Genomic DNA, 55,190 nt, shown 5'->3' on the forward strand with positions numbered 1-55,190 from the left:
CATGCGCGAGAGGGGGCTTTGGCCAGCAAAGAAGCCTAACGGTGAATGTTCCATTCACCTACCGGCCAACGGATTGCCGCCTTTTTTAACACTTCCCTCTCCTCGCGCGAGCTATGCGGACTTCTTTGCGAAGGGGTTCGTTCTCTTTCTCAACGTCCTCGTGCGGACCCGCCATAAGAGCATCGTGCTCCCTCTCGGGACATTGCTGCGCAATGCCCTGCCGGGCAACGGATGCTTTTGAACCCACGTGTTCAGCGTCGAAAGCCCAACACCCAAACCTGATGAAACTTGCGGTCGTGTTAAGCCGCTTGTAACCGCAATCCGCACTGCATCACGCGGAAACTCGCCTGTGTGTCTCGTTGCCATTCTTAATCTCCTTCATAGCAAACATTGCTCGAAAAAGACCGGAACCAAAACGGGGCAAGACCATTTCGGTGTGATACACGGGTCGCCCCCGCCTGAGATGATCCTGATACATTCTACCCAGCCTTTCTCGTTGTCAGTCAGATGGTCCCAGTTTGGAACCATGTGGCGGGGTGTGGTGAAAGGAGCATCGCTCATTTGCCAAAAATCCCCCGAAGGGCTGTCCGAGCCCGTCTGGCCAGTCTCGGGTCGCTCCGTATCCCGCTGATGCCGCGCCGAAGCGTTGGGCGGATCAACGAGGCATGCGAGACGGTGGTAATGCGTCGACGGCGCGATCGGCAGTACTCTGCAGATTGACTCAACGCCGCAAACAGCGCGCGGATCCTCCCCTCTCGAGCATGTGAACATGCGCTGACGGGCAGCGAATGAAGGCGATCATCGATTCAGTGGGCGGTCGAGTTCCCGCGGCCGGTCAGCGGTATGCAATGGCCGCAATCTCGCCCCCTGCATTTTGTAAGAGCCTTGATGCTCGAACACCATTCGGACCGCACGTGCGCGGACCTCTGGCGAGGAGCGATTTGCCATTTTGCTTTTCGTCATAACCGCAACCCTACTTAAGGTGATGGTCTCAGACAAACTCGGGGCGATTAGGTCCCCATCCGCGCCCCGCGCACGATCCCTGCGATATGGGCGAGTTGCTCGGCCAAGGGGTTGGTTTTGCGCCAGACCATGCCGATGGTGCGGGTGGGGCGGGGGTGGTTCAGGCGGGCGATGCTGACCTCGGCAGATCGGGTCTCAATCGCTACGGCCATTTCGGGGATCAAGGTAACGCCAATGCCTGCGCCGACCATCTGCACAAGGGTCGACAGCGCGCTGCCCTCCATCAAATCGCGCGGCAAGGCAGTGGACCCTGCACAAAACGACAAGGCCTGATCGCGAAAGCAATGCCCTTCCTCAAGCAGCAAAAGCCGCATTTCGCGCAAAGATTCGGGGTTAGGCACGGGGTTGCCCGCATCGGCCAGTGGGCGGACGAGGACAAATTCTTCGTCAAACAGGGGCTGTTCGTGCAGGCTGGGTTCCGACGCGGGCAGGGCCATGATGGCGGCGTCCAGAGTGCCGCCTTGCAGGTCATCCAGCAGCTTTTGGGTCACCGCCTCACGCGGGCGCAGATCCAGCGCGGCATACCGCGCACCAAGGTCCTTGATGATTTTGGGCAGCAGATACGGGGCAATCGTGGGGATGATGCCGATGCGCAAGCGCCCCATTAGCGGGCTGAAGGACGCGCGGGCCATATCACCCAATTCATCCACCCCGCGCAGAATATCCCGGGCGCGCAGCGCAAACGCCTCGCCCAAGCTGGTCATGCGGATCTGGCGGGCCGAGCGTTCGACCAAAGGCGCGCCGAGGATCGTTTCCAGTTCCTTTATTTGCAAGGAAAGCGCGGGTTGCGAGATGGCACAGGCCGCCGCCGCGCGGCCAAAGTGCTTGTGCTGCGAGAGTGCTTCGAAATAGCGAAGGTGTTTCAGTGTGATGCCAATCATAAGCACAGCATATGGCTTATATTGGAAAATGCAAATTTTGTTTATGGATTTGGCGTGGTATTATTCTGCTCAAGGGGGTGCGCCAGAGGATTCGGGCGGTGCCTGCCATGACTTAGATTAGCCAAGAATGGAGACTGCTATGGACGGAAGCGATACCGCAGGGAAATGCCCGGTGATGCACGGGGCTGTAACGGCCAGTTCGCAAGCGAATGCGGCATGGTGGCCGAATGCGTTGAACCTCGATATTTTGCACCAGCATGATAGCAAAACCAACCCGATGGGGCCTGATTTTGACTATCGCGAAGAGGTGAAATCGCTGGATTTCGCAGGGCTGAAGGCCGATTTGATCGCATTGATGACCGACAGTCAGGACTGGTGGCCTGCCGATTGGGGCCATTATGGCGGCTTCATGATCCGCATGGCATGGCATTCTGCCGGCACCTACCGCTTGGCCGATGGGCGCGGCGGCGGCAATACCGGCAACCAGCGCTTTGCCCCGCTCAATTCCTGGCCCGATAACGTCAGCCTTGACAAGGCGCGCCGCCTGCTGTGGCCGATCAAAAAGAAATACGGCAACAAACTCAGCTGGGCAGACCTGATGCTGCTGGCGGGCAATGTGGCCTACGAATCCATGGGCCTGAAAACCTTTGGCTTTGGCTTTGGCCGTGCCGATATCTGGGGCCCGGAAAAAGACATCTATTGGGGCGCAGAAAAGGAATGGCTGGCGGCAAGTGATGGCCGCTATGGCGATGTCACCGATGCGTCGACCATGGAAAACCCCTTGGCCGCTGTGCAAATGGGCCTGATCTATGTGAACCCAGAAGGTGTGAACGGTAAACCCGACCCGCTGAACACCGCCCATCATGTGCGCGAAACCTTCGCCCGCATGGCGATGAATGACGAAGAAACTGTGGCCCTGACCGCAGGTGGCCACACCGTTGGCAAGGCCCACGGGGCAGGGCGCGGCGAAGATATCGGCAGCGCCCCCGAAGGCTGTGATCTGGAAGAGCAAGGCATGGGCTGGCGCAATGGCACCACCGCCAATAACGGCCTTGGCCGCCACACCATGTCCAGCGGCATCGAAGGCGCGTGGACGACTGAGCCAACCAAATGGGACAACGGCTATTTCAAGCTGCTGTTCAAATATGACTGGGAGCTGCGCCGCAGCCCCGCAGGGGCGTGGCAGTGGGAGCCGATCAACATCGCGCCCGAAGATATGCCCGCCGATGTCGAAGACCCGACCATCAAGTGCATGCCGATCATGACCGATGCCGATATGGCGATGAAGATGGATCCGGCTTACCGCGCCATTTCCGAACGCTTTGCCGCTGATCAGGATTACTTTTCGGAAACTTTCGCGCGGGCGTGGTTCAAGTTGACGCACCGCGATATGGGGCCAAAGGCGCGCTATATCGGGCCGGACGTGCCTGCCGAAGATCTGATCTGGCAAGATCCGGTGCCAGCAGGCCGCACGGATTATGACGTGGCAGCGGTCAAGGCCAAGATCGCAGCTGCCGGTTTGTCGGTGTCGGATATGGTGACAACGGCGTGGGATAGTGCGCGCACCTACCGCGGGTCGGACCTGCGCGGTGGCACCAACGGCGCGCGTATTCGGCTTGCGCCGCAAAAGGATTGGGCGGGGAATGAGCCTGACCGTCTGGCATCGGTATTGGCCAAGCTGGAAGCCGTTGCGGCTGCAACGGGGGCCAGCGTGGCGGATGTGATCGTGCTTGCAGGCAACATGGGGGTTGAGGCAGCAGCAAAAGCTGCGGGGCATTCGCTGTCCTTGCCGTTCACGGCAGGCCGAGGTGATGCCACCGATGCGATGACCGATGCCTCCAGCTTTGACGTGATGGAGCCGCTGCATGATGGTTATCGCAACTGGCTAAAGGCGCATTATGCCGTCAGCGCCGAGGAACTGCTGCTTGACCGCACGCAGTTGATGGGCCTGACCGCGCATGAAATGACGGTTCTGGTCGGTGGTATGCGGGTCATCGGCACCAACCACGGCGGCACCGCGCATGGCGTCTTTACCGACCGTGTTGGCGCGCTGACACCCGACTTCTTTGTAACGCTCACAGATATGGCGTTCAAATGGGTGCCCAAAGGCCGCAACCTGTATGACATTCAGGACCGCAAGTCGGGCGCTGTAAAGTACACGGCGACACGGGTTGATCTGGTGTTCGGGTCAAACTCGGTTCTGCGCGCCTATGCCGAGGTGTATGCCCAAGATGATAACGCCGCCAAATTCGTGCGCGATTTCGCCGCGGTATGGACCAAGGTAATGACCTCCGGTCTGGCATGATCTTGCGGGTCTGAAACCAAAAATGCCGGGCGCGTTGCCCGGCATTTTTTGTAATATGGTCCGCAGACGCGCGATGTCTCGGGTTAATAAAAAGTAAATATTTTTACAAGTATTGACTTATATCAATAGCTTGTGAAAGTGTCCGCGCGCGAACATTGCGCGGACATTTGCCTTCAACCCTTCTGCGCCATCATATCCAACTGGCCTCGTAACCCTTCCAGCTGATAGCCAAACCGCGCCGGAATCCCGATCAGATCATCTGTAGGCATCTGCCCCGCATGGGCCAGCGCCCACACCACAGAAGACCGGTTTCCACTGGCACAATAGGCCAGCACCGGCCCCCCCGCCGCCTCCATCGCTTCCGCCTGTTCGGTCACATTCTCCATGGTCATCATGCCGCCAATCACAGGGTTGGCAAAAAATGCCAGCCCCGCCTCCTCGGCCGCGCGGCGCATATTTTCGGTGTGATGCGATGGCGGAATTTCCCCATCGGGCCGGTTGTCGATTACGGCGACATAGCCCGCCGCCTTGATCGCGGTCAGGTCGGACAGGTCAATCTGGGGCGACACGGCATAGGTGGGGGTCAGGGCGCGAATATCCATCATCATTCCTTAGGCGTTTGCACTGTTTTGGTCGAGTTTTTGGCGGACCTTGGGTGCAATATACATCCCAGCGCCCATCGCAACAAGAAAGAGCATCCCTCCCCAGCCACCAAAGCTGAGCGAGGCCATCGCAGGCCCGGGGCACAGGCCCGCAAGTCCCCAGCCCATCCCGAACAGAACCGAGCCGATGATCATGTTTTTATCCGGCCCTGCGGTGTTTGGTGCGGGGATTGTATCGCCCAAAAACGCGGTGCGGCGGCGGGCGGCAATGCGCCATGCGATTGCCATTGGCAAAATTGCCCCGCCAAGAACGAAGGCGAGGGTCGGGTCCCAATCGCCGAACACATCCAACCAGCCTTGAACCTTGGTCGTGTCGGTCATGCCGGAGATCAACAGGCCAGCACCAAACAGCCCACCCGAAAGGGCGGCAAACAGATTACGCAACATCAGATGACCCCCAAAACATGACGGAACAGAACCATGACAATGCCGCCTGCAAGCAGGTAAAACACGGTAGCAACAATGCCGCGCAACGACAGGCGCGAGATGCCGCAAACCCCGTGCCCCGAGGTGCAGCCATTGGCCAGCCGCGTGCCGATACCGACGAGCAGGCCTGCGGCGATGATGACGATCGGGTTGCTGGTGATGTTGGTTTCCGCGTTGCCGATCAAAGCTGCCAGAAAGGCCGGCACCACGACAAGCCCCGCGACAAAGGCGATGCGTTCGGGGGCATTGCCACGCGCCGAGCCATCCACCAGCCCGCCCAAAATGCCCGATGCGCCCATGATGCGGCCATTGACCAGCAAGTAAAGTGCTGCCGCCGAGCCTATGATCAGGCCGCCGATCAGGCCGTATATCCATGCGTCTTGTATCATCGGGTCCTCAGGGTTGTTATGTTTTGGGGGCTATAGCAGGAAAGCGTGGCCCGAGTTAGAGGCCGTTTACGGGGACCTTTAGATAGACTTGGCCGTTGTCTTCGGCTTCGGGCATCTGGCCTGCGCGCATATTGACCTGCAAGGACGGGATAATCAGGCGCGGCATCGCAAGGGTGGCATCGCGGGCATTGCGCATGGTGATGAAGTCGGCCTTGGATTTACCGGCGCCGATGTGGATGTTCAGCGCCTTTTGCGCGCCGACGGTGGTTTCCCATGCAAATTCGTCGCGGCCCGGGGCCTTGTAGTCATGGCCCACGAAAATGCGGGTGGCATCGGGCAGGGCGAGGATTTTTTGCACGGAATCAAACAGGGTGGCCGACGACCCGCCCGGGAAATCGCAGCGCGCTGTGCCGAAATCGGGCATGAACAAGGTATCGCCGACAAAGGCTGCATCGCCCACAACATAGGTCAGGCAGGCGGGGGTATGGCCAGGGGTGTGCATCACATCCACCCGCATTTGCCCGATCATCAGGCTGTCGCCTTGTGAAAACAATTGGTCGAATTGCGAGCCGTCGCGCTGGAACCGCGTGCCTTCGTTGAACACTTTGCCAAAGGTATCCTGCACCACGGTGATTTGCTGGCCTATCCCGATTTTGCCGCCAAGGCGTTCTTGGATGTAGGGGGCCGCCGACAGGTGGTCGGCGTGGACATGGGTTTCCAAAATCCATTGCAGATCAAGCTGTTCGGCCTGCACAAACGCAATCACCGCATCGGCCGAGCGTGTATCGGTACGCCCCGAGGCATAGTCGAAATCCAGCACGGAATCGATGATCGCACAGGCGCTGCCTTGGGGTTCGCGCACCACATAGGTCAAGGTATTGGTGGCTTCGTCAAAGAACGCGTGGACAAGTGGTTTCATGGCAGACCTCTGATTGCTGTGGTTGGTGTTGATATAGCAGGTCGCAAACATATTTCAAGATTTGAATATGTGGAAAGTTGTGCTTTTGATTTGGGTCAAGGCGGTTTTGCCGTTGGGCATGCTAGCATAATATGAGGCCAAACGAGAGACAGGTTTTGTGCCCCGCAGATCAAACCTTGGCTTGATGCCGTTTTGGGGGATGGGATGCGGATGGCACAGGTTAGGGGGATAGGATGACCAAGACACCGAAAACAAATGCTGCAAATGAGAACCATGCGACTGACCCGCTGGTCGCGGGCCAAAGCCTGACAGGGTTGTTTGACGAAATGCAGGCGCTGATGGCGGTGATGCCTGGGGCGGCGTTTGACACTGGCGCCAAGGTTTCGACCGAAGAGGAAACCGAAGCGATGTTTGATAACATGCCTGTTTAGGCGCAAAATCGCGGGTTTGGGCGGCATTTTGTGCGGCTTGGCATTGCAAAACTGCGACTGAGGCCTGTTAATAGTGCCAAGCACAGGCGTTGGGCCTGACGGGTTTGGGCGGGCATATGCAAAACGAAACAGCGTCACCGATCACGGCGGAACAGCGCGGCGCTGTGATGATCCTATGGATCGACAACCCGCCGGTAAATGCGCTGGCGGCGGGGGTGCGTGTCGCGCTGGCGCAAGCGATTGCGCAGGCCAATCGCGCGGCGGGTGTACGGGCCATCGTGCTGCTGGCGCGGGGGCGGACCTTTCCCGCCGGTGCCGATATTTCCGAATTTGGCAAACCGGCGGTTGAACCGCAATTGCCCGAACTTTGCGATCTGATCGAGGATAGCGCCAAGCCCGTGGTTGCGGGTTTGCATGGCACGGCGCTGGGCGGCGGTTTGGAACTTGCCCTTGCGGCCCATGCGCGTGTGGCACTGGCGGGGGCACGGGTTGGCCTGCCCGAAGTGGGTTTGGGCATTTTACCGGGGGCTGGGGGCACGCAGCGTTTGCCGCGGCTGATCGGGGCGGAACATGCCTTGCGCCTGATGCTGACAGGCAAGCCGATCCCTGCGGTCGAAGCGCTGGCTTTGGGCATTTTGGATAAGGTGGTGGAGCGTGACCTGCCAGACGCGGCGGTGGCGCTGGCCTTGCATATGGTGGGGCAAGCCCCCGTGCCCACGCGCGACAGGCGCGACGGGTTTCGTGACCCAAAGGCCTATTTCGCAGCCATTGCCGAGGCGCGGCGCGCGCAGGTCGCAGCCCCCATTCCGGGGCTAAGCCGGATTATTGGCCGGATTATTGATTGTGTTGAAGCGGCGCAATTGCTGCCGTTTGACCAAGGGCTTGCCTTTGAACGCGCGGCCTTTGCCGAGCTGGTTATCACCCCCGAAGCCGAGGCGCTGCGCCATGTGTTTTTCGCCGAGCGCCGCATGGGCCGAATGGTGGGGGCCAAAGCCAAAGCCACCCCCGTTTCGCAAGTGACCGTGCTTGGTGCGGGCGCGGATGGGGTGCGGCTGGTGGGCGAATTGCTGGCGGGTGGGTATGATGTGACCCTTGCCGATCACGCGCAGGAGGCCTTGGCCACAGGGTTGGAATCGGTGGCCACGGCGCTGGCGCTGGATCTTGAGGCCCAGAAAATCAGCGCGGCCGAGCATGATGCGCGCTGGGCGCGGGTGGTTCCGGCCTTTGCCGATGATGAGATGAGCGCGGCGGATATGCTGTTTTTGACCGGAGCCTACCGTTTGCCTGGGGCGGATGTGCCAAGGGTAACGGTGAAGGCAGGGGCCCCGATTGTGACGCTGGGGCGGGTTGGCGATGGCGGCGCGCGGGGTTTGGGCCTTGTGCTGTTGCCGGCCACGACGAATGGCAAGCTGGCCGAGGTTTTGGTGTCAGACAAAGCGGCACCAGAGGCGATTGCGACGCTGCTCGGGGTCCTGAAACGCCTTGCGAGGCAGGTGGTGCAAGGGCAGGGCACGGGGATCAATGCGGGGTTGGCGGTGACGTTTAACGCGGCTTTGCAGGTATTGGAGGCCAAGCATGGCCCCGAGCCGGTGCTGGACCTTTTGGGCCGTTGGGGAATGCTGCGCGCCAATGATCGGGCCGCCCCGCCACCCAAGGGCCGCGTGGATTTGTTTGCAGGGCTTGCAGCGCCTGTGATGGCCGCCTTGGCCAATGCGGGCCTGCGGATGATTGGGGATGAAACGGCACTGCGGCCATCGGATATTGATGTAGCGATGATTGTGGGTGTCGGGTTTCCGCGTTGGGGCGGTGGCCCGATGCTGTGGGCCGAACGGCGCGGGCTGATGGTGCTGCGCGATGATTTGAACCGGATGGCCGAGGATGACCCCGACATCTGGACGCCCGCGCCATTGTTGGACGACCTGATCCGGCAGGGGATTTCGTTGGGTGATCTGAACGAGGCCTGAGGCGAAACGCTATCGGGCCTTAGCTTAGGAAAATGCCTAAAACCACCAGCATCAGCCCAAGGGCGGAAACCCCCAGCGCACCCATGTTATAGGCGACGACCTTTTGCAAGGATTTGCGGGCCTCATCCTCGGGCAGGTCCGCGCTGCGGGCGCGCATGGCAAGCGCGATGCAATAGCCAAGACCTGCGACGCCAAGCAAGGACAGGGCTGCACCGATCCAAATCAGAATTTCCATCACGCCCCCTTTGCCCCCGCATATTTTGCGGTGATTTCGGGCGTAACCGACCAAGGCTTGCGTGACAAGGGCGGCAATCGGGGCGAAAGGGGTTTTCGCGGTGAAAGGGGTAAAAATAATGCGGTTTTGGTGTGGGTGGGCCATGCGGATGAAAACCTGTGCTTGAACGTCCCCCCCCGACCGCGCTAGGGAATGGGTTCCCTATGTATGAGGCAGTCATGAGCGACCCGATCGACCAATATTCCGTTACCGCAGACGAACTTCGCGCCTTTATCGAGCGTTTCGAGCAGTTGGATGCCGAGAAGAAAGACCTTGCCGAGCAGCAAAAAGAGCTGATGGCCGAGGCCAAGGGCCGTGGCTATGACACCAAGGTGCTGCGCAAAGTGGTTGCCCTGCGCAAACGCACACCCGATGATATTGCCGAAGAAGAAGCGGTTTTGGAATTGTACAAAACCGCGCTGGGCATGCAGTAAGACGGTTTTTGCGTTATATCGGCAGGGGTTACGGGGTGAGAAATGTCACCCCGTCCATCGCCATGATCCGCGACACATCTTGGTCATAGGCCTGCGTTGTGCGGTCGATCAAATCTTCGGACCAGCCTTCCATGTCGATCAGATAATCGACCTGTTCGGGCAAGGCGAATTTATCCAAGAACGCCGAAACAACGCGGCGGCGCTGCGCCGGATTTTGCGGTGGGTGGCTTTCCATATAGGAGGCCATGCGCTGCAAGCCATCGGCGGACATGATGGAGGCCACCAGATCATCGGTATCGGCCAGAGTGATCGCCGACGAATGGCCTGACACGGCCTGAAGCACCTCGGGCCACAAAAGTGGGGTGTCTTCGTCACACCAAACGGTTACGGGCATATCGGGGTTGGTTGCGCGCAAGGCCGCGATCAGGGTGGACCAGCGCAGGCTGTCAACTTGGACCCCGTCCATGAATTCATGATAGCTGCGACCGCTTTGTTTTTGAAACACGGCGGGGACAAAGGTGGCGGGGTTGCGGATCGCAAGGTGGAATTCGGCCTCGATCCCTGGAAACACCTGACAAAAGGCAAACATCCGTTCGGCGCCGGAACTATAGATGCCATTGCGCACAGCCCCTTGGGCATAGCCGAGGAAATTGTCCCATGACAGGATCAGGCGGTTGGCCTCGGATTCCGACATGATTTGATCAAGCACGAGCGCTTGGGTGTCTTGGGTTGCAGGCTGGCCCTTGAGGGCCATCGCGGTGTCGCGCAACAGCGTGCGGTATTTGGCGGGGCCAGGAACGATGATGCCTTCTGCGGCCAGCGCGCCGCGGTTTTTCAGCAGACAACGCAGTAGGCGTTCTTCGTCGGTACAATGGGCACCAAGGTGATAAACAATCCGCATCAAGGCCTTCCAGATGGTCTGTGTCGGGGCCGCTTTGTGCGACATCCTGTTGGCGCAACTATACGGCCTTTTCTGGACAGTTAAACAGCTTTCCTATATCAGGTTGGTTTATGACCAAGCAAAACACTCAACATCCCCGAATTGGAGCGCGCCTGCGGGTCGCATGGCCCGATGCGTGGTCGGTTGGTGCGGGGTTGATTGCGGTTTTGGTGGTTGCACCTGTGCTGTCGGTGATGTGGTTGGCCTTTCATCCTGTTGAAAACATCTGGCCGCATTTGATGGCAACGGTTTTGCCGCGCTATTTGGGCAATACGCTGTTTTTGATGGGGGGCGTCGGGGTATTGACGGCCTGTGTGGGGACGGGGGCTGCATGGTTGGTGGCGATGTACCGCTTTCCGGGCAGTCGTTGGCTGGATTATGCGCTGCTGTTTCCATTGGCGATCCCAGGCTATGTGGGGGCCTATGCGCTGGTCGATTTCTTTGACTATTCGGGTGTCGTGCAAACCGCCTTGCGGGCGGGGTTTGGCTGGGAAACAGCGCGCGATTACTGGTTTCCGGCGGTGCGCACACGGGGCATGGCGGCGATTGTTTTGTCGGCAGCCTTGTACCCCTATGTCTATTTGCTGGCGCGCGCGGCGTTTCGCGAACAATCAAACGGGACGTATGAGGTAGCACGCGCGTTGGGCACCGGACCTTTGGCGCTGTTTTGGCGCGTGGGTTTGCCATTGGCGCGGCCCGCGATTGCAATGGGGGTGGCGCTGGCCCTGATGGAAACCGTGGCTGATTTCGGCACGGTTGACCATTTCGGGGTGCAGACGCTGACCACTGGGATCTTTTCGGTTTGGTTATCTGGGGGCAATGCGGGGGGCGCGGCGCAGATTGCCTTGGTTATTCTGGCGATTGTGGTGTTTCTGTTGGGGCTGGAACGGCTGAGCCGCCGCAATGCGCGGTTTCACCAAATGTCGCGCGCGGCCCGCCCGCTTGAACCACACCGTTTGCGCGGGGCGGGGGCGTGGGCGGCGACGATTGCCTGTCTGATACCGTTCGGGATTGGGTTCGTTCTGCCCGTGGCAGTGATGTTGGGCCATGCGTTGAAAAAGCCCGAGGCATGGGTGTCCAAGGGGTTGCTGCAAGCGCTGGGCAATACGGTGGTTGTGGGGGGAATTGCGGCAGTCGTGACCGTCGCTGGCGCGCTGTTTTTGGTGTACGGTGTGCGGATGGCCAAACGCGGGTTTCCGCGCCTTGTGCTGCCTGTTACATCGGTTGGCTATGCCGCGCCCGGCACGGTGTTGGCGGTGGGGTTGCTGATCCCGCTGGCAGCCTTGGATCACCGGATCGCGGACGCCATTCTGGCGCTGACGGGGTTTGACCCCGGGTTGCTGCTGACGGGGACTGCGGCGGCGCTGGTGCTGGCCTATTTTGTGCGGTTTTTCGGCATTGCGCAGGGGGCAGTTGATTCGGCTTTTGGCCGTGTGTCGCCCAGTTTGCCATTGGCCGCGCGGTCCTTGGGGCGGGGTGCGGGCGGCACGTTGCGGGATGTGTATTTGCCCTTGATGCGGGGGTCGGTGGCGACTGCTTTGCTGGTGGTATTCGTGGATTGCGTAAAGGAATTGCCCGCCACGTTGTTGCTGCGGCCTTTTAATTACAACACACTTGCGACCCGCGTTTATGAACAAGCCAGCCTTGAGCGGCTGGGTGATGCCGCCCCTGCCGCGCTGTTGGTGATGGCGGTGGGGTTGGCGGCGGTGTGGGTTATGGCACACACAAATCGCGCATAAATTTACCGAAATCCAATTTCCACCCTTGCACGGTCCACCCGCAACGGTTATTTAAACCGCATTGCCCCTATAGCTCAGCTGGTAGAGCATCTGATTTGTAATCAGAGGGTCTGCGGTTCGAATCCGTATGGGGGCACCACTTCTTTCAGTGCAAGCACTTGCTGTGATTGGATTATTTTCAGTCGGAGCAAGATGCTATGCACACATCGTGTCACACAATGGTTCCACACTTGTTGGAACGTAAGGGTTCTTACTACTACAATCGGCGGGTTCCCCAACATGCAGTTGATGCTTTTGGGCCTACAGTTCGAATTAAGCTTTCCCAAGGTAGGGTGGAAGCATCCGAGCTTGCCAAGGCTCTCAGCACGAAGCTGGATCAGGCTTGGTCTTCAGGATCTCTGAAGCGGTCTGTAGATGTTAAGGCGCTTCTGGAAGCCGTGAGGCCCCGTCCTGTTCTCCTCAGTGACTGGGTGACAGAATATGTTGAGCTGAAGGGCATTGACCCCACACCCCCCAATGTTGCCGTTGATACACTTGTGTCCATAGTAGGCGACAAGGAAGCACTGGCATTCACCCGTGAGGATGCACGAGCGTTTGTTGCTTACTTGAGAACCAAGGGAAATTCGACAGGTACGGTCAGACGCAGGGTCAATTCAATTGCCGTTGTCATAAGCTACGCTCAACGTGAACTAGACGTCATGCAGCAAAACCCTTTCTCACGGCTTCATATTCAGGGAGAGGGCAAGGACCGCCAGAAGCGTTTGACGTTCACTGTAGAGGAGTTGAGGCAGGGAACTTCCTTGGCGATTGCAGGAGGGTCACGATTGGCCCTGTTGTTTCCAGTTCTCGCTGAAACTGGTTGCCGGTTGGGGGAGATGGTCGGTCTCAGACTTCAAGACATCGATCTCGAACAAGAACTGATTAGGATCACCCCACATTCCGCCCGAAGCCTGAAGACAAGCGGATCAGATCGTGAGCTGCCTTTGGTTGGCGCTGCCTTGGTTGCAATGTAAGCGGTGCAAAGACCCCATGTTTCAATAAAATAAGGGATTTGCGATATTGGGCACGTTCATCGAAGGGAGATGATTGTGCTGGATATTGAGCAAAAAGAGGCCCATGAGGTTTGGGGCATTCGGGTGCCGCGGCAAGCAAATGGCAAGTATCAGTGGCCCGCCGCAATCAAAACCAAGGCTGTCGAGCGGATCTTGGGTGGAGAGACGATTGTTTCAATCGCGATGGAAATCGGTGCCAACCAATCATTGGTTGCCAGATGGGCAGCCGGTGCCCGTGACGCATCAGTCAAACCCGAAGGGCCGCACAACTTCGTCGAGGTGATTTTATCTCATGACGCACCGCTCACCGCCCTTCCTATGTCCGAAATCCGGACAGGTCCATGACAGGTTCGCGCCGTTTGCAGTTGTCCCATGCCCAAGGGGCGGGTTCGTCAAAACCAAAGCTGAATCGCGTGCGGTTGGGGGCAGGCGTAGCGGGCGCTGTGGGGGCGATGACCACGCAGCGCGGCTTGGGTGCGCTGGTGCGGCGAATGGCGGGTTTGCGCTGCACTGGGGCGTGCGCTGGGGCTGGTCGCGGCGGGTGAGCCGCTTGCCACTGCACCAGCCAGTCGGGCTTGTCGGTCTGCGTGGTCATTATCGCTCCCAGACTCGGTTCGCCTGCTTGGTCCACCCCGCCCAAAGCCCGTCACGATGCCATTTGCGCAGGCAGTTAATAATGATGGGGAAGTCGATGCTGTCCAGCTTGCCCGCCGCAATGTCAGCTTCCGCCAACTCTGCAAATGCTTCCATTGACCCGTAGACAATCTCGACGGGCGAGCGCGGTGCAGCGCGTTGGGCTTCCAGCTTTGCGACTCTCGCCAACATGGACCGCACATTCGCGCCCATGTGGTTATCGCTTCAGCAGGGTCTTCAACCCCTCAAAAGCCGCCGCAAGCGTTGGTCCCATGTCAACCGCATGGTCAAGCGCGTCCTGCGCCACGCGCTTCTGATAGTCCGCTTCTTCAACGCGGCGTTGCTGGATTGCCTGCAAGTCGGTTTGCGTCACATCGTATTGCGTGCTGTCGTTTGGGGTGCCAGCCTTCATTTCAGTTCATCATGATGGCGATGCGCGGCGAGGCACCCAGCCTTGACCCCGCACGTGACACGCTGATCAATGTGAACGCCTTGGGGGAGGCGGTGCCATCGGCCCGCTTCATGGGCGGGCGTGAGTTTGATTTGGTCCTTGGCGGCACAAAGGCCAAAGCTACGGATGCCGACCGGCAGGCCGTGCTTGACCACTCCATCATGCTGCTGCCAGCGGTGGAACCAAACTCCGGCCCCTTTGCCTGTCATCAGATGCGCTGGACCAAGCCGCCCCAAACCGACGGGCAGCGGTTGGTTGCCCTATCCTATTACCTTGCGCTGATGACCCATACTGGCTTGCAGATGATCGGGGCGAAGGGGCCTTGTGTCATCGAAGGCCCCTTCGCGCGCAATCCTGATTACCTAGCCATGCTTGCCAGCCTTTGCCATGGCGGGGTCGAGGCAAGGGAATCCTCCACCGGCACAAGTGCCGGGGCCGCCTTGCTATTCGCGCAAAATGCGCCGGTTCTGGCATCGTCACATTATCCAAGGGGAGACTTAAAGTGCGCGGCTTATGGACAGTTCTGGCAAGCCACCGTCACCGCAGAAAGGCGTCAATGTTGAAAGCTTTCTGGCAATTCTGACTATATTGCGCAGTCTAACCGAGGTAGATTGCGGCGGTTATGCCCTCTTGCAACCAAAAAATAATCGTAATACCAAAGGCTTAAGTGTTTAAGGTTTCGCGCATGCACAGCGGCGCGCGTATTGCCACAGCGCAACATCAATATTGTACGAGCCCCTCCTGAAAACCGGGGGCTTTTTGGGTTTTGGGGGCTCGACAGCACTCAAGGTCCGCAAGTATTTGGTGGGGCTAGGGTTCCAAAGACCGTGCCGATGGAACCCCGCGGCGATTTTCTAGCCGAACACCAGCCCACCATCGACGATCAAGTTCTGCCCGGTCACTGCCCGGGCCCATGGCGACGCAAAAAACAGGACCGCATCCGCCATGTCTTCCGGTGTTGTCACGTGGCCCAGAGGGGTTTGGGATGCAATGATGTCGAACACAGCATCCGGCGTCGCTGAACTGGCATCGGTTGTGCGCAACAGGCCACCCGACACCATGTTGACCGTGATGCCCATAGGCCCAAGTTCTTTGGCCGCAGTGCGGGTAAAGGCCAGAGATGCGCCCTTGGCCGCGGTATAATCGTGATAGGGTACGATGGGATTTTGCACCAGGTTTGTGCCGATTGTGATGATGCGGCCAAAGCCTTGGGCTGCGCAGTGGGCCTGCATCACGGCAAGGCAGTTCAGCGCGCCACCCACCGCTGTTTCGGTCTGCCTCGCGATATCGGCCCAACACAGTTGGTCCAAATGGGTCCGCGCATCGCCGTTGAACGTGAAATCCGCCAGGGCGTTGTGGACCAGCACGTCCGGTGCGCCAAAGCGGTCGGTGATCTGGCCTACCATTGCCGCAACTTGCGCGGGGTCGGTCACATCCGCACAAAACGCGGCGGTGCGCGGGCCAAGGTCGGTTGCCAGCGCCTCGGCCGCCGCTCGGCTGTTGCGATAGTTGATGGCGACCCTTGCGCCTTCACGGTGGAACGCACGGGCGATGGCGGCCCCAAGGCCACGTCCAGCGCCTGTAATAAGAACGGTAAGATCAGCGATTGGGCGTGTCATTGGGTGTTTCCTTTGGTTATGGCGTGAAAATGGTGGGTCGGGCCGTGGCCTATGCCCACCGTCAGGGCATCAGCGGTGGCAATGGCGCGGGCGACATAGGCCTTGGCTTGGACCGCTGCCAGCGGCAGGGGCAGGCCATGGCCCAAATGAGTGGCCAGTGCTGAGGAAAGTGTGCAGCCAGTGCCATGGGTCTTGCGTGTTGGGTGGCGGGTGCCGGGCAGCCAGACCACACCCGCCGCACTGGCCAGCAGATCAGGGCAATCGTTCCCCGGCAGATGGCCCCCCTTCAGCAGCACCGCCTGTGCGCCCAATGCCAACAGCGCCTGCGCTTGTGCCTGCATATCCGCACGGGTCGTGGCCTCGGGAACCCCCAAAAGGTCGGCGGCTTCAGGCAGGTTGGGGGTGATGACGGACGCGATGGGCAGGGCTGCGCGCAAAGCGGCAACCGCCTCGGCCTGCAACAGCCGGTCACCGCTTTTTGCAACCATCACCGGATCAAGAACGATGTGCATCTTCAGTCCGGACAGCCCTTCATGAACCGCCCGGATGATCGCGGCGGTGCCCAGCATCCCGATCTTGACCGCATCCACCCTGATATCGACGCGGATTGATGCAATCTGTGCTGCCACGAAATCCGGCGCGATCATCTGAACGGCGGTGACACCTTGGGTGTTCTGCGCCGTCAACGCGGTGATCGCCGCCATGGCATAGCCGCCATTGGCCGAGATCGTCTTGATATCGGCCTGAATCCCTGCGCCACCCGATGGGTCGGACCCCGCAATGGAAAGGATGTTGGGGATCATGCGGTCCCCCATTCTGCCAGCAGGGCGCGGGTTGCAGCCTTGGGGTCGGCGTCGCGGGTCACGGCGCTGACCACCGCTATGCCGACTGCCCCTGTAGCGCGCACCGCCCTTGCATCGCCGGACTTGAGGCCGCCGATGGCAAAGGTGGGCAACGCAGTAGCCGCAACAATCTGCGCCAAGCCGTCGAAACCGATGGGCGGGGCATGGTCGGGCTTTGTCGGCGTGGCTCGCACCGGGCCTGCGCCGATGTAATCCACACCGGACGGGATAATGCCGGCTTGGGCCACAGTCTCGATGGAAAGACCAAGGATCATGCCGGGGGGCATTCGCTTGCGGATCGCCAAGGCATCGCCGTCGCCCTGACCGATGTGCAGTCCATGTGCGCCAGTGGCCAGCGCAACCTCCACCCGGTCATTCACGATGAGCCGCGCGCCCAGTGCGGCCATTTCTGGCGACAGCAACCGCACCAGCGCCGCCAGATCATCATCGGGCGCGGTCTTGTCGCGCAGTTGCACCAATGCCGCCCCGCCTCGCGCCGCCGCGCGCGCCTGTTCGGCCACGGGAAGGAGGGCGTCGGGGTCGGTGATCACATAAATCGGGCCCCTCATGCGCGGCTGACCCGTGCGCCTGCGGTCATATCCTGCGGTGACAGCGTGTAAAGCGCGTCCAGAAACGCCACCTGAAAGCTGCCAGGGCCATTGGCCCCTTGCGCCGCGCGTTCCCCAGCCAGCCCAAAGTAAACCAGTGCCGCCACCGTCGCGTGCAGCGCCGATTGGCCCACCAGAAACGCGGCGATTAGCCCGTTCAGAGAACAACCCAAGGCGGTGACGCGCGGCATCAGCGCATTGCCATTCTCCACACGGAAGCCTTGTGTGCCATCGGTGACATAGTCCACGGGGCCAGAGACAGCGACCACCGCGCCGGTGCGTATTGCAAGGTCGCGCGCACTCGCCTCGGCCGCGGTTACGGGATCAGCGCTGTCGGCCCCGCGCCCAGTGCCGTCCAGTCCCGCCAGTGCCAGAATTTCGGACGCGTTGCCGCGAATGACCGTTGGTCGCTGGGCCATCAGTCGCGCGCAGACATCACGGCGAAATTGCGTGGCCCCCACGCCAACCGGGTCCAGTACCCAAGGCCGACCCGCATCAGCCATCGCCTGCGCGGCCATCTCCATCGCCTCGGCCCAAGGCGTATCCAGTGTGCCGATGTTCACGCTGAGCGCTTGGGCCAGGGCCGCAAACTCTACCACCTCTTCGCGGGCATGCACCATGGCCGGTGACGCGCCTGCCGCCAGAGCTACGTTGGCGGCAATGTTCATGGCGACATAGTTGGTGATATTGTGTACCAATGGCGCGGCAGCGCGCATGGTGGCAAGGCTGGTTCCGGTGTCTTCCATAATGCTCCCCCGCTGTACGCAAGGGGCCAGTGGCGGGCACCATACGGCCATCAAAGCCTGAATGGGGCACCTACCGCAGACTCCCTACGCCAGCATGATCTGGTTCAGGTTCAAAGGGTACTTCTCAGCCCGGATCCCCGGACGCCCCTGTCGTGAATGCAATGAATGTTGATTCAAGGTCCAAGTCAATACCAATATGCCACAGCCGCAGCCGCAGCTTGGGCATCGGTTCGTTGCCCAAAGCGATGATCCCGTCGTGAAGCCACAGGTTGTCACCGATGCCGGGCTGCGTACCATCGGTATCGAGCCAGTGGTAGCCTAGACCATGGCCACGGCCCACAAAGACGCGGAGGAAGTGTAGCCACCGACGCCGAGATCAAGCAGGCGCTGCTGATCATGGCAACTTACATGCGCACCAGAGCCGAGATGGACATCGCCGCAGCGCGGGTCGATCAGTTCGGAGGCGCGAAGCCCCGTCTGCACCGCGACGGCGAACAGCGCGATGTCGCGCCGCCCGATCCAGGTCATTCGATCCGGTGCAGCGAGAAGGGCGCCCAATTCAGGTTCGGTCAGCCATGTTACCAGCCGCCGATCAAAGCGTTTTGGCGGAATCGTCAGAAGCCGTCCGATGATTGCGGGATGTTCGGGATGGTGCAGGGCGGCATAGCGGAACAGGGAGCGGATCGCGGCAAGCCCGGCATTTCGAGTCCGCACACCGTTCTTCCTGTGGCCCTCCAGATGGTCGAGGAAGGCCCCAATGATTGGCGCATCGAGTATCGTCTATACCGAACTCGCCCGGTGCCTTGCCGTGTCGCTCCGACGCGAAGGCCAAGAGCTGCCGCAGGGTGTCGCGATAGGATTTAACCGTATTTGCGCTGACCTGACGCTGGCGAATGAGGCGGTCGGCGAAAAACGCCTGTAGGGTTGTGGCGGGCGAGTTCATGCGCCACCCGCCAAGTGGCGCTCGAGCCTTTTGCCCGCCAGGCCCAGCAATTCGGGAGCGGACGACAGGTACCTGTACGTGGCGCCGGGACCTGTATGACCAAGGTTGGTCGACAGGATCGCGAGCCGGGAACCGGGGTTGCCCGACCGATAGCCATCGAAGGTGGTGCTAACCGCGAAGCTGTGCCGCAGATCGTGGATCAGGGGTCGGCAGGCCGCCGAGCGCGGACCGATGCCGCAGTGATGCAACCGCTTGTGCAAGATCGGTTGCACCATGGAGTAGCGCATCCGTTCGCCGCGCGAATTGATTAGCAAGGGCGGCATGCCCGAAGGTCAGGGGCGGTCATCGCGGTGCAGGTAGTGGCCCAGCTTCGCGACTGTGCTCTGATGCAGCGTAAGGCACCCGCCTTGTCGAATTTGCCGTGCCGGATCGTCACCATGCCACTGGCCGCGTCGAAGTCGCCGAGGCCGATCGCCTCGCTGATCCGCATGCCGGTCGCTGCCAAAAGACTGATCAAGGTCTGATAGATCGCCTGCACATGCGATCCGCAGAGGTGACCCATGGCTTGCATCAGAGCCGTAATCTCCTGTGGCGTGTTTGAATACGGCGTCGCGCTTGCGCTGGCAGCAAATCGGCAGGCGGTATCTCGGTTGTAGGGTCAAGTGTTTGCAGGTGTCGGACAAAGAGGCGAACCTCGGCCCGACGTCTCGAGGTTCGATCGCGGCGGCACCAGATGGGAAGGTCGCCTGGACCCGCAAAAGGACCACGGGCCTTTCGACGATGTGATGGCCAGACATCCTTCGTGATCTCGGCTCATCCACGCGATGACTGCGACGGCGCGGTGCGCCATCAAAGCGTGGTTTCAAACACCCGACGCGATGGGGCAGGCAATATTGATTTCAGCCTTCTCGATCTCGGTGCTGGGGTTGATCAGCCGGAACTGCTTGCTGAAGTGCAGCGCTACTTGCCGGGCATCATGCCGGAAACTGTGGTGGATCACGAAACTGCCCTGATCCGATTTCAGCAATTCTGTGTTGGTGCGGTCAAGGTCATGGGCGGCAAAAACATCTATCGTGCGCCCCGCTAGGTCAAACGCATCAAGGATCGCCCGGTTGCCGCCGCCAATTGAATAGACCGAGGTGATCTTGGGGTTATCGTGTAGCGCATGCAGGATCAGCGCGCCCGTGGGGGGATCCACACCATAGCTTTCAGAGACGGTCACCATCGCAAGTCTGGGCGCGTGTTTCGCAAGATAGCCTGAAAGCCAGAACGCCGGGCGCCCTCACTCTCAAATGTCTGGCTGGACAGTGTGATCAGCACGCTGGACGTTTGCGGCTGCGCCATGCGGGCCAAAAGCTAGGCGGCTGTGGCGCATGCACGGCTATTATCCATGCCTACATAGGCCAGGCGCAGCGGTTGGGCGGCATCTGTCACATAAGTAACGATCGGGATTTTCTGTGCGGCAAGGCTGGCCAGGCAGGCCTCAACCTCGGCGGTAGCTGGGACTTTCATAACGATGCCCTGCGTGCCCCGGCGGGTGATGGCCCGCAAAAGAGCGACCAAAACCGCATCGTCCAATCGCTCGGCCAAGTGAAAGCGGGCACGAAAGGTTACTGGCCGCATCAAGTGCAGTTCTGCCTCGAACGCGTAACATTGTCCGTCGTCATATAAAATGGGACGTTAGAGCGGCTTGAACATTGGAGGCTCTGGCTCGTTTGTGTGATTGAGTATGCTGCTTGTTTTTGATGTTACAAGCGTCGTTGTTGGATTGTCCATTTCTTGATCCTTTTCCGTTCTCTGAGAATGGCGTTGTCGCGTCCGAAGTAGACGTCTGCGGGCGTGACGTTGTTCAGGCTCTCGTGGTAACGCTGATTGTTGTAATACTCGACGAATACGCCATTCTGGACTTGCTACGGTTTAGTTCCGGTCTTTTTTGGTCTTGTCGCGGTTTGGTGCCGCTCCTTTGACAGCGTAATGTGCAGCAAAGGAGATGAACCATGGGCACAGTCAGGACGGATGAATTTCGCAAGGATGCGGTGCGGATCGCGCTGAGTTCGAAGGGCTAGAAAATGATCCGGGGGATCATTTTCTCTGAGGACGGGCTTTCACGCAAACAGATCGCTGATGATCTGGGTGTCGGGATGTCGACGCTGAACAAGTGGATCACAGCGTATCCGTTGCCCTCTCATGGTTTGCAAGACAAACCATGAGAGTGGGGACACAGATGTGGTGTCGCATGAGGATCGCGAACTAGTGCTTGAGAACGAACGGCTCCGGCGCGAAAACCGCATACTGCGCGAGAAGAGGGACATCCTAAACTGAGGCGGATCAGAAAACAGTCCGGGGGACTGTTTTTCCCGACGAAGGCCACCTATTACCTGGCAGGCGATTACGCAGTAATCTGCCGAGAGGGTTTCGGTTCGTCGAGGAACATCACGGCTGCTTTGCAACGGATCGGTTGTGTCAGGAGAGGAAGTCAGCCCTCGTGGCTTGTGGGCCATACGCCGCCGCCCTGCCAGCCGCAGGCAGCACACAGGCATGGTCGTTCTGGCCCATATCAAGGAACAATCGCGCCTGAGCCTGGGCAGCTATGCGTTGCCCGGGAGGTGATTGCAGGCAATCACCGTAAGGTGCAGGCCCCGGATGACGGAAGAGCTGAAGGACGTCGGGGTTGATGTGGGCCATCCGTTGTCCGGCAGCGGTTTGCCTTGCAAACCGCGAGAGGGTCCGGGTCGGGCGGCTGATGCGTGAGAACGGGATCGTCGTTGAAAGAACACGCAAATTCAAGGTGGAGGAGGGTCAGGAAATGATCCGGTGGATCATTTCCCCGACGACGCACGGACAGCGATCACACGTTCAACATCGCTCCGAACCTGCTGGATCGCGACTTCGCGGCGGCTGGGCCGAACCAGAAGTGCCCTCTCATGGTTTGCAGGCAAACCATGAGAGGGGTAACAGGCCGGTGATATCAGCTATATCTGGACCCGAGAGGGCTGGCTGTATCTCGCTGTCATCCTCGATCTGCATTCGCGGCGTGTCATCGCCCTGCGTGATTTGCACGCAAAACCCTTCCGGGTAACAGCATGGGCCCCCTCTCGGGATCATGCCTTGCATGACCCTGCCGGGCAACGGTCAGCAACCGCATGAAACGCGATCCGTTGGCCAGTATGCGCCGCTTTACTCGCCTGACCAATGCCTTTTCAAAAAAGGCTGAAAACCACGCATATGCCGTTTCCCTGCACTTCATGTATTACAACTTTTGCCGTACTCACAAAACGCTTCGCATGACGCCAGCAATGGCCGCAGGTCTTGTGTCTAGCCCTTGGGAAGTGTCAGATATCGTTGCGCTGGTAGAAAAGGCTGAGGCAGAAGCGGCCCCGAAAGTTCGCGGCTCTTACAAGCCCCGTAAAAAAGATATTTCAAACTGACCCACTACCGAAAAGCCCCTTGGCCTTCGAGCGCCAAGGGGCTTAAACGAGCATTCGGGGCCGCACGAATACGTGACAAGACCAGTGGCCGCAATTCCGCATCCCGCTGATGTCGTGCTATGCTTTAGAGTCTGATTTGAAACGAACGTAACAATTTCAGACACATGGCATTTGATGCGCTGCGCAACGTTTGCTGGTCGCCCTTCACCCAAACCCAACAAAATCAGATGTTAGGGCCGCCGACCTTGTCTGCCATGATGGCATTGCGATGCTTTGGTTGAGCGCAATACATTGATTTTATTTATTAATTTTGGATCGGCGCGACACACCAGGCGGTGATAAAATGTCGACGGCGCAATCGGCAGAACCCTGCAGATCGACTCGATGCCATAAACAATGCGCTGATCTTCCCCTCTCGCGCATGTGAGCATGCGCTGCCTGGCAGCGAATGAAGGCGATCATCGCTTCAGTGGGCGGTCGCGTTCCGTCCCACTGACAGACAGGGTATCGCGCAGCGATGTCCCGAGAGGAGGCGCAAAATAAGCTGAGGCTTCGCGGAGAATTTCATTCGCCTGCCGCAGCTCCCGGACCTCACGTTCCAAGGCCTTGATCCGGTCCCGTTCCCCGGTTGTGACCCCGTCGCGCATGCCGCTGTCTTTCTCAGCCTGCTTGACCCATTCGCGCAGGGCCTGGGGAATACAGCAAATCTTGGGTGCAATGGCCGCGATCGCGCCCCCCTGCGTTTCGTATGAACCTAGATGCTCAAACACCATCCGGACCGCGCGCGCGGTCCTCGGGCGAGTAGCGATTTGCCATTCTGCTTTTCATCATAACCATCATCCTTACTCAAGTTGATGGTCTCAGACAAAACCGGAGCGATTCAGACGGCGGCAGTGCGAGCTGACCTTGTTCCAGCATTTCAATGGCCTCTACAATACGCGTCGCCGCCGCTCAGCGCTGGGATGTAAAAGCCCCGCAACTTTCGAACGAAAAGTCGCATAATATGTGAGCACGAGGGCCAAAATGAAAGCATGACAAGTCCAGAGCCGTCTCATTCTATCCCGTCGCAGGGGCCGTAAAGCGGCTAAAAGAATTGCACACGCAGTCAGGCCGCCCTTCCAGCTCCCTACATGCAAACATCCGACGTTCGGTCGGCATGGCTTTGCTAGCCGGCACGAATGACTTCGGTATTCCATTCACGACAGCGGGCTTCAAGTTCTGGTGCCAACGGCTGATCCGTGAAAAACATATCGATTTCGTCCAGCGAGGCGATGCGGGCTGGGGCGGTACGTTGAAATTTGGAATGGTCAGCAACCAGAAAGCAGCGTCGCGATTGTGCGATGATGGCTTGGCTCACCTCGACTTCTTGAAAATCAAAATCAAGCAAATCGCCGTCTTGGTCCAAGGCCGAACACCCAATAACGGCTATGTCGAACTTGAATTGTTTGATTGTTTTGGAAGCCAAGTTCCCGATCAGGCCGCCATCAGAGCGGCGCAGCGTGCCCCCGGTGACGATGACTTGGCAGTCGGGGTTGGCGGCTAGAATTTGCGCTACATTCATATTATTTGTCACCACCAATAGCCGATGTCGAGTTAGCAGTTCCTGGGCGACGGCCTCGGTGCTGGTGCCGATATTCAGGAACAAAGAGGCCCCGTCGGGAATTTGTTTTGCGCAGGCTTGCGCGATGTTTCGTTTGGTCTCTCGGTTTAGGGTTCGGCGATCTTCATAGCCAATGTTAGTGGTTCCCGAAGGCTGAATAGCGCCGCCGTGGACGCGCTGAAGGCGGCCCGCATCTGCGAGCTCGGTCAAATCGCGCCGAATGGTTTGAACGGTCACGCCAAAGCGCTCTGCTAGGCCTTCGACCGTTACCTTGCCCTCGGAACGGACAATTTCCAGGATATCGGGCTGACGAAAGGTCTGGGACATGATTCTATTCCTCCAACGCAAAACTGTTCCTTTTCGTTCGTATCGGCAAGTATTTTGCCTCGTGGAGGATAATTTTCCAGGTTCATTGATAAAGCAAACTGCAAAATCCTAAGCCCGGAGGCGACATTAAAACCCGTCTCTAGCAGTGGGTTGTGAGAATTACTTATTCGAATTATTCGCTTTTTGGTAAATCGAAATTAAAACTTGCAAAAACGCGCATCCCGTGGTTCGTTATGTTATTGTTTTCGATCATTTGGTGGGGAGGCCTGATGTCGTCGCTAGTTACAGAAAATCAGGTCAAAGATCTGTTCATTATCGGCGGTGGCATCAATGGATGCGGCATAGCGCGGGATGCTGCGGGGCGCGGGTTAAGTGTGTCTCTCGCTGAAATGAACGACTTGGCCTCTGCCACATCCAGCGCCTCAACCAAGCTATTTCATGGCGGCTTGCGCTATTTGGAGTATTGGGAGGTGCGCTTGGTGCGTGAGGCGTTGATTGAACGCGAAACGCTGCTGTGCGCGATGCCGCATATCAGTTGGCCCATGCGATTTGTGCTCCCTTATCATAAGGATATGCGATTCGAAGGTGATACGCCCACGTCTAAACTTCTGGGTTTTGTCATGCCGTGGATGAAGGGGCGCAGACCCGCGTGGCTGATCCGCTTGGGGCTGTTCATGTATGATCACTTAGGGGGGCGCAAGGTTTTGCCGGGTACCGTCACCTTGTCGTTGCCTGGAACACCCGAGGGTGCGCCAATCGATGATCGTTTCACGCGCGCATTCGAGTATTCTGATTGTTGGATCGAAGATTCTCGGTTGGTTATTTTGAACGCCCGTGATGCCGAGGCGCGTGGCGCAGAAATTATGGTTCGAACGAAGGTACTTTCTGCCGCGCGCGCCGACGGTTTGTGGGAAATCACGTTGCAGCGGGGCGATCAAATCGAAACCCACCGCGCCAAAATGCTGGTAAATGCGGCTGGGCCATGGGTCGGCGATGTCATTCAGCAAAAGGTTCGGATCAATTCAACCGAGGGCGTGCGACTGGTTCGTGGTAGCCATATTGTTACCAAGCGGTTGTATGACCATGATAAATGCTATTTCTTTCAGGGGACCGATGGGCGCATCATCTTTGCCATTCCCTATGAGCAGGATTTCACCCTGATCGGCACCACCGATGCCGAACATGAAAGCCCTGACAAGGCCCCAGTTTGCACCGATAAAGAGCGCGATTACCTGATCGGGTTTGCAAATAAGTATTTCAAACAAGATATCACTGCCGCCGATGTGGTCTGGACCTATTCCGGCGTGCGGCCGCTGTATGATGACGGGGCCAGCAGTGCCACGGCTGCCACGCGTGATTATACGCTAAAGGTCGATGCGACAGGTGGCGCGCCTATTTTGAACATCTTTGGGGGCAAAATCACCACCTATCGTCGCCTTGCAGAAAGTGCGCTTGATAAGGTGGCAGTCTATTTTCCCGGCTTGTCCGGGAAATGGACGGCTGGCGTGGCCTTGCCGGGGGGGGATTTCCCGCAGGATGGCGTGCCGGATCTGATTGCGGCGCTGCGTAAGGATTATCCCTTTCTGACCGCCTTTTGGGCGCGTCGCCTGATCCGCGCCTATGGCACCGAAGCGGCCGTGGTTTTGGGTGATGCCAAAACCCCCACCGATCTTGGCCGTGATTTTGGCGCAACATTGACTGCGCGTGAGGTGGATTGGTTGATGACCCGTGAATATGCACGCCGCGCTGAAGATGTCGTTTGGCGGCGCAACAAGTTGGGTCTGCGGCTGGATGCAGGCCAAATAGCGGCTTTGGATGCGTGGATGCAAAGCAAGGACGACGTAGTGATAAAGGTGGGGGAATGACATGTCGCTAAAATTGCAAGGCGTATCGAAAGTTATCGAAGGGCAGACCCATATCCACCCCACGGATCTGGAATTGCAAAGCGGTACGATGAATGTGCTGTTGGGGCCGACGAGTTCGGGGAAAACCTCCCTCATGCGGCTGATGGCTGGGCTGGATGTGCCGAATACGGGGCGGATATTCTGGAATGGTGCGGATGTGACGGGGATGCGGGTGCAGGATCGCCGCGTGGCGATGGTGTATCAGCAGTTCATCAACTACCCCTCGATGACCGTATACGACAATATCGCCAGCCCCATGCGCTTGCTTGGCAAATCGGCGGCCGAAATTGATGCCGATGTGAAAAAGGCCGCTGATCTGATGAAGCTGACCCCGTTTTTGGCGCGCAAACCGCTGGAACTGTCGGGCGGTCAGCAACAGCGCTGCGCTTTGGCTCGCGCTTTGGTCAAGGATGCGGGGCTTGTGTTGCTGGATGAACCCTTGGCCAATCTCGACTACAAGCTGCGCGAGGAGTTGCGCGCCGAAATCCCCAAGATCTTTGAAGAAGCCGGCTCCATCTTTGTCTATGCCACGACCGAGCCGGAAGAGGCGCTGCTGCTGGGTGGCAACACGGCCACCCTTTGGGAAGGGCGCGTTACGCAGTTTGGGCTGACGCCGCATGTCTATCGCCGTCCCGTGGATGCCACGACAGCACGGGTGTTTTCTGACCCGCCGATGAATTTTCTGGATATCGTCAAGGCCGGATCGGTTTTGCGCTTTGGCGGTGATACTAGCCTTCCGGCAAGCGGGGCCATCGTGGGCCTGCCGGATGGTCGCTACAAGGCGGGGTTCCGGCCCAATCATCTGGAGTTGAGTCCCCATGTGGCCGGGGCGATGGAATTTGACGCCCGATTGACCGTAACCGAAATTACCGGATCCGAAACCTTTGTACATCTGGACCATCATGGGGCGCGTTGGGTGGGCTTGATTCATGGTGTTCATAATCTGGCCTTGGGGCAAAATCTGTCTGTTTATCTTGACCCTGCCCATATCTATATTTTTTCCGAAAATGGTGCTTTGGTTTCCGCCGCACCCTATGCAGAGGCGGCATAAGATATGGCAAAGATCACGCTTGATAATCTGGCCCATTCCTATCTGGCCAACCCGAAATCCGAAGATGATTACGCCTTGAAAGAGCTAAACCATGATTGGGTTGATGGCGAGGCCTATGCGCTTCTCGGCTCCTCTGGTTGCGGAAAATCCACCTTGCTAAACATCATTTCGGGGCTGTTGCACCCCAGCCAAGGCCGCATCTTGTTTGATGGCAAGGATGTGACCCATGCCCCCACCGCCGAGCGTAATATCGCACAGGTGTTTCAGTTTCCTGTCGTTTACGACACCATGACAGTGCGCGACAATCTGGCCTTCCCGCTGCGCAATCGCGGCCGCGATGAGGCTTATATCGCCGAGCGTGTGCAAGAAATTGCGCGGATGATCGGGATGGAGGATATGCTGAACCGCAAGGCGCGCGGGCTGACGGCGGATGTGAAACAAAAGATCAGTCTGGGGCGCGGTATGGTGCGCAAGGATGTGAATGCGCTGCTGTTTGACGAGCCGCTGACCGTGATCGACCCGCATATGAAATGGGAATTGCGCACGCAGCTTAAGCAGTTGCACCATGATTTCGGCCATACGATGATCTACGTCACCCATGACCAGACCGAAGCGCTGACATTCGCCGATAAGGTGGTCGTGATGTATGACGGGCGCGTGGTTCAGATCGGCACCCCGCAGGAATTGTTTGAACGCCCGGCGCATACCTTTGTGGGCTATTTCATCGGCTCGCCAGGGATGAACCTGCTGCCCGCCGATGTGGCAGGCAATCGCGCACAGGTCGCGGGGCACAGCGTGGATCTGGGCGCGCATTATACCGCCAGCGGCAAAGTGGAGCTGGGGGTGCGCCCCGAATTTGTGCGGCTGTCCACAACCGGCGGCATCCCCGCGCGCATTCGCCGGGTCGAGGATGTGGGCCGCCACAAGATCGTCCGGCTGGAAGTGGAGGGACGCGAAATCTCGGCCATTCTGGGCGAAAGCGCGCCTATCCCCGCCGATGTGAACGCGGTGCATTTCGCGCCCGAAGGCATCAATATTTACGCCAACGACTGGCGCGTGGCACCCAACGGAAAGGATGCGGCATGAACAAGACTGTCAATCAAAAGGCATGGTTTCTGGTCCTGCCGGTTCTGATTCTGGTGGCGTTTTCCGCCGTTATCCCCTTGATGACCGTGGTGAATTACTCGGTGCAGGATACATTCGGCAATAACCAGTTTTTCTGGGCAGGGCTGGAATGGTTTGATGAAATGCTGCATTCCGAACGGATGTGGGATGCGCTGGGTCGGCAATTGCTGTTTTCTGGCATCATTCTGGCGATTGAGGTGCCTTTGGGCATTTTTATCGCGCTGAATATGCCAAAGCGCGGGTTTTGGGCCTCGTTCTGCCTCGTGCTGATGTCCTTGCCGTTGCTGATCCCGTGGAATGTGGTCGGCACGATCTGGCAGATTTTCGGGCGGGTGGATATTGGCCTGCTGGGCTATACGCTGGACAAGATCGGGATCAGCTACAACTATACGCAAGATATTTTTGCGGCATGGGTCACGGTGATTGTGATGGATGTGTGGCACTGGACATCATTGGTGGCGCTGCTGGCCTATGCTGGGCTGCAATCCATCCCCGATGCCTATTATCAAGCGGCCAAGATTGATCAGGCCAGCCGCTGGGCCGTGTTCCGTTATATCGAACTGCCGAAAATGGCAGGGGTGCTGATGATCGCGATCCTGCTGCGCTTTATGGACAGTTTCATGATCTATACCGAACCCTTTGTGGTCACGGGGGGCGGGCCGGGCAATGCGACGACCTTCTTGTCCATCGACCTTGTGAAAATGGCAATCGGCCAGTTTGACCTTGGGCCTGCGGCGGCGTTCAGCCTAATGTACTTCCTTGTTATCATGCTGATTTCATGGGTTTTCTATACGGTCATGACGACCATGGATAAAAGGGATGGTGTGTGATGAACAAACGCCTTGGCATCAATGGCTCTACTTTTGTGATGGGTCTTTACCTGCTGTTCTTGTTGCTGCCGATCTATTGGTTGCTGAACATGAGCCTGAAAACCAATCAGGAAATTCTGGGCAGTTTCTCGCTTTGGCCCCAGGATCTGACCTTTGCCAACTATGTCGTGATCCTGACGGACGCGAGCTGGTACATGGGCTATGTCAACAGCCTGATTTATGTGGTGATGAACACGGTGATCAGCTTGGCGGTGGCGCTGCCGGCCGCCTATGCCTTTAGCCGTTACAGCTTTATGGGTGACAAGCATCTGTTTTTCTGGCTGCTGACCAACCGCATGGCCCCGCCTGCCGTATTCGCGCTGCCCTTCTTTCAGCTTTATTCCTCGGTGGGGCTGTTTGACACGCATATCGCGGTTGCCTTGGCGCATTGCCTGTTCAATGTGCCGCTGGCGGTGTGGATCTTGGAAGGCTTCATGCGGGGCGTGCCAAAGGAAATTGATGAGACCGCCTATATCGACGGCTATTCTTTTCCGCGTTTTTTCATCCGCATCTTTACCCCGCTGATCGCAAGCGGGATCGGGGTCGCCGCGTTCTTTTGCTTCATGTTTTCATGGGTGGAACTGCTGCTTTCACGGACTTTGACGGCGGTGGATGCCAAGCCGATTGCGGCCACCATGACCCGCACGGTTTCCGCGAGCGGCATGGATTGGGGCGTGCTGGCCGCCGCCGGTATCCTGACAATCGTTCCTGGCGCTTTGGTGATTTATTTTGTGCGCAACTACATTGCCAAGGGCTTTGCCTTGGGGAGGGTTTGATATGGACTGGATGGCTTGGACCGGCCCCACGGCAACCTTTTTTGTAATTATCGCCTGCCTGTTGATCACCTTCACGGTGCTGGCGATCAAATACCCCGAAACACCGCGTGTCGGTGTGCTGGGGATAGAAACAACGCGGGGTGATCGGTTGTTCATCACGCTCCTCGGCTCGGCCTTTTTGAATTTGGGCTGGCTGGGGTTGGTTGATGCGTCCCAATGGGGTGCATTGGTTGTCTGTGCTGTTTATGCGGTGGCAGTGTTTCGCTGGGTATAGACCGCGCAGGCAAAAAGGCGGCGGCCCCTTGGATGTGCAAGATCCATGGGACCACCTGAACTGACAACGTAATCGAAACCTGTTCTAAGGGAGGAACAAGATGAAATTGAGACATTTGTCAACGACGGCGATGGGGGCGGCATTGATGCTGCTGTCGGCGCCGGCATTTGCCGACATGGATGCCGCCAAGGCATTTCTGGACGCTGAAATCGGTGAACTGTCCACGCTCAGCCGCGCGGATCAAGAGGCAGAAATGCAATGGTTCATCGACGCGGCCAAGCCGATGGCCGGGATGGAAATCAAGGTAGTGTCCGAGACGATCACCACCCATGAATATGAAGCCAAGGTTTTGGCTGATGCCTTTACCAAAATCACCGGTATCAAGATCACCCATGATCTGATCGGCGAAGGCGATGTGGTGGAAAAGCTGCAAACCCAGATGCAGTCGGGCGAAAACATCTATGACGCCTATACCAACGACTCGGACCTGATCGGGACGCATTGGCGCTATCAGCAGGTGCGCAATCTGACCGACTGGATGGCGGGCGAAGGGGCGGATGTGACATCGCCCACGCTGGATTTGAACGATTTCATCGGGTTGCAATTCACCACCGCGCCGGATGGCAAATTGTACCAGCTGCCGTCACAGCAGTTCGCCAACCTTTACTGGTTCCGGTACGATTGGTTCAACGACGAGCCGACAAAAGCCGCGTTCAAGGAAAAATACGGCTATGATCTGGGCGTTCCGGTCAACTGGTCGGCCTATGAAGATATTGCCGAATTCTTTACCGGGCGCGATATGTCTGCCATCGGCGGGCCGACATCGGCTTGGGGCAACATGGACTACGGCAAAAAAGACCCCTCGCTTGGCTGGCGCTACACCGATGCGTGGATGTCGATGGCGGGTATGGGCGACGTTGGCACGCCAAACGGCTTGCCGGTCGATGAATGGGGTGTTCGGGTGAATGAAAATTCGCAACCCGTTGGCTCTTGTGTCAACCGTGGTGGTGCCACCAATGACGCGGCAGCGGTTTATGCCGTGACCAAGGCGATTGATTGGCTGAACAAATACACCCCGCCCGAGGCCGCCGGCATGACCTTTGGCGAGGCCGGCCCGGTACCAGCGCAGGGTCAAATTGCCCAGCAGATGTTCTGGTACACCGCCTTTACCGCCGATATGGTAAAGCCCGGACTGCCCGTGATGAACGAGGATGGCACGCCGAAATGGCGCATGGCCCCATCCCCGCACGGTGCTTATTGGCAGGATGGGACCAAGGTTGGTTATCAGGATGTGGGGTCGTGGACGTTGATGAAATCAACGCCTGTTGATCGTGCAAAGGCTGCTTGGCTCTATGCGCAGTTTGTCACGTCCAAGACGGTGGATGTGAAAAAGGCGCATGTAGGCCTGACCTTCATCCGCGAATCCACGATTCAGGATGAAAGCTTCACCAAGCGCGCGCCGGAACTGGGTGGGTTGGTCGAATTCTACCGCTCGCCCGCGCGTGTGGCGTGGTCGCCAACCGGCACCAATATTCCCGATTATCCAAAGCTGGCACAGTTGTGGTGGCAGAACATCGGGGATGCAATGTCGGGCGCCAAAACCCCGCAAGAGGCACTTGATGCTTTGTGTGCCGAGCAAGAAAAGGTCATGGAGCGGATTGAACGCGCAGGCATTCAAGGTGACATTGGCCCCAAGATGAACGAACCAAAAGATCCACAGGAATGGCTGGATGCACCCGGTGCGCCCGTTGCCAAACTTGCAAACGAAAAGCCGCAGGGTGAAACCGTCAGCTATGACGAGCTGATCAAATCCTGGCAGTAAAATCACGATTGGGGGCAGGGTTTCGACCTTGCCCCCACTCATCCGCTTGTAAATGTTTCTGCTGTCGAACAACTGCGCCATGCCTGTCTGCGGGGCTATTTACAAATGGATGGGCCGACGCAACGCTAAGGCCAAGGGGGCAATATGAGCCATATACTTGCGATCGATCAGGGGACAACATCAAGCCGCGCGATTATATTTAACAGCACGATGCAGATCGTCGCGACCGCGCAAGAAGAGTTTCCGCAGCACTTTCCGCAAAGCGGCTGGGTAGAACACGACCCCTCAGACCTATGGTCTACCACGGCGGGGACCGCACGTGCCGCAATTGAAAAGGCCGGGCTTGGCGTGGCAGATATTGCTGCGATTGGTATCACAAACCAACGCGAAACAACCATTGTCTGGGATAGAACAACTGGCCAGCCGATTTATAATGCGATCGTTTGGCAAGATCGGCGCACATCAGACTATTGCCGCAGTTTACGCGATGCAGGCCATGACAAAATGATCACGGCCCGCACCGGCCTGTTGGCAGACCCCTATTTTTCGGGGACCAAGTTGAAGTGGCTTTTGGACACTGTCGATGGTGCGCGTGAAAAGGCGCGGCGCGGTGAGCTGCTTTTTGGTACCGTTGACAGCTTTTTGATTTGGAAACTGACAGGTGGTGCGGTGCATGCCACTGATGCAACAAATGCCGCGCGGACCTTGCTTTATGATATTCACAAAGGCCGGTGGAGCAAAACCATCTGTGATCTGTTTGGCATTCCCATGGAAATGTTGCCGGAGGTCAAGGATTGCGCTGCCGATTTCGGCATGACACGGCCCGATCTGTTTGGGCGGCCGATCCCGATATTGGGGGTGGCGGGGGATCAACAAGCCGCAACTGTGGGGCAGGCCTGTTTTGCCCCGGGCATGATGAAATCGACCTATGGAACTGGGTGTTTTGCCTTGTTGAACACAGGCGACAAGGCGGTCACATCGACGCATCGTTTGCTGACAACGATTGCCTATCAATTGGATGGAAAGCCCACCTATGCGCTGGAAGGGTCAATTTTCATCGCAGGCGCCGTGGTGCAGTGGCTGCGTGATGGTTTGAAGATCATTCGCGAAGCCAGCGAAACACAGCCCTTGGCCGAAAAGGCCGATCCGTCGCAGAACGTGGTCCTGGTGCCCGCGTTTGTCGGGCTTGGCGCGCCGTATTGGAATGCGGAATGCCGTGGTGCCGTGTTTGGCCTGACCCGTGCGTCTGGCCCGGCCGAAATGGCGCGGGCTGCGCTTGAATCTGTCGGCTATCAAACGCGTGACCTGCTCGAGGCGATGCAGGCGGATTGGGCGACCACAGGAACGCAGCCAACGCTTCGGGTGGATGGCGGGATGACGGCCTCGGATTGGTCGATGCAGTTTTTGGCGGATATTATTGGCGCAAAGGTAGACCGCCCGATGGTACGAGAAACAACCGCATTGGGGGCCGCATGGTTGGCGGGACAAAGGGCTGGCATCTACCCGGATCAGGCGGGTTTTGCCGCTAATTGGGCCTTGGATCGCACATTTTCACCCCGGATGGACGAAACAACGCGCGCGACAAAATATGGTGCATGGAAGCGCGCTGTCGCCGCTACGATGCAATTTTGAACGTGTTCGAATTCTCGACTGCGGGGCGGATTATTTTTGGCAGGGGGCGGGCAGATGAGGCGTTGGGCGTTGCCCTGACCTATGGCCGTCGGATTTTGTTGGTGCGAGGATCGCATGTTTGGGGCGATCATGCCGCCGATGTTTGGCGCGCGGCAGGTGCCGAGGTGCTGGTGATCCGCGGCAGCGGTGAGCCGGACCTGGCTTCTCTGGAAGCTGCCTTGGCGCAAGGCCGCGCCTTTGATCCGCAAGTGGTTTTGGCGGTGGGAGGCGGGTCTGTTCTGGACTTGGGAAAGGCGCTGGCTGCGCTTATTCCAAGCAGCAGTCCGCCTTTGGCGCATTTGGAGGTGGTGGGAAATGGCCTGCCGCTGCAAACACCACCCCTTCCCTTTATCGCCCTGCCAACGACCGCGGGCACTGGGGCAGAGGTGACCAAAAATGCCGTTATTGGCGTGCTTGGTCGCAAAGTCAGCTTGCGCGACAGCCGTATGCTGGCAAATCTTGCCTTGGTGGATCCGGCGCTGACCGATGGTTGTCCGAAAGGTGTAACGCTGGCCTCGGGCATGGATGCTTTGGTGCAGGTGATTGAGCCCTATCTTTGCAACAAGGCCAACCCCATGACAGATGCGCTTGCGCGCGCGGCGATCCCGAAAGGGATTGCGGCGATAGGAGCGCTTATGCGGGGTGAGGACGCTGCTGCACGCGACGCGCTGGCGCAGGTCAGCCTGTTTGGTGGGCTTTGTCTGGCGAATTCAGGCCTTGGGGCCGTGCATGGCTTGGCTGGGGTGATCGGCGGCATGAGCACAGCACCGCATGGCGTGATTTGTGGGCGCCTTCTGGTGCCAGTTCTGCGCGCAAACAAGGCTGCGGCACAGGGCGCTTTGGCTGATATGACCCGTTATGATGAGGTGAATGCTTGGCTGTCAGTCGGCTTGAACTGCGCCCCGTCTTTTGCGTTGGAACGGCTGGAGATTGCATTGGATGATTGGAGTTTGCCGCGATTGGGCAAATGGCTCGCAGGGCAAGACCTTACGGACATCGCAAAATCGGCACAGGCGACTTCGTCCATGAAAGCCAATCCGTTCAAGTTGCCGATAGAGGCACTGATCAAGGCTGTGCGTGCTTCTCTTTAGGCCAACGAAATTTAGGCAAACATGGCGGATTGCTACGACAACAAGTTTGGCCGAAGCTGGGATCAAACGATCGGTCATAAGCGTTGGATGGCGCTCATGACAACACGCCGTGGAAACCGTAAACTGCGACGACAAAACCGAACTGATCCAACGTCAGGGTTAATGGCGTAAAATGTGGGCTCTGGAAAGGCACGGCCTTGCTTGGCCTGTTGGCGAACAGATCGACTGGTTCAATAACCGTCCACGGCTCTGACAAATCAGAAACATCCCGCCACCAGTGGCTGAAGACAAACGCTACGCACAGCGCGATGTGTCCGATACGGCGCGTAAAATGTAGCAATAGGTCTCATGCAAACGCGGGGCGATCCAGGCCCGTCAGGTGGCGATAGCCGATTCCAGTCGGCAGCCTGTAAAGGCCAATAAACTTGCCTCAATCTCGGCGCTGGTTTTCATCAGGCAGGCGGCAGTGGACAAGCCATCTGCAGTCGCGGCCGAGGGGGAGGTGATGCTGATTCCGCGCCAATGTGGGGCTGCCGTCAGGCCTGTCCGCGGATCCAGAATATGCCCTAATGTGCCCGCCGCATCAAAGACCGTGCCAAGCGGTGCCGATGTGGCAAGAGCTCGTGACGTCAGCGCAATAGTCCCGCCCTGTGCCAATTTGACCGGCCAAGCGCCGCCTTCAGGTTGCTGGCCCAAGGCATGGAATTCACCAGTATCAATCAGAATATCGGTCAACCCTTCGTCCGCCAGCAGCGTGGCGATCCGATCTGCGATATAGCCTTGTGCGATGCCATTCAGCGTTAGGGCCATTCCTGGCCGCAAACTGATTTGCGATGCATCCAATGACACGCCGCCCCATCCGGTCAATGCGCGTGCCCGATCAAGCGCTTGCGTATCAGGGACAGCGCGCCGCGCTGCGGCATCGGCATAGGCTGCCCAGAGCGGTTGCACTGTCGGGTCGAACAAGCCCTGCGTAGCACGATGAACAGCCCCCGCCAGCGACAAGCATTCCAGCAGCTCAAACGGAGGGGCGTCTATCACTGCGTTGAGGTTCAGCTGCGACAGGGCGCTATCCGCGCGGTACAGGCTAAAGATAGCTTCCAACCGCGCAATCTCGGCAGCCGCGCGGGCCGCAATGGCGGGCGCGTCCGCATGTGCAAGCCGGATCGTCGCGCGTGCGCCCAAGGCCATGCCCGTCCAAGTATGGATCTTTTGTGCCTTGGCCGCGACAGGTACGGCAAAGGCTGCGGCGCTGATGGCCAGAAAACGGCGGCGGGTTGTCATGGTCTTATCCTCCGGTCTTGCGTGAAAGTTCACGCAGACGCTGTTCAAAATCTGAGTCACTGTCATCATCTTGCGCAATGCCGTTCAGGGCAACGGGCGCAAGCACCGCCTCATCTGGAATTTGGTCCAGCGACATCACCGCCCCGCCGTTGGCCTTTGCAAAGGCTGCCGCACGGGCGGGATCCGAAAACGGCACAATCTCGGGTGCGCCCATTCCGCCTTTGACAGCTGCGCCAACAACATAAAGCGCCGTGTCCGCGCGGATCCAGTTGTCAATACCGGGTGCTTCCCAACTGGCCCCGTCAGCGCCCATATCATTGACCCAAACCACCAAAATGGAATGGCTTTGTTCCGGCATCCGGATATAGGCGACAGCATCGCGTACTTGGCTGAAAAATAAGGGCGCGCCGGGCAGTCCGGCCAAATGCGCCTGGCCCTTGGGCCCTTCGTGTTCCAGCAGTTCCATCTGGCAGAAATGCCCAACCGCCTGCGGATCCAGCGACACTGCCGATACATCCTGCGCCACGTCCTCTTTGCAGGCGGTCAGTGTCAGCAGAACAAGGATAAATGCGATATACTTCATGGCACCACCCTACGAAACGCCAACGCGGCCAAGGCCAATGCTGCAACAGGCCAAGCCAGCAAAGGCGACAAGGATTGCCATAACGGGATCGATGCGGCAGCGCCGCCAACCCCCGCCGCCGCCGCGGTTGCTTCGGATGCCGCAAGGTTGAACAGGCGAAATGCATCGGCGGGGTTGGCCAGCAGGGCCAGTGGAAAAAACCGCGTGGTGAAAACGCCGCCATCATCGGCTACGATCGCCGCCAACAGCCCAAGGTCATAAAGCACAACCAACCCCAACCACAGCCCAATCGCCAGCCCTGCCGCGCCAGACGGTCTGCGTGCCAAGGATGACAACGCATAGCCCGCACACAAGAATGTGGCCCCCAGCAAAACGCTGGTCCATGTCAGGCGCCACAAGGCAGGCAACCCAGCCGCCGCACGCGGATCGGTCGCAATCGCCGCAACAGCCGCAGCGCCATAGCCCGCAACAATCGCCAGCGCCAAAATACCCAAATGCGCCAGCAGCTTACCCAGCAGAATCTCCCACCGCGCCCCGGGATAGGTAAGCAGCAAGGGCAGGGTGCCCCGCTCCACCTCGCCCGCCACAGCATCAAACGACATCAGCAGCGCAACCAAAGGCACCAGATACACCGACAAAGACGTCAGCGAGGCAACAACAACCGACAGCCTGTCCGCCCCCAGCGCGCCCGTTGCCGCCGATCCGGCCGCAGCCAGAACAAGCGAAAACACCACCATCAAGAGCACCGCAATAGCAACCCAACGGTTGCGCCGCGCGATATGAGCCTCGGTGATTGCCGTTGCCAAAATGCGGTCAATCATTGCCCGTCCCTCCGGCTGAAATGGCTGTAAATATCTTCCAAACTGGGGGGCATCACATCCAGATCGGCGATCTTGGCCTCCAGTGCCGCGATCCGCGCCAAGGTGGGCAGCTTGTCGGCTTGGCAGCAACTGATCCGCAAATCTTGGCCCAAACCGGGCAAGGCGGCCATAAGATCGGGGGCAAAGCCATTTCGGGCGGTCAGTTGCATCACCACGGGCAAAGCCGCCTCTCGGCGCAAATCGCCCAGCGTGCCTTGGGCCACCATTTTGCCCCCCGACAAGATCAGCAAACGGTCGGTGCGCGCCTCTACCTCGGTCAGGGCGTGGCTGGACAGCAATATCGCCGCTCCGTCCGATGCAAGCCCGTCCAAAAGCGTGTAAAAATCGCGCCGCGACACGGGGTCAAGGCCACTCGTGGGCTCATCCAGCACCAAAAGCCTTGGCGCGCCGATCAGCGTTTGGGCAAGCCCGACACGTTGGCGCATACCCTTGGAATAGGTGCCGATCCGTCGCTTTGCCGCATGACCAAGGCCTACCCTGTCCAGCAAGCCCATAGCTTTAGAGGCTGGCTCTCCGCGCAGGCGCAAATAATGGCTGATCTGTTCCATCCCGGTCAGCGCAGGGTGAAAGGCGGCATTTTCCGGCAAATAGGCCACGGCTCCACGCGCCGCCATACTGCCCGGGGCCGCACCGCAAACCGAAATATCGCCTGTATCCGCCGCAATCAGCCCCAAGATAATCTTCATCAAGGTCGATTTGCCCGCGCCGTTATGGCCCAGCAACGCCACACGCTCACCCGCCGCGACATGCAGCGAGACGTCAGACAGGGCACGCACCCCGTCATAGGTCTTAGTGAGAGCTGAGATCGTTAATGTCGTAGTCATCATTCAGTCCTTTGGGCCTGCGGACGGCCGCTTCGGCCTCCATCGCGGCGTAATCTGGGGAAACGGCAATAACGGGCGCGGCCATCAAGGGCGCGGAATCCAGAACGCCACCCGGCAAGGTCGCCGGAAAGCTGGATTGGGACCAGCGGATCAGTTGCACCGCAGGCGCGCCCATCAGCAAAGCGGCAGCGGGTTGCGACCACAAAATGTGGTCCATCAAATCATTTGGGCGAAAGGCGCTGTCGGCAATACCGTTGCCATCCAGATCGAACGCAGGATGGTCCGACCAAAAATTGCCACGGTCTTCAAAGCTCCATTCCACATCTTTGGTACCAACGTATTTCACCTGTTCACGGTTCCCTATAAAGGCATTGCCGGTCAGCACGTTGCGTTCCGATCCGGCGGTGAAATGGATACCGATTTCACAGCCTTCAAAGCGGTTGTCATAGATCAGGTTCTTGTGCGCGTTATAGATAAAGGTGCAGCGGTTCGCCCCGCCCCGCACGAGATTGCCCGATATATCCGAACTGTTGGTATAGTTCAGCATCACACCGTGGCTACGGTCGGCAAGGCTCAGGTTATCTCGCAAAACGACCTTGTTGGAAAACATGATCGCATAGCCAAGGTGGTTGCCGATCGACACATTGCCCGACACCTCGGAATCGTTTGTATACATGTAATGCACGGCAAAGCGCAGATCGCGGAACAGATTGTTCCGATAGATACCTGTCCGCGACGTGTTGGAAAAAATTCCGTCACGACCCCAGCGGACCGAATTGCCCTCCACCAAGGTGCCGGGCGAATTCCATACATAAATCCCGTTGCCGCGGTCATTCATCCGCGGGTTTTGCGTGCCTTCAATTGTATTGCCACGCACCACGGCATCACGTCCGCCGTGCACATCAATCCCGTGCAGATTGCCCAATAGGTGATTGCCGTCCACCACTGCGCGGTCTGCTTTTTTCAAAATCTTGATGCCCGCATCCAGATCAGGGCTGCTAAGGCCCGAACCCGTTACAGTCACGCCTTTTAGGGTCACATCCGGCGCGTCAATGGTCACCACGGTGCCAATGCCCTGACCGTCAATCACCGCTTCAACCGGCCCGTGAATGACCAACGGGCGGTCCACCACCACAGCCCCGGCATAAAGGCCGGGCGTAAGGGTCAGCACATCGCCGGGAACGGCCCCGGCGATGGCAATAGCAAGCGTACCCTGACCGGGTGCCACGGCAACCTCCCGCGCCCAAAGGGGCGAGGCAGCAAGCAACAGCAACAAGGTCAGGGCGCGCATCATGGTTTTAGGCTTCCTTTGGTTCAACAAACATCCGGCCGCGCATTTCCATGTGAAGCGCGTGGCAGAACCATTGGCAATAATACCAGAAAACGCCCGGCTGCGCCGCGATAAACGTGACCGAAGAGGTGGCCTGCGCCGAGATTTCCATCGCAACACCGTGGTTCCCCATGGTGAAGCCGTGGGTCAGATCGTCGATGTCATCAAGGTTGGTCACAATTACCGTCACCTCGTCGCCTTGCTTTACCGTAAAGCTTTCAATCGCAAAGTTCGGCGCCTGAGACGACATATAGACCCGCACTTTGTTGCCATCACGAATGACCGTATCCTGATAACCGTCCAGATCAACACCATCCGCCTCGGCCTGTTTGCGGGTATCGGCCCACATGCGGTCATCTCGGGTCCAGATCGACTGCGGGTTTACGACCGACGGGTCAACGATAATGCTGTCATGCGGCTCGGCAAATGTCGGGCCATCATGGATCAGCGTCAGCGTGTCACCATCAATGGCAAACAACTGCTCGTTTTCCGGCTTCAAGGGGCCAACGTTCAAGAAGCGGTCCTTGGAAAACTTGTTCATCGTCAAGTAATACTTGCCGCTGGCATTCAAGGTTTCACCCATCACGGTAGAGTTGTGGCCGGGCTGGTAATGAACATCGGTTTTGGAACGGATCGGATCCACGGCCTCGCCATTATGGGCCTTGATCGCGTCTTCGATGTTCCAGCGCACGACCTGACTGTCAAGGAACAGTGTGGTCATGGCGTTGCCCTGCCCGTCAAAACAGGTGTGCAACGGGCCGAGGCCCAGTTCGGGTTCGGCGACCACGACCGAGCGCGGTTCGGCTTCGTCGTTGAACACGGCTTCCAGCTTGCGTACGTCGATTACCGAAACGGTGGGCGACAGTTTGCCCGCGATGCACAGGTGAATCTTGTCCGGTGCCATGTTGCAGCCGTGCGGGTTGTTCGGGATCGGGATGTAGCGGGTGTATTTCTTGTTCTTGCCCTTACGCCCGTCGATCACCTTGACGCCGTTCAGCTCGATAAAGTCACCTGCGGCGATGCCCGCCTCAATCTCGGCAATGTTATAGACCACGACATGGTCCATATCGGCTTCGGTCATTTCGGGCAGAGTCATCCCCATTTCCGAGTTATACGAGGTGGAAAACGCGTACTTGCCTTCGTAATCCGCATCGGTGTTGTCAAGGTTGCCCGTGACCATTACCTGCCACGCGACAGTCATGTCGTCAGCATTCAGCGCGGTGTAGAAGTTTACATACTCCTCCGGCTTGTCCAGAATCTTGCCGTCATTGACCATCGGCACTTCGTCTTCGCCGTTACAGAACACATAGTTCGTGCGCGGCCAACGCTGCGGACGCAAACCGTGAATAGCCTTAGCATTCGGAATCTCGGTGATCTTGTCACATTTCATCACGTCACAGCGAACGCGGGCCACGCGGGTGTTGGCCTTGTCGTTCATGAACAGGAAACGCCCGTCATAGGTGCCCTCGGTGAACGACATATGCACATGGTGCAAATCGCCGTTGCGCGGGAATTCCAACCCGTTGGCCGCCAGATATGCCTTGGTTTTCGGCAGCAACCCTTCGGTCAGGATTTTCTTGGATTCGTTGGTGATACCCCAGCCTGTGGCCGAACAGATGTTGAACACCGGCACGCGCATCAATTCACGCATGGACGGGATGCCCAAAATCCGCATCTCGCCACACTGGCCCGAGGACCAGAAGCCATAGTATTCATCCAACTGGCCCGGTGCGACAGTGGCCGCCTCGGACGCATTGGCCGCAGTGGTCGCTGCAACAGATGCCGCACCCAACGCGCCGCCTGCCAAAATGGCACGCGCCCCCAGACCACCAGCAAGGGCAGCGCCCCCGGCAGTGGCACCCAACAGGCCGCGACGTGTTAATTTCATTCTAAGATCATCAGACATACTGTGTCCTTTCAGTTCAGTTTGGATTTGAGTTGGTTCGGATGCCCCATAAAGCCGCGATCACTGATGCCAAGATCAGGCACATCGCCCACATTTTCACGGCGTTTCAGTTTCTTGATTACAACGGGGCAAGTGGTTTTCGACTGGTACAAAACCTGGCAATGCAGGCAGTTCACACATTCGTTCGGGTTAATCTCGCCCGTGGGGTGGATGGCCTGAACAGGGCATTGGTTGGCACAGGTCTGACACGGGCTTCCGCATTCCTTGTAGCGTTTCAGCCAGTCAAACATCCGAAGCCGTGCAGGGATCGCCAAGGCCGCACCCAAGGGGCAAAGGTAACGGCAATAGAACCGTTCCACGAACAGACCTGCGATCAGCAAGGCCGCGACATAGGCCACAAACGGCCATGCCCGCACGAATTTCAGGATGATTGCAGTTTTGAACGGTTCCACCTCGGCCAGATGCTCGGCTTGTTCGATGCTCATCAAGGACACGCCAAACAAACCCAGAAAGATCATGTATTTCAGCGGCCACAACCGTTCATGCAAACCCCAAGGCAGGGTCCATTGCGGAATGTGCAACGCCTTGGCCACACGGCTTAGCAATTCTTGCAGCGCGCCAAAGGGGCACAGCCAGCCGCAATAGGCACCACGCCCCCAAAACAGCAAGGCCGCCGCGACCGAAAACCATAAGATGAACGTCAGCGGGTCCAACAAAAAGGCTTGCCAGCTGAACCCCGAAACCAACGCGCCAAACAGCGCCATCAGGTTGACAACGGACAGTTGCGCATTGGCATACCATCCCAAAAACACCAGCGTCACCGTCAGATACCCGATACGAAACCAGAAAAATGCACTGGCATTTCGCGTAGCGATCCCTTGGAAAAAGAACACCAGGGTCAGCAGGGCCAGCATCACAGCCAGCACCGCGATCTCCAGTTTTTTGCCCAACCAGATGCGTTGCCACAGCGCTTGCTGCGCACTTGCTTCGGTTTGGTTGGTGACTTCGGCAATGGCCTCGGGCACTTCGACGGCAGGGGAGATGGTAACGGCGCGCAGGTACTGTTGCGGCAACTGATAGCCCAGATCAAACGTGGTAAAGACCTTTTCAATCGCCCCGACATCACGCTGCACCAGCAATTGAATGCGGAAAGGTTTGGTTGGGTCAAAATCGGTATCGGCCGGGATCTTAAACAAATCCGCCTCGTTAAAGGCTGGTGCACCTTCAGCGGCCAAACCGTTTATCCGGCGGTGCTGCTTGTCATGAAAGCGCACTGAAATATCGTCCTGAATCAACACGATCCGGTCGAAAATCCCGCCGCGCACATAGCCCGACCCTTTGAACGAATAGATCCCCTTGCCAACAATCGCGATGGCATGTTCACCCTCTTGCAACCAGGTGCCAAGGTTCGCGGCCTCGGCATCGCCCAGAATGCTGCGGGCAATCGCGGACTGCGATACCAAGGCGGCCTGCATTTCAATATAGGTGGTTTCGGGCGCTTCCTTCAGGGCTCGCTGTGCGGCCCGCGGATCCTCCATCGCGGCAAAGGCGGCATTTACCTGACCCACATCCAGCGACAAGCGGCGGATGGTGCCATCGCCTTCCAGTGTCATCCAATCGGGGGCGGCGGCGGCATCGGGATTCACTTCAAACTGCGGGCCAGCGGCTTTTTCCTCGACGGCAAGCCCGCCTAGGCCCAAAGCCCGTGCCACCTTCAGGCCAGACCGGACGATGGAATCGTCAATCACCATGATCGTCACAGTGGCGCCGGAAATGATGTCCAACTCATGCGAAGTGCCGCCGGCATTCGCCTCTGCCACCAGATCCATCCCGCGGTAATTCGCTACCAGCGCCTTGATCTTGCTGTCGGGGATACCAATCAACACAATCGGTTCCGAGTGTTTGACCAACTGCACGCCAATCACCTTGGCATCATCATCAATCGCCACCATCGTATGGATGGGCTTGCCGGAATAGCCGGTGGTCGATACAAAATCAGAGGCAATATAGGCCCATCCGATCGGTTGCCCGGCCTTCAAGATCGGAGCGACAGGCACATCTAAACGGATCGCGCCAAATCCGTCGGCACCATCGACCACCTCGCCTGCGACAATCGTGGGCAGCAGCTTGGACAAAACGGACTCAGCCGTTGCGGGCAGCGCCAGATATAGCGGCGCGATGAAACCAATAATAAAATGAATGGCATAGCGGCAAAGTGTCATACTGCGGTGTCCTTGAAATCCAACCCGCAGCTCGGCTCGGCGCATGCGCCTTTGTGCCGGTCCAAGGTTGGGGGGCCCCGCGCTTGGGGGCCGGTGTTATACTGTGCGGGCGTGTTTTGAGGGGTGACGATGCGGGCAAGTTTACAAAACTGCGCTGGGCCGGCGTCCATCTGGAAGGCGTCCATTTGCAAAGCCGCCGTTGGCAAATTGCAGTTCAAACAATCGCAGCAATCGGCTGTCTGCGAAACCGGCTTGCCATCGTATCCCACAATGATCGTTACCGGCCCGCTATCGGAACAAATCACCATCTCGATTGTGCCACCGGGCATACCTGCCGCAGCACTTGAAACCCCACTATAAAGTGTGAGGCACAAGCCAAGGAGGATAATTCCGAAATGGGACCAAGCGATTTTCATGCTGTGTGTTTGGCATACGAGTCGCAGAGACGAGTTGACCGAAGTCAAATGGCAGAAAGGTTTCACGGAAATAAAGTTCACATGATCGCGGTCCGGTATTGCCCCGGTTCAGTTCCTGTCTGTTTCTAGGGTCAGGACCCATTGATCTGCTTGAGCCCGTCAGGCTTTTTTGCTTCAAACTCTCAAACCCTGAGAGTGTTATGAGCAATCTGTACTGGCTAAGCGAAAAGCAAATGGCGCGGCTTTGGCCATTTTTTTCGAAGAGCCTTGGCAAAGCACGAGTGGATGATCCGTTGCCCGGCAGGTGGTGCAGCATCGCCGAGAGGGGGGCGCGTTCTAAGCGGGATACTATTTATCAATCGCAATGGTTTGCGCTGGTGTGATGCCCCGAAGGGGCATGGCCCAGCCAAGACCCTCTACAACCATTGGTAAGGGTGGGGTAACATGGGCGCCTTCGCCCGAATGATGGACGGATTTGGTTTCGAAGCCGCCACACCAAAGGCGGCATGAACCGCTGCCCGGCATGGCATTGCGAAGCAATGGCCCGGGAGGGGCTCAATTACATACTGTCACGAATGAGAATGGCCGCCCGATCCGCGTCTTCATGTCCGCTGGCGAAGTCAGTGACTACAATGGCGCTGCGGCATCGTTGGGCAGCCTTCCATCAGCCCAATGGCTTCTGGCTGTCCGAGGTTATGAGGCCGCTTGGTTCCGAGATGCCTTGCAAAACAAGGGTATAAAGCCGTGTATCGCAGGCCCGAAGTCTCGTACAAAGCCCGTTAAATACGAGAGGCGCCGATACAAACGCCGTAACAGGATCGAAATTATGTTCGGGCACCTGAAAGATTGGCGTCGTGTCGCTACGCGTTACGACAGGTGTCCGAAAGTGTTTCTTTCTGCTATCGCACGCGCCGCAACCGTCCTGTTCTGGCTTTGACGGTCAATGAGTCTGGAGCTTAGGGGGCATCAGCGTTGCGCCATAACCAGTTGGCTAGTTCGCGGTTCCCCTCAATTCCCGAGCTTAGTTTTTCAACGCCATATTGGCTCGCCATACTAGGCTTGTCACTGAGCATTGAAACTCCCATGTTTCCACGCGAGTTTGTTAATTTGTAACCTAACGCCTCAAGGAGTGTTGGATAAATATCATAGGCTACACTGCTTTTGTTTATGACAGTCTTATCACCAGCATTTAGTAAAAAGAACAAGTTTCGACGCGGTCCGTTCTTTTCTAATGTATCTGTAAACACATTTTTGAACGCCAAATGGTCGCTCATAACTGCAATGACCGTATCATTGCTAAGGCCCAGATCATCCACATGATTAACCAAATCCAGTACATGCTTAGAGGTGCAGGACAAAGCGGCAGGCAGGCTGCTGGTATGATCGGCAAAATCATTACAGTTTTTGTAGATAAACCCGTCGGGACCATGCGTAGCAACTGTTTCTACAGCTAGTAAAAACGGCACGTCCTGTTCGGCCAATGCCGTCAATTTCTCGTGGGCTTTTTTAAAGACAAGCTCATCGGCGACGCCCCATAGCTTGTTGCCATATTCCTGCCGCTCTTCGTCAGTTACATTATCGTCGCCAAACAACTCGTCCCACGAATGGCCAGATAAAAAAGTTCTGTAAGAAAACCCATCCAAATCTGAAGATATGAAAAAACTGCTGTTGTAACCATCTTCTTTCAGGACATCGCCCAGACATGTTACCTGGTTATAAACTCCGTTTTTGTTATCAACTCTTGCTTCAAACACGTTGAATGTAGCTCCCGGCAACAATGGAACACCACATTGCGTGGCCACCACACCCGCCGCTGAAAAATGGGTGCCGTGCACCTGCGCGACGTCGCTGAAATCGACGCTTTCACGGACCAGTTGCTGCAGTGGTTTCGTAAATGTCTGCAGCTCGGGGATCGTCACATATCCACGCTCTAAACTTTCCAAATAGAGTATCACAAGATTTTTCTTGTTTGTAGGGCGGCCGACAATTTCCACCTTATAATCCGAACGCGCTTCATAGATTTCAACGCTTTGTGCATTCGGAAAGTTCACCCGTCGAAAATATTCGCTTACAGGATGCAGCGCCATGAAAGCCCCGCTTAGCCCCACCAGTACCACCCAGAAATACTGCACACGTAAGTGAACAAATGCAGTGGCCAACAAAAAACTGATGCCAAAAGCAATTACCTTAAACGCAAGCAGCCCGAAATCAGCCGCCCCGAATTCAACTGCTGCGCTGACCGTGTTTCCTTCAAAAAACACCAGTAGTGATTCAACATCGTTTACACCCAAAGCGTATTTCAATATCAAAAACGGGACAGACAGCGAAAACACCAACACCCAAAGCCCTAGCAGCCAGCGCGATGCAGGCGTTGTCCTGTTCGGCACCAAGGTAAATAAAACAACCAAAGCCAAAATGACCAAAACGATCGGCAGTGCCTCTGGCGATGACAAACGCTCGGACCAACCCAAAAACAATGCGCCAATTCGGTAAATAACCGCCCCTATGTAAAACAAAACAAAAAATCGAACGGCCCTAAAGAACATCAATCTCATTATCCACCCAGTCCATATATAATTCTTCAGAGGGCTAAGCCCTATTCGTCAAGAGTTAACGGCGTATGTTCATCGGTTCCCGTGCTCATGCAGGCTGATCCACAAAAAGCGGCACAACTTATAAGCGTCTCATCGGTATAAACCTGTGTGTGCAATGTCTAGGGCCTTCACCGCTATGTCCATTGATATCTTGCCCCGTCCTTGGCTATGCGTTCTTTTCCCTAACCCCGATGGTCTGTAACCAGCCGCATCAACGCCTAAGTGTGGCTTTCGCTAAAGTCTTCGAACCCCTCATCGGATACATCAAAACCCGCCGCGCATTTCATGCGCCGGCCGTATAATTGGGCATCCGGTCCCCGCATTTTGGCGACACCCTTGGCGTGGATCACATTGCTTTGCCCGACGCCCGCGCAGGTTTCTAGCGAGTCGTTGCCGATCACGTTCTCAAATTATCGCCAAGGCTTATGGGTTGGCCAGTGGGCGTGATTGCCGTCTGTGGTTGGATGCATCAACCTATGCGGCCTATGGGGTTTGTGACTGCATCTCTGACCGGATCGCGTCCGTGGCGCATGTCAAAACGATTGCACGGTTCTTTTGCGCTTAGGCGTATCTCAAAAAGGCTGACTTGGCTTGCATTTCTATCGCTCAGATCATGCAGCGGTTTGCGCCTCGCCTTACATGCGGCACGCCAGATTGCGAACCACGACCATTGTGTTGGTTGGATAACTTCGGCGCGCCCTGCGGAAATCGGCTGCCCTGAATTGGAAATTATGGCGATCACAGGCCATCAGACCCCAAAGACGTCACGCGTTACACCAAGGCCGATCGTCAAAATATCCTGGCCGCAAGCACATATCGCGATAGGGGGGACAATCAAACCTGAAACCAGAACATCCAGATTTTTACTCTCGTGCCAAAAGCGCCTGCAATCGTAAAATTAATACAAATTATTTTGTGATTGCTTTACAAAATTGGCAGTCCGTAGGGGAGTCGAACCCCTCTTCTCAGGTTGAAAACCTGATGTCCTAACCGATAGACGAACGGACCGCGCTCTCTGTAGGGCGGGTTTTAGTCAGGCTTGCTGCGACTCGCAAGGGGTAAAATTCGTCTTTTTCGGAAAAAATTTAGGCCCGTGCTGCATCTTCCAATCGCAGCTGCACTTTGCTACGCCCACCAAAACTGTTGATCTCCAGCCGTCCTGCCAAATGGAACCGCTGCGCACCCGGATTTTCCAGCATCGGCCCCAAAGGCCCGTCAAAGGCACCAAAGGCGATGCCGTCAATCTTTGCCCCCATCCCGTCACCAAAGCTGATGCGCAAATGGCTATCGCCCACGCGCCGCCCCGTAACCTGTTGGTCAGCAAAGGCAAAGCGTGGGGCAGGGGACCCCGCCCCAAACGGCCCCGCCGCCTCGATCTGCTCTATAAACGCAGGCGTCGCGGCGGATGGCATCAACAACCCTTCCAGCCGCAAATCTGCCATCCCGCCCAATCCCGCACCTTGCTTGGCCAGCAATTCCGCCAAGCGCTCCATCGCGGCAGGGATCTGGTCTTCGGCCACGGTCAACCCTGCCGCCATTTTATGCCCGCCACCGCGCAGCAAAAGCCCTTCGGTTGTCACGCGGTGAATGGCCGCCCCCAAATCCACCCCCGAAACCGACCGACCCGATCCTTTGCCAACGCCATCTTCAATCCCGATCACAACAGCAGGGCGCCCGGTGGCTTCTTTCAACCGCGCCGCCACAATCCCCACCACCCCGGGGTGCCAACCCGCCCCCGCCGCCCAAACCAGCGGCCCGTCTAGGCCCCTCTCCTCGGCTTGGGCCAATGCAGCCGCCCGCACCGCCGCCTCAATATCGCGCCGTTCGGTGTTTAACATATCCAACCGCTCGGCCATCGCCGCCGCCTCGGCCACGTTATCGCTGGCCAGCAACCGCGCGCCCAAATCGGCCGCCCCGATCCGCCCGCCCGCATTCACCCGCGGCCCCAGCAAAAACCCCAGCGCATAGGTGTTGGGCGCCTGATCCATCCGCGCCACATCGGCCAGCGCGCGCAGCCCCACACGGTCGCGCCGCGCCATCACCACCAGCCCTTGCCGCACCAGCGCGCGGTTCACCCCGATCAAGGGCGCCACATCCGCCACCGTGGCCAGCGCCACAAGGTCCAGCATCGCCATCAAATCCGGCCCCGTAACCCCATCGCTGCGCAACTGCCGGTTCGCCTCGACCAACATCAAGAACACCACCGATGCCGCGCATAAATGCGCCAGATCGCCACTTTCATCCTGCCGGTTCGGGTTCACCACCGCCCAAGCAGGCGGCAACACCTCGCCCCCCAAATGGTGATCCAAAACAATCACATCCGCCGCACTCGCCGCCGCAATCGGCTCATGGCTCAACGTCCCGCAATCAACGCAGACAATCAGATCATGGTCACGCGCCAGTGCCTCCATTGCGGGCACATTCGGCCCATAGCCTTCGTCAATCCGGTCCGGAATATACAGCGTGGCCACATGCCCCATGCCGCGCAACCACACAATCAACAAGGCCGCCGATGCCCCGCCATCGACATCATAATCGGCAAAGATCGCGATCCGCTGGCGCGCCTTTACCGCCGCCAAAAACCGTTTCGTCGCACGGTCCATATCCTTCAACACCAACGGATCGGGCAGCAAATCACGCAAAGCAGGCGCCATGTACCGCGCCACATCCGCAGGCCCAACCCCGCGCCGCACCAAGGTCACGCACAGCGCTTGCGGCAAATGCGTGGCCTGCGTCATCGCTTCGGCCAACCGTTGCTCTTCTACATCCGGCCCAACCCAGCGCCGCCCCAAGGCCGACGCCTCCACCCCCAAAAACGCGCGCTCAGCCATACCGCCCCCAAACCCCGTATCGGGCACACTCGGCGCCCCTTTCATCTTGGCTTAAATACCTATTCTTTTTTGCCACCCGCCAAAAGAGCCGATGTCCAGCACCGCCCCGCCATTTCATCTTTGCCCAAATACTCAAAAACCCGCACCCATCACGGGCACGGGCCTTCAAAACGGTCAAACCATGACGCGCAGCCTTTACTTTGCCGGGCTACGGTACGTCATTCGCCGCACCGATCCGGTTTTCGACCGCATCAACAGCGTTTCCGTCGTCACCCAACCTGGCTCCGACTTTATCCCCGCCAAAATCGACCCAGATGTCACGCCGGTCGCGGCAAAAATCACATCCGCCGTGACCATCTCGTCGCGCGTGTAGATGCGGTTCAAATCGGTGATACCCGCTTTGGCCGCGCGTCCCCGCTCGTCATCATTGCGAAACAGCAACCGGCCATAAATCTGCCCGCCCATGCATTTCAGTGCTGATGCCGCCAGCACACCTTCAGGCGCCCCACCTGAACCCATATACATATCAATGCCGGTAATCTCGGCCTCGGCACAGTGAATAACCCCCGCCACATCGCCGTCCGTTATCAACCGGATCGCCGCCCCAGTATCCCGAATTTCCGCAATCATCTCTTCATGGCGCGGGCGTTCCAGCACGCACACCGTAATATCCGCCGCCGCACAGCCCTTGGCCTTTGCAAGTGCATGCACCCGTTCAGCAGGTGTCATATCCAGCGTTACCGTATCCACCGGATACCCCGGCCCAATCGCCAGCTTGTCCATATACACATCCGGCGCATGCAGCAGCGTGCCGCGCGGGGCCATCGCAATCACCGTCAACGCATTTGGCATATCCTTAGCGGTCAGCGTGGTGCCTTCCAGCGGGTCCAGCGCAATATCCACTGCAGGGCCGTTGCCCGTGCCAACTTCCTCACCGATAAACAGCATCGGCGCCTCGTCCCGCTCGCCTTCGCCAATCACCACCACACCGGCAATATCCAGCAGGTTCAACTGGTCGCGCATCGCATTGACCGCCGCCTGATCCGCCGCCTTCTCATCCCCGCGCCCCACCAGCTTGGCCGAGGCCAGCGCCGCCGCCTCGGACACCCGCGCCAACCCCAGCGACAACAGACGATCTTGAAATTCCTTAGCGTCCGACATGGCGGCACCCTTCCAAATAAGCATGAACTCTTGGCCGCAGTCCTAGCGCGCGGGGCAGGGGCAGAACAAGCATGTTAGCGACAGACATCGCACACAAGGGCCAAGTTTTCGGGCAACTGCACAGCGCGGCGCAGCCCAAAACGCCGCCCGTTTGTCCGAATTATCAACGGCCGCGAACCAATCCAACTCAAACGTCCTCAATCCGCAAGGCCACAGGGTCGCCCACCACAACCCCCGTGCGCGCAAACCGCGCCAGCGCATCGTTTACATCATCGCGCGTCGCCTTATGCGTCACAATCAACACGGGTGCCTGCGCGTCCGAATGGCCATACTGCCGCATCCGGTCAATCGAGATCCCCGCATCGCCCAAACATGTCGCCACCTTGGCCAGCGCCCCGGGTTTATCCACCAAGGTCATGCGCAAATACCACGCCGACACACCCGCAACAGCGGCCACCACAGGTGGCACCAACGCCACGGCAGGCACGCCAAACACCGGCATCCGCACACCGCGCGCAATATCCACCACATCGCCCATCACCGCACTCGCGGTCGGCCCCATGCCAGCACCCGCCCCGCGCAGCACCACCTGCCCCACGCTATCGCCTTCCAACACCACCATGTTCGTCCCGCCCGAAAGCTGCCCAAGCGGGCTGCCCATCGGCACCAAACACGGCGTCATGCGCTGCTCCAACCCGCGCCCCGTCATCTGCGCCACGCCCAACAACTTGATCCGGTACTCCATATCGGCCGCATGGCGAATATCGTCGATCGAAATCGCCCCGATCCCCTCCAACTCCACCGCATCAAAGGAAACCTGCGTCCCAAAGGCAATCGCGGCCAATAGCGACAACTTGTGCCCCGCATCAATCCCGCCCACGTCCAAATTCGGATCGGCCTCAAGATACCCCAGCTGCCGTGCCTCGTCAAACACCTGCGCATAGGGCAAACCTGCATCCTCCATCCGCGTCAGGATGTAATTGCAGGTGCCATTCATCACGCCCATCACGCGCTTCATCCCGTTCGCGGCCAACCCTTCGGTCAAGGCCTTGATCACAGGGATCCCCCCCGCCACCGCCGCCTCAAACCGGATAACCCGCCCCGCAGCTTCCGCTGATAATGCAAGCTGATGCCCGTGATGCGCCAGCAGCGCCTTGTTTGCGGTCACCACATCCTTGCCCGCCGCAATCGCGGCCTCGGTGGCCAAGCGCGCAGGGCCCTCATGCCCGCCCATCACCTCGATGAACACATCCACATCATCGCGCCGCGCAAGGGCTACAGGGTCGGTTTCCCAGGCAAACCCCGACAGGTCCGCATCACGGTTCTTGGTCCGGTCGCGCGCCGAAACAGCCGTAATCACCACTTCGCGCCCCGACCGCGCGGCAATCAGCGCCGCATGCTTTTGCACAATCTGCACAACACCAATCCCGACAGTCCCAAGACCGGCCAGACCTAAACGCAAAGGGGCTGCCATATATATCTCCATCCGAAAGGGTGTAAAATTTGGCCGAGTGTTAGCCTGTCGCGCCCCCGCATGCAACGCAGCACAGGCGCAAACCTCAGTTGAATTTCGCCGGATAGGCCGCAATCGCCGCCGCCAACCGCGCCCGCGTGTCAGGGCTATGGACTGGCCCGCGCATGGCAACCGCCCGTGCGCGCAATCCCGCCGCCCGTCCGGCCAGCGCATCACGCGCCGCCGCCGTCGCGCGCCCGGGCACCGCTTGCGCAATCAACCCCTCGATCGGCACCAAGGCAGGCGTCACCGATGCCCCGCCCGCGCTTTGGGCAAACCGCGCCTGCGCCGCATCCACCTCCGGAAAACTGGCACAAGCCCCCAACAGGGCCAAAAGCGCTATGGAAAAACCGGTACGGATCATTGCAAACTTTCACGCAAACTCAGCTGCCGCCAACCCTATCCGCCTGCCGCCCGCACGGCAAGCACTTGGCTATCCACGCCCTCCATTTCATCTTTGCCCAAATACTCACACCACCCTTGGCCCCCATAACCGCACCAGCCATTTCATCTTGGCTCAAATACCTAAAACCTATCGGCCAAACCGCCCGCACAAACCACAAACCAAAGCCTTGAACTGAACACCTATTCAGATAAACAGATCCCATGGCACGCAAAATCGGCTCTTCGTCTGATATCACCGGCCCCCGCATCCGTGCGGCGGCGATGCAGCTCTTTGCCCGCCACGGCTTTGCCGCCGTTTCCATGCGCCAAATCGCAGCCGATGTCGGCGTGCAGGCAGGCGCGCTCTACCTCTACACCGCTGATAAACAGGCGCTCCTGTTCGATCTGATGCAAGATCACATGACCAACCTGCTGGCCGCTGTTGATACCTTGCCGCTCCAACCCACCGCCACAGCGCAGCTCGACCAATTCGCGCGCTTTCACATCGGCTACCACCTTGACCGCCCCGAAGCAGTGTTCATCGCCTATATGGAACTGCGCAACCTCAGCCCTGATAACTTCGCAACCATCGAATCCTTGCGCCGCCGCTACGAAGATCACCTGCAAACCATCCTGACCCAAGGGGCTGATACGGGCGCATTCACTGTGCCCGATACCAAAATGGCCACGCTGGCGCTGATTGCCATGCTGACAGGCGTGACCAACTGGTACCGCGAAGGTGGCAGGCTCGCGCGCGCCGATGTCCAAACCCTCTACGCCGATATGGCCCTGCGCGCCGTCGGCGGTCGCCTGTAGGGTGGGTGCAACCCACCATTCCTGTGGCATTTCCCCGCAACCGCCCTAGGTTATTGCTACCCAACCGGAGCCTGCCATGACCCTCACCGCTGTCCTCATCTTCTTCGCCGCAACCTCGCTCACCTTCCTTGTTGCCGATGCGTTGATGCTGGGTCTCGTGCTCGGCCCGATCTTTCGCACCCATCTCGGCGCGGGCTTGCTCGACAGCTTGCGCCTTGGTCCGGCCATTGGTTTCTACCTGCTTTATATGGCGGGCCTGACCTATTTCGCAGGCCTGCCCGCGCTGCGCGACGGGGCCGCGATGCCCGCGCTCCTCAACGGTGCCATTCTGGGCCTCATCGCCTATGGGACGTATGAGCTGACATCCTGGGCCGTGATGCGCGACTGGCACCCGCAAATGGTGGTGATGGATATGACATGGGGCGCCGTTGTCAGCGGGTTGTCCGCCTATGCAGGCGCGCGCGCGGCCCTTGCGTTCACGGGTTAATATCGGGTAAACAAAATTAGCAAAAGTTAGTAATATCAACGATATGCGAAAATGTCCGCGCGCGAACAAACACAGGAAATCCCCATGATCCTCTATGGCATCTCAACCTGCGATACCTGCAAAAAAGCCCTGAAAACGCTCGAGGCGGCAGGCCACGCCCCCCAATTCCGCGACATCCGCGCCGATCCTTTGTCCGAGGCGGAAATCCTAGAATTCGTCACCGAATTCGGCGGCGCGATCATCAATCAAAAATCGACCACATGGCGCGGTGCTTCTGACTGGCTCAAAGCCTCGGAACCCGATGAGCAGTTAAAACAGCAACCCACCTTGATGAAACGCCCCGTTATCCGCGGCGACCACGGCCTGACCTTGGGCTGGGATGACGCCGTTCAGGCAAAATACCTCTAAAGCCAAACGGCCCGCATCCCGCCACAGCGGCGCGGGCCGAAACCTGTTCTTCTGCCGCTTAAAGCAGTCGCAAATCGCCCGCAGACTCTTTTCCATCGCGGCCGGATTGCATCTCAAAGCCGATTTTCTGGTTGTCGCTCAACCCTGTCAAACCCGCGCGCTCGACGGCTGAAATATGAACAAAAATGTCCTTCCCGCCATTATCTGGCGCGATGAACCCATAGCCCTTGGTGCTGTTGAACCATTTTACGGTGCCGGTAGGCATGCCGCGTCTCCCTTATCAATCCACCCCCCGGCGACATGCCAAAAGGCTGTGCGGCAAGGTCTGTGA

General features: G+C 58.2%; 55 protein-coding genes, 2 tRNA genes, 8 pseudogenes and 1 riboswitch. Of the genes and pseudogenes, 27 read left to right on the forward strand and 38 right to left on the reverse strand.

Annotated elements, in window-relative coordinates:
• Positions 1 to 241 (forward strand): hypothetical protein (locus G560_RS21320; RefSeq protein WP_033419229.1); only part of this gene is annotated, 241 nt, incomplete at its 5' end.
• Here G560_RS21320 and G560_RS21810 read toward each other — a convergent pair.
• From G560_RS21810 to G560_RS0103175, 3 genes and pseudogenes are all read right to left on the reverse strand, one after another.
• Positions 240 to 366, reverse strand: a pseudogene (locus G560_RS21810) (transposase); the annotation flags it as partial. The gene G560_RS21320 and the pseudogene G560_RS21810 sit on opposite strands and share 2 nt — an antisense overlap.
• Positions 367 to 606: 240 nt before the next feature.
• A pseudogene (locus tag G560_RS21430) lies at positions 607 to 963 on the reverse strand (hypothetical protein); the annotation flags it as partial.
• A 47-nt stretch (positions 964 to 1,010) separates the two neighbouring features.
• Positions 1,011 to 1,904 (reverse strand): hydrogen peroxide-inducible genes activator, encoded by an 894-nt coding sequence (locus G560_RS0103175; RefSeq protein ID WP_022702867.1) that lies wholly within the window; start codon positions 1,902 to 1,904, stop codon positions 1,011 to 1,013.
• A gap of 139 nt (positions 1,905 to 2,043) precedes the next feature.
• Between G560_RS0103175 and katG the strand changes: the two genes are divergently transcribed.
• Positions 2,044 to 4,209 carry a catalase/peroxidase HPI gene (katG, locus tag G560_RS0103180; protein ID WP_028913662.1) on the forward strand — a complete coding sequence of 722 codons (2,166 nt, stop codon included), beginning with the start codon at positions 2,044 to 2,046 and terminating at the stop codon, positions 4,207 to 4,209.
• A 173-nt stretch (positions 4,210 to 4,382) separates the two neighbouring features.
• Here the strand turns inward: katG and G560_RS0103185 are convergent, their stop codons facing one another.
• The 4 genes from G560_RS0103185 to G560_RS0103200 are packed head-to-tail and all read right to left on the reverse strand — an operon-like array spanning position 4,383 to position 6,605.
• On the reverse strand, positions 4,383 to 4,811 hold the full coding sequence (locus G560_RS0103185; protein ID WP_028913663.1) for a protein tyrosine phosphatase family protein: 429 nt from the start codon (positions 4,809 to 4,811) through the stop codon (positions 4,383 to 4,385).
• Between the two features lie 9 nt (positions 4,812 to 4,820).
• Positions 4,821 to 5,258 (reverse strand): DUF6691 family protein, encoded by a 438-nt coding sequence (locus G560_RS0103190; protein ID WP_022702870.1) that lies wholly within the window; start codon positions 5,256 to 5,258, stop codon positions 4,821 to 4,823.
• Positions 5,258 to 5,683 carry a YeeE/YedE family protein gene (locus tag G560_RS0103195; protein ID WP_028913664.1) on the reverse strand — a complete coding sequence of 142 codons (426 nt, stop codon included), beginning with the start codon at positions 5,681 to 5,683 and terminating at the stop codon, positions 5,258 to 5,260. Before G560_RS0103195 ends, G560_RS0103190 begins: the two co-directional genes overlap by 1 nt.
• Positions 5,684 to 5,741: 58 nt before the next feature.
• The gene (locus G560_RS0103200) at positions 5,742 to 6,605 is read right to left on the reverse strand and encodes an MBL fold metallo-hydrolase (RefSeq protein WP_028913665.1); all 864 of its coding nucleotides are present in this window, start codon (positions 6,603 to 6,605) and stop codon (positions 5,742 to 5,744) included.
• Between the two features lie 233 nt (positions 6,606 to 6,838).
• Here G560_RS0103200 and G560_RS0103205 point away from each other — a divergent pair, with 233 nt between their 5' ends.
• Together G560_RS0103205 and G560_RS0103210 are read left to right on the forward strand one after the other, a co-directional pair.
• Entirely contained in the window at positions 6,839 to 7,036 is a 198-nt protein-coding gene (locus tag G560_RS0103205; RefSeq protein ID WP_022702873.1) for a hypothetical protein, read from the forward strand.
• Between the two features lie 116 nt (positions 7,037 to 7,152).
• Entirely contained in the window at positions 7,153 to 9,000 is a 1,848-nt protein-coding gene (locus G560_RS0103210) for an enoyl-CoA hydratase-related protein (protein ID WP_155947123.1), read from the forward strand.
• Positions 9,001 to 9,019: 19 nt separating this feature from the next.
• Here G560_RS0103210 and G560_RS0103215 read toward each other — a convergent pair whose 3' ends face one another.
• Positions 9,020 to 9,235, reverse strand: a complete 216-nt coding sequence (locus tag G560_RS0103215) for a hypothetical protein (RefSeq protein WP_028913666.1) — start codon at positions 9,233 to 9,235, stop codon at positions 9,020 to 9,022.
• A 218-nt stretch (positions 9,236 to 9,453) separates the two neighbouring features.
• Here G560_RS0103215 and G560_RS0103220 point away from each other — a divergent pair, with 218 nt between their 5' ends.
• Complete coding sequence (locus G560_RS0103220; RefSeq protein ID WP_028913667.1) at positions 9,454 to 9,708, forward strand: DUF2312 domain-containing protein; 255 nt, start codon at positions 9,454 to 9,456, stop codon at positions 9,706 to 9,708.
• A gap of 28 nt (positions 9,709 to 9,736) precedes the next feature.
• Here G560_RS0103220 and G560_RS0103225 read toward each other — a convergent pair whose 3' ends face one another.
• The gene (locus G560_RS0103225) at positions 9,737 to 10,654 is read right to left on the reverse strand and encodes a hypothetical protein (protein WP_022702877.1); all 918 of its coding nucleotides are present in this window, start codon (positions 10,652 to 10,654) and stop codon (positions 9,737 to 9,739) included.
• A gap of 65 nt (positions 10,655 to 10,719) precedes the next feature.
• Here G560_RS0103225 and G560_RS0103230 point away from each other — a divergent pair, with 65 nt between their 5' ends.
• The 4 genes from G560_RS0103230 to G560_RS0103245 all read left to right on the forward strand — a co-directional run bounded on the left by G560_RS0103230 (position 10,720) and on the right by G560_RS0103245 (position 13,784).
• Entirely contained in the window at positions 10,720 to 12,387 is a 1,668-nt protein-coding gene (locus tag G560_RS0103230) for an ABC transporter permease (RefSeq protein WP_022702878.1), read from the forward strand.
• 63 nt (positions 12,388 to 12,450) lie between these two features.
• Positions 12,451 to 12,526 (forward strand) — tRNA-Thr (locus G560_RS0103235).
• Positions 12,527 to 12,620: 94 nt separating this feature from the next.
• Positions 12,621 to 13,400 (forward strand): tyrosine-type recombinase/integrase, encoded by a 780-nt coding sequence (locus G560_RS18385; protein ID WP_162140848.1) that lies wholly within the window; start codon positions 12,621 to 12,623, stop codon positions 13,398 to 13,400.
• A 75-nt stretch (positions 13,401 to 13,475) separates the two neighbouring features.
• Positions 13,476 to 13,784, forward strand: a complete 309-nt coding sequence (locus tag G560_RS0103245) for a hypothetical protein (protein ID WP_155947127.1) — start codon at positions 13,476 to 13,478, stop codon at positions 13,782 to 13,784.
• Here the strand turns inward: G560_RS0103245 and G560_RS20930 are convergent.
• From G560_RS20930 to G560_RS20200, 3 genes are read right to left on the reverse strand one after another with little or no spacing between them, the layout of a single operon-like run.
• Positions 13,756 to 14,034, reverse strand: a complete 279-nt coding sequence (locus tag G560_RS20930; protein WP_155947129.1) for a hypothetical protein — start codon at positions 14,032 to 14,034, stop codon at positions 13,756 to 13,758. The two genes, G560_RS0103245 and G560_RS20930, sit on opposite strands and share 29 nt — an antisense overlap.
• Complete coding sequence (locus G560_RS0103255; protein WP_155947131.1) at positions 14,034 to 14,264, reverse strand: hypothetical protein; 231 nt, start codon at positions 14,262 to 14,264, stop codon at positions 14,034 to 14,036. Before G560_RS0103255 ends, G560_RS20930 begins: the two co-directional genes overlap by 1 nt.
• 25 nt (positions 14,265 to 14,289) lie before the next feature.
• Entirely contained in the window at positions 14,290 to 14,484 is a 195-nt protein-coding gene (locus G560_RS20200) for a hypothetical protein (protein WP_028913670.1), read from the reverse strand.
• Positions 14,485 to 14,495: 11 nt separating this feature from the next.
• Between G560_RS20200 and G560_RS18390 the strand changes: the two genes are divergently transcribed.
• Positions 14,496 to 15,086, forward strand: a complete 591-nt coding sequence (locus G560_RS18390; RefSeq protein WP_028913671.1) for an acetate and sugar kinases/Hsc70/actin family protein — start codon at positions 14,496 to 14,498, stop codon at positions 15,084 to 15,086.
• Positions 15,087 to 15,377: 291 nt separating this feature from the next.
• On the opposite strand, the gene G560_RS0103270 is transcribed toward G560_RS18390, so the two are convergent.
• The 6 genes and pseudogenes from G560_RS0103270 to G560_RS21745 all read right to left on the reverse strand — a co-directional run.
• Positions 15,378 to 16,142: a 3-oxoacyl-ACP reductase gene (locus G560_RS0103270; RefSeq protein ID WP_022702883.1), complete on the reverse strand. Its 765-nt coding sequence runs from the start codon at positions 16,140 to 16,142 to the stop codon at positions 15,378 to 15,380.
• Positions 16,139 to 16,945 carry a bifunctional hydroxymethylpyrimidine kinase/phosphomethylpyrimidine kinase gene (gene thiD / locus G560_RS0103275; RefSeq protein WP_028913672.1) on the reverse strand — a complete coding sequence of 269 codons (807 nt, stop codon included), beginning with the start codon at positions 16,943 to 16,945 and terminating at the stop codon, positions 16,139 to 16,141. Before thiD ends, G560_RS0103270 begins: the two co-directional genes overlap by 4 nt.
• Positions 16,942 to 17,553 (reverse strand): thiamine phosphate synthase, encoded by a 612-nt coding sequence (thiE, locus tag G560_RS0103280; RefSeq protein ID WP_022702885.1) that lies wholly within the window; start codon positions 17,551 to 17,553, stop codon positions 16,942 to 16,944. The genes thiD and thiE overlap by 4 nt, the downstream gene beginning before the upstream one ends.
• On the reverse strand, positions 17,550 to 18,338 hold the full coding sequence (gene thiM, locus G560_RS0103285) for a hydroxyethylthiazole kinase (protein ID WP_022702886.1): 789 nt from the start codon (positions 18,336 to 18,338) through the stop codon (positions 17,550 to 17,552). The genes thiE and thiM overlap by 4 nt, the downstream gene beginning before the upstream one ends.
• A gap of 64 nt (positions 18,339 to 18,402) precedes the next feature.
• Positions 18,403 to 18,497, reverse strand: a riboswitch (TPP riboswitch).
• A 159-nt stretch (positions 18,498 to 18,656) separates the two neighbouring features.
• On the reverse strand, positions 18,657 to 19,052 hold the full coding sequence (locus tag G560_RS21435; RefSeq protein ID WP_028913673.1) for a site-specific integrase: 396 nt from the start codon (positions 19,050 to 19,052) through the stop codon (positions 18,657 to 18,659).
• 136 nt (positions 19,053 to 19,188) lie between these two features.
• Positions 19,189 to 19,281 (reverse strand): annotated as a pseudogene (locus G560_RS21745) (hypothetical protein); the annotation flags it as partial.
• A gap of 95 nt (positions 19,282 to 19,376) precedes the next feature.
• Between G560_RS21745 and G560_RS20935 the strand changes: the two are divergent.
• Both G560_RS20935 and G560_RS21185 read left to right on the forward strand, forming a co-directional pair.
• Positions 19,377 to 19,592 carry a hypothetical protein gene (locus tag G560_RS20935; RefSeq protein WP_155947133.1) on the forward strand — a complete coding sequence of 72 codons (216 nt, stop codon included), beginning with the start codon at positions 19,377 to 19,379 and terminating at the stop codon, positions 19,590 to 19,592.
• A gap of 75 nt (positions 19,593 to 19,667) precedes the next feature.
• Entirely contained in the window at positions 19,668 to 19,805 is a 138-nt protein-coding gene (locus G560_RS21185; RefSeq protein WP_162140849.1) for a hypothetical protein, read from the forward strand.
• Positions 19,806 to 20,143: 338 nt separating this feature from the next.
• Here the strand turns inward: G560_RS21185 and G560_RS20220 are convergent, their stop codons facing one another.
• The 3 genes and pseudogenes from G560_RS20220 to G560_RS21335 form a co-directional block, all read right to left on the reverse strand.
• On the reverse strand, positions 20,144 to 20,506 hold the full coding sequence (locus tag G560_RS20220) for a type 1 periplasmic-binding domain-containing protein (RefSeq protein WP_022702888.1): 363 nt from the start codon (positions 20,504 to 20,506) through the stop codon (positions 20,144 to 20,146).
• A gap of 131 nt (positions 20,507 to 20,637) precedes the next feature.
• Positions 20,638 to 20,907, reverse strand: coding sequence for a type 1 periplasmic-binding domain-containing protein (locus G560_RS20225; protein WP_211215442.1), 270 nt, complete (start codon positions 20,905 to 20,907; stop codon positions 20,638 to 20,640).
• Positions 20,908 to 21,029: 122 nt separating this feature from the next.
• A pseudogene (locus tag G560_RS21335) lies at positions 21,030 to 21,179 on the reverse strand (IS3 family transposase); the annotation flags it as partial.
• Positions 21,180 to 21,278: 99 nt separating this feature from the next.
• On the opposite strand from G560_RS21335, the pseudogene G560_RS20535 reads away from it, so the two are divergent.
• Together G560_RS20535 and G560_RS0103335 are read left to right on the forward strand one after the other, a co-directional pair.
• A pseudogene (locus G560_RS20535) lies at positions 21,279 to 22,323 on the forward strand (transposase family protein); the annotation flags it as partial.
• A 125-nt stretch (positions 22,324 to 22,448) separates the two neighbouring features.
• Positions 22,449 to 22,709 (forward strand): annotated as a pseudogene (locus G560_RS0103335) (IS1 family transposase); the annotation flags it as partial.
• Positions 22,710 to 23,020: 311 nt separating this feature from the next.
• Here G560_RS0103335 and G560_RS20540 read toward each other — a convergent pair.
• Both G560_RS20540 and G560_RS0103350 read right to left on the reverse strand, forming a co-directional pair.
• Positions 23,021 to 23,540, reverse strand: a pseudogene (locus tag G560_RS20540) (transposase); the annotation flags it as partial.
• A 334-nt stretch (positions 23,541 to 23,874) separates the two neighbouring features.
• Entirely contained in the window at positions 23,875 to 24,636 is a 762-nt protein-coding gene (locus G560_RS0103350; protein WP_022702895.1) for a DeoR/GlpR family DNA-binding transcription regulator, read from the reverse strand.
• 269 nt (positions 24,637 to 24,905) lie between these two features.
• On the opposite strand from G560_RS0103350, the gene glpD reads away from it, so the two are divergent.
• The 9 genes from glpD (at position 24,906) to G560_RS0103395 (ending at position 35,219) form a co-directional block, all read left to right on the forward strand.
• A complete protein-coding gene (gene glpD, locus G560_RS0103355; protein WP_028913676.1) occupies positions 24,906 to 26,501 on the forward strand; it encodes a glycerol-3-phosphate dehydrogenase in 1,596 nt (531 codons plus the stop codon).
• A gap of 1 nt (position 26,502) precedes the next feature.
• Positions 26,503 to 27,591 carry an ABC transporter ATP-binding protein gene (locus tag G560_RS0103360; protein WP_022702897.1) on the forward strand — a complete coding sequence of 363 codons (1,089 nt, stop codon included), beginning with the start codon at positions 26,503 to 26,505 and terminating at the stop codon, positions 27,589 to 27,591.
• A gap of 3 nt (positions 27,592 to 27,594) precedes the next feature.
• Positions 27,595 to 28,677: an ABC transporter ATP-binding protein gene (locus G560_RS0103365; RefSeq protein WP_022702898.1), complete on the forward strand. Its 1,083-nt coding sequence runs from the start codon at positions 27,595 to 27,597 to the stop codon at positions 28,675 to 28,677.
• Positions 28,674 to 29,546, forward strand: a complete 873-nt coding sequence (locus G560_RS0103370) for a carbohydrate ABC transporter permease (RefSeq protein ID WP_022702899.1) — start codon at positions 28,674 to 28,676, stop codon at positions 29,544 to 29,546. Before G560_RS0103365 ends, G560_RS0103370 begins: the two co-directional genes overlap by 4 nt.
• Positions 29,546 to 30,361, forward strand: coding sequence for a carbohydrate ABC transporter permease (locus G560_RS0103375; RefSeq protein ID WP_022702900.1), 816 nt, complete (start codon positions 29,546 to 29,548; stop codon positions 30,359 to 30,361). The genes G560_RS0103370 and G560_RS0103375 overlap by 1 nt, the downstream gene beginning before the upstream one ends.
• 1 nt (position 30,362) lies before the next feature.
• Positions 30,363 to 30,635 (forward strand): DUF2160 domain-containing protein, encoded by a 273-nt coding sequence (locus G560_RS0103380; RefSeq protein WP_022702901.1) that lies wholly within the window; start codon positions 30,363 to 30,365, stop codon positions 30,633 to 30,635.
• A 100-nt stretch (positions 30,636 to 30,735) separates the two neighbouring features.
• Positions 30,736 to 32,457 carry an ABC transporter substrate-binding protein gene (locus tag G560_RS0103385; protein ID WP_081647589.1) on the forward strand — a complete coding sequence of 574 codons (1,722 nt, stop codon included), beginning with the start codon at positions 30,736 to 30,738 and terminating at the stop codon, positions 32,455 to 32,457.
• A gap of 144 nt (positions 32,458 to 32,601) precedes the next feature.
• Positions 32,602 to 34,089 carry a glycerol kinase GlpK gene (glpK, locus tag G560_RS0103390; protein ID WP_022702903.1) on the forward strand — a complete coding sequence of 496 codons (1,488 nt, stop codon included), beginning with the start codon at positions 32,602 to 32,604 and terminating at the stop codon, positions 34,087 to 34,089.
• Positions 34,086 to 35,219: an iron-containing alcohol dehydrogenase gene (locus tag G560_RS0103395; protein ID WP_028913679.1), complete on the forward strand. Its 1,134-nt coding sequence runs from the start codon at positions 34,086 to 34,088 to the stop codon at positions 35,217 to 35,219. The genes glpK and G560_RS0103395 overlap by 4 nt, the downstream gene beginning before the upstream one ends.
• A 375-nt stretch (positions 35,220 to 35,594) precedes the next feature.
• Here the strand turns inward: G560_RS0103395 and G560_RS0103400 are convergent, their stop codons facing one another.
• The 8 genes from G560_RS0103400 to G560_RS18420 are packed head-to-tail and all read right to left on the reverse strand — an operon-like array spanning position 35,595 to position 44,665.
• Positions 35,595 to 36,503 (reverse strand): FAD:protein FMN transferase, encoded by a 909-nt coding sequence (locus G560_RS0103400; RefSeq protein ID WP_022702905.1) that lies wholly within the window; start codon positions 36,501 to 36,503, stop codon positions 35,595 to 35,597.
• Positions 36,504 to 36,507: 4 nt separating this feature from the next.
• The gene (locus tag G560_RS0103405; protein ID WP_022702906.1) at positions 36,508 to 37,086 is read right to left on the reverse strand and encodes a nitrous oxide reductase accessory protein NosL; all 579 of its coding nucleotides are present in this window, start codon (positions 37,084 to 37,086) and stop codon (positions 36,508 to 36,510) included.
• On the reverse strand, positions 37,083 to 37,907 hold the full coding sequence (locus G560_RS0103410; RefSeq protein ID WP_022702907.1) for an ABC transporter permease: 825 nt from the start codon (positions 37,905 to 37,907) through the stop codon (positions 37,083 to 37,085). The genes G560_RS0103405 and G560_RS0103410 overlap by 4 nt, the downstream gene beginning before the upstream one ends.
• Positions 37,904 to 38,791: an ABC transporter ATP-binding protein gene (locus G560_RS0103415; RefSeq protein WP_028913681.1), complete on the reverse strand. Its 888-nt coding sequence runs from the start codon at positions 38,789 to 38,791 to the stop codon at positions 37,904 to 37,906. The genes G560_RS0103410 and G560_RS0103415 overlap by 4 nt, the downstream gene beginning before the upstream one ends.
• Positions 38,757 to 40,085 (reverse strand): nitrous oxide reductase family maturation protein NosD, encoded by a 1,329-nt coding sequence (locus G560_RS0103420; protein ID WP_022702909.1) that lies wholly within the window; start codon positions 40,083 to 40,085, stop codon positions 38,757 to 38,759. Before G560_RS0103420 ends, G560_RS0103415 begins: the two co-directional genes overlap by 35 nt.
• A gap of 4 nt (positions 40,086 to 40,089) precedes the next feature.
• The gene (gene nosZ, locus G560_RS0103425) at positions 40,090 to 42,027 is read right to left on the reverse strand and encodes a TAT-dependent nitrous-oxide reductase (RefSeq protein WP_028913682.1); all 1,938 of its coding nucleotides are present in this window, start codon (positions 42,025 to 42,027) and stop codon (positions 40,090 to 40,092) included.
• Positions 42,028 to 42,038: 11 nt separating this feature from the next.
• Positions 42,039 to 44,249 (reverse strand): NosR/NirI family protein, encoded by a 2,211-nt coding sequence (locus tag G560_RS0103430; protein ID WP_022702911.1) that lies wholly within the window; start codon positions 44,247 to 44,249, stop codon positions 42,039 to 42,041.
• A complete protein-coding gene (locus tag G560_RS18420; protein ID WP_022702912.1) occupies positions 44,246 to 44,665 on the reverse strand; it encodes a hypothetical protein in 420 nt (139 codons plus the stop codon). Before G560_RS18420 ends, G560_RS0103430 begins: the two co-directional genes overlap by 4 nt.
• A gap of 200 nt (positions 44,666 to 44,865) precedes the next feature.
• Between G560_RS18420 and G560_RS20545 the strand changes: the two are divergent.
• A pseudogene (locus G560_RS20545) lies at positions 44,866 to 45,602 on the forward strand (transposase).
• 19 nt (positions 45,603 to 45,621) lie between these two features.
• On the opposite strand, the gene G560_RS0103450 reads toward G560_RS20545, so the two are convergent.
• From G560_RS0103450 to G560_RS18425, 6 genes are all read right to left on the reverse strand, one after another.
• On the reverse strand, positions 45,622 to 47,220 hold the full coding sequence (locus tag G560_RS0103450) for a sulfatase-like hydrolase/transferase (RefSeq protein ID WP_081647590.1): 1,599 nt from the start codon (positions 47,218 to 47,220) through the stop codon (positions 45,622 to 45,624).
• A 972-nt stretch (positions 47,221 to 48,192) separates the two neighbouring features.
• Positions 48,193 to 48,267, reverse strand: a tRNA-Glu gene (locus tag G560_RS0103465).
• Positions 48,268 to 48,344: 77 nt separating this feature from the next.
• Positions 48,345 to 50,090 carry a single-stranded-DNA-specific exonuclease RecJ gene (gene recJ / locus G560_RS0103470; protein ID WP_028913683.1) on the reverse strand — a complete coding sequence of 582 codons (1,746 nt, stop codon included), beginning with the start codon at positions 50,088 to 50,090 and terminating at the stop codon, positions 48,345 to 48,347.
• A gap of 195 nt (positions 50,091 to 50,285) precedes the next feature.
• Positions 50,286 to 51,251, reverse strand: coding sequence for a class II fructose-bisphosphatase (glpX, locus tag G560_RS0103475; protein ID WP_028913684.1), 966 nt, complete (start codon positions 51,249 to 51,251; stop codon positions 50,286 to 50,288).
• Positions 51,252 to 51,438: 187 nt separating this feature from the next.
• A complete protein-coding gene (locus G560_RS0103480) occupies positions 51,439 to 52,725 on the reverse strand; it encodes a homoserine dehydrogenase (RefSeq protein ID WP_028913685.1) in 1,287 nt (428 codons plus the stop codon).
• A gap of 85 nt (positions 52,726 to 52,810) precedes the next feature.
• Complete coding sequence (locus tag G560_RS18425; RefSeq protein WP_022702921.1) at positions 52,811 to 53,128, reverse strand: hypothetical protein; 318 nt, start codon at positions 53,126 to 53,128, stop codon at positions 52,811 to 52,813.
• Positions 53,129 to 53,370: 242 nt separating this feature from the next.
• Between G560_RS18425 and G560_RS0103490 the strand changes: the two genes are divergently transcribed.
• The 3 genes from G560_RS0103490 (at position 53,371) to G560_RS0103500 (ending at position 54,859) form a co-directional block, all read left to right on the forward strand.
• Complete coding sequence (locus tag G560_RS0103490) at positions 53,371 to 53,964, forward strand: TetR/AcrR family transcriptional regulator (protein WP_022702922.1); 594 nt, start codon at positions 53,371 to 53,373, stop codon at positions 53,962 to 53,964.
• A gap of 76 nt (positions 53,965 to 54,040) precedes the next feature.
• Entirely contained in the window at positions 54,041 to 54,451 is a 411-nt protein-coding gene (locus G560_RS0103495) for a DUF2177 family protein (protein WP_022702923.1), read from the forward strand.
• Between the two features lie 84 nt (positions 54,452 to 54,535).
• Positions 54,536 to 54,859 carry an arsenate reductase family protein gene (locus tag G560_RS0103500; RefSeq protein ID WP_028913686.1) on the forward strand — a complete coding sequence of 108 codons (324 nt, stop codon included), beginning with the start codon at positions 54,536 to 54,538 and terminating at the stop codon, positions 54,857 to 54,859.
• A gap of 58 nt (positions 54,860 to 54,917) precedes the next feature.
• On the opposite strand, the gene G560_RS0103505 is transcribed toward G560_RS0103500, so the two are convergent.
• Positions 54,918 to 55,124 carry a cold-shock protein gene (locus G560_RS0103505; RefSeq protein ID WP_022702925.1) on the reverse strand — a complete coding sequence of 69 codons (207 nt, stop codon included), beginning with the start codon at positions 55,122 to 55,124 and terminating at the stop codon, positions 54,918 to 54,920.
• Between the last annotated feature and the right edge of the window lie 66 nt (positions 55,125 to 55,190).

Source organism: Pseudorhodobacter ferrugineus DSM 5888, from assembly GCF_000420745.1.
GTDB classification, from domain to species: domain Bacteria; phylum Pseudomonadota; class Alphaproteobacteria; order Rhodobacterales; family Rhodobacteraceae; genus Pseudorhodobacter; species Pseudorhodobacter ferrugineus.

Coding starts and splice junctions, on each gene's coding strand:
- G560_RS20200 (WP_028913670.1), bottom strand. CDS start 14,484: ATGAAGGCTGGCACCCCAAACGACAGCACGCAATACGATGTGACGCAA.
- G560_RS20220 (WP_022702888.1), bottom strand. CDS start 20,506: ATGGTGACCGTCTCTGAAAGCTATGGTGTGGATCCCCCCACGGGCGCG.
- G560_RS21185 (WP_162140849.1), top strand. CDS start 19,668: ATGCAGCGTAAGGCACCCGCCTTGTCGAATTTGCCGTGCCGGATCGTC.
- G560_RS0103405 (WP_022702906.1), bottom strand. CDS start 37,086: ATGAAGTATATCGCATTTATCCTTGTTCTGCTGACACTGACCGCCTGC.
- katG (WP_028913662.1), top strand. CDS start 2,044: ATGGACGGAAGCGATACCGCAGGGAAATGCCCGGTGATGCACGGGGCT.
- G560_RS0103505 (WP_022702925.1), bottom strand. CDS start 55,124: ATGCCTACCGGCACCGTAAAATGGTTCAACAGCACCAAGGGCTATGGG.
- G560_RS0103380 (WP_022702901.1), top strand. CDS start 30,363: ATGGACTGGATGGCTTGGACCGGCCCCACGGCAACCTTTTTTGTAATT.
- G560_RS0103230 (WP_022702878.1), top strand. CDS start 10,720: ATGACCAAGCAAAACACTCAACATCCCCGAATTGGAGCGCGCCTGCGG.
- G560_RS0103400 (WP_022702905.1), bottom strand. CDS start 36,503: ATGACAACCCGCCGCCGTTTTCTGGCCATCAGCGCCGCAGCCTTTGCC.
- G560_RS0103480 (WP_028913685.1), bottom strand. CDS start 52,725: ATGGCAGCCCCTTTGCGTTTAGGTCTGGCCGGTCTTGGGACTGTCGGG.
- nosZ (WP_028913682.1), bottom strand. CDS start 42,027: ATGTCTGATGATCTTAGAATGAAATTAACACGTCGCGGCCTGTTGGGT.
- G560_RS0103350 (WP_022702895.1), bottom strand. CDS start 24,636: ATGTCCCAGACCTTTCGTCAGCCCGATATCCTGGAAATTGTCCGTTCC.
- G560_RS0103185 (WP_028913663.1), bottom strand. CDS start 4,811: ATGGATATTCGCGCCCTGACCCCCACCTATGCCGTGTCGCCCCAGATT.
- G560_RS18390 (WP_028913671.1), top strand. CDS start 14,496: ATGATGGCGATGCGCGGCGAGGCACCCAGCCTTGACCCCGCACGTGAC.
- G560_RS20935 (WP_155947133.1), top strand. CDS start 19,377: ATGACCAAGGTTGGTCGACAGGATCGCGAGCCGGGAACCGGGGTTGCC.
- recJ (WP_028913683.1), bottom strand. CDS start 50,090: ATGGCTGAGCGCGCGTTTTTGGGGGTGGAGGCGTCGGCCTTGGGGCGG.
- G560_RS0103205 (WP_022702873.1), top strand. CDS start 6,839: ATGACCAAGACACCGAAAACAAATGCTGCAAATGAGAACCATGCGACT.
- G560_RS0103225 (WP_022702877.1), bottom strand. CDS start 10,654: ATGTCGCACAAAGCGGCCCCGACACAGACCATCTGGAAGGCCTTGATG.
- G560_RS0103375 (WP_022702900.1), top strand. CDS start 29,546: ATGAACAAACGCCTTGGCATCAATGGCTCTACTTTTGTGATGGGTCTT.
- G560_RS0103270 (WP_022702883.1), bottom strand. CDS start 16,142: ATGACACGCCCAATCGCTGATCTTACCGTTCTTATTACAGGCGCTGGA.
- G560_RS0103385 (WP_081647589.1), top strand. CDS start 30,736: ATGAAATTGAGACATTTGTCAACGACGGCGATGGGGGCGGCATTGATG.
- G560_RS0103450 (WP_081647590.1), bottom strand. CDS start 47,220: ATGAGATTGATGTTCTTTAGGGCCGTTCGATTTTTTGTTTTGTTTTAC.
- G560_RS18425 (WP_022702921.1), bottom strand. CDS start 53,128: ATGATCCGTACCGGTTTTTCCATAGCGCTTTTGGCCCTGTTGGGGGCT.
- G560_RS18420 (WP_022702912.1), bottom strand. CDS start 44,665: ATGAAAATCGCTTGGTCCCATTTCGGAATTATCCTCCTTGGCTTGTGC.
- G560_RS0103430 (WP_022702911.1), bottom strand. CDS start 44,249: ATGACACTTTGCCGCTATGCCATTCATTTTATTATTGGTTTCATCGCG.
- G560_RS0103365 (WP_022702898.1), top strand. CDS start 27,595: ATGGCAAAGATCACGCTTGATAATCTGGCCCATTCCTATCTGGCCAAC.
- G560_RS0103190 (WP_022702870.1), bottom strand. CDS start 5,258: ATGTTGCGTAATCTGTTTGCCGCCCTTTCGGGTGGGCTGTTTGGTGCT.
- G560_RS0103360 (WP_022702897.1), top strand. CDS start 26,503: ATGTCGCTAAAATTGCAAGGCGTATCGAAAGTTATCGAAGGGCAGACC.
- G560_RS0103370 (WP_022702899.1), top strand. CDS start 28,674: ATGAACAAGACTGTCAATCAAAAGGCATGGTTTCTGGTCCTGCCGGTT.
- G560_RS0103210 (WP_155947123.1), top strand. CDS start 7,153: ATGCAAAACGAAACAGCGTCACCGATCACGGCGGAACAGCGCGGCGCT.
- G560_RS0103200 (WP_028913665.1), bottom strand. CDS start 6,605: ATGAAACCACTTGTCCACGCGTTCTTTGACGAAGCCACCAATACCTTG.
- thiE (WP_022702885.1), bottom strand. CDS start 17,553: ATGAGGGGCCCGATTTATGTGATCACCGACCCCGACGCCCTCCTTCCC.
- G560_RS0103490 (WP_022702922.1), top strand. CDS start 53,371: ATGGCACGCAAAATCGGCTCTTCGTCTGATATCACCGGCCCCCGCATC.
- thiM (WP_022702886.1), bottom strand. CDS start 18,338: ATGGAAGACACCGGAACCAGCCTTGCCACCATGCGCGCTGCCGCGCCA.
- thiD (WP_028913672.1), bottom strand. CDS start 16,945: ATGATCCCCAACATCCTTTCCATTGCGGGGTCCGACCCATCGGGTGGC.
- G560_RS0103255 (WP_155947131.1), bottom strand. CDS start 14,264: ATGTTGGCGAGAGTCGCAAAGCTGGAAGCCCAACGCGCTGCACCGCGC.
- glpD (WP_028913676.1), top strand. CDS start 24,906: ATGTCGTCGCTAGTTACAGAAAATCAGGTCAAAGATCTGTTCATTATC.
- G560_RS0103500 (WP_028913686.1), top strand. CDS start 54,536: ATGATCCTCTATGGCATCTCAACCTGCGATACCTGCAAAAAAGCCCTG.
- G560_RS0103415 (WP_028913681.1), bottom strand. CDS start 38,791: ATGACTACGACATTAACGATCTCAGCTCTCACTAAGACCTATGACGGG.
- G560_RS0103220 (WP_028913667.1), top strand. CDS start 9,454: ATGAGCGACCCGATCGACCAATATTCCGTTACCGCAGACGAACTTCGC.
- G560_RS0103495 (WP_022702923.1), top strand. CDS start 54,041: ATGACCCTCACCGCTGTCCTCATCTTCTTCGCCGCAACCTCGCTCACC.
- G560_RS0103215 (WP_028913666.1), bottom strand. CDS start 9,235: ATGGAAATTCTGATTTGGATCGGTGCAGCCCTGTCCTTGCTTGGCGTC.
- G560_RS20930 (WP_155947129.1), bottom strand. CDS start 14,034: ATGACCACGCAGACCGACAAGCCCGACTGGCTGGTGCAGTGGCAAGCG.
- glpK (WP_022702903.1), top strand. CDS start 32,602: ATGAGCCATATACTTGCGATCGATCAGGGGACAACATCAAGCCGCGCG.
- G560_RS0103420 (WP_022702909.1), bottom strand. CDS start 40,085: ATGATGCGCGCCCTGACCTTGTTGCTGTTGCTTGCTGCCTCGCCCCTT.
- G560_RS0103175 (WP_022702867.1), bottom strand. CDS start 1,904: ATGATTGGCATCACACTGAAACACCTTCGCTATTTCGAAGCACTCTCG.
- G560_RS0103410 (WP_022702907.1), bottom strand. CDS start 37,907: ATGATTGACCGCATTTTGGCAACGGCAATCACCGAGGCTCATATCGCG.
- glpX (WP_028913684.1), bottom strand. CDS start 51,251: ATGTCGGACGCTAAGGAATTTCAAGATCGTCTGTTGTCGCTGGGGTTG.